The sequence below is a fragment of the Iodobacter sp. CM08 genome, assembly GCF_033446605.1.
GTDB lineage: Bacteria > Pseudomonadota > Gammaproteobacteria > Burkholderiales > Chitinibacteraceae > Iodobacter.
The window spans coordinates 115,343-173,013 of sequence record NZ_JAWQUO010000005.1 but is presented as its reverse complement, the minus strand read 5'-3'; the positions used below and the strand labels follow the sequence as shown (position 1 = coordinate 173,013).

Here is a 57,671-nt window from a genome sequence, read left to right as displayed (position 1 = left end):
TGCCAAAAGCCATGGGCCAGGCGGATAGCGTAGCAGAGCGAATCTAGCTCCCATTTGCGCTCGTGCAGCTCGGGTAGCATGGCGGTATGGTCGCTCATCCATTCGCTATGGCCGGGGCCATCATTAAAGGCATTGGCGTAAGGGTCGATCAAGATGCAGGCGCTATGGCGGCGGATTAGCCCTGCAATCATGGCGGTAAGCTGTGGGTCTTGCGGCAGATGCAGCAGATAGGGCCAAACCTGCGCCGCGCTATCTCTTAGCCACATGGCGTGGATATCGCCGGTAATCACAAAGGTGTCTGGCAAATTGTTTATGGTTTTAAACACCACCGTGGTGTCGAGGGTATTGGGGTAGCACTGGCTAAACAGCTGCCGTAAATCAGGATCGCTGATCTGGCTGCTGATTTTTTGGATATGAGCGTTAACGGCGGGGCTGTTGAATTTTTGTGCTTGCAAAGTGAGCCTCAGGTGTAAAGAGGATGAGTGAGTGGTGGGTTTAAATCTAAGCACAAAATGTAAGGGCACTGCTTGCTGCGCCCTAGATGTATTAAGTTAAGTCAATGCCTTGTTAGGCGTTTTTGTATGGCGGTTTTTAGGGGGCAACCCGCGAGCGATGTTGAAAAAACGCGGCTTGCACCCGCCAACAATATTACAACGCTTGCAATAGAGGAACCTAAGTTGATCCATTAGGGTTTAACCATGGCAGTACCCTTAAGTTGACCTGATTATCCCTCTTGCTCAAACAAAGCCATATATGACATATAGGCCAATATCTTGTAGGGGCACTGCTTGCTGCGCCCTGTTCAGCGAGGGCGCAGCAAGCAGCGCCCCTACGAGTTAACTCTATTCATGTTGTTATGCTCAGACAAGCGACAAAAAATGAGCAAGAGACATAATCAGGTAAGTTGATAGACTCAATGCGTTTCCGCCAGATGCTGGCTGATTTTATGTTTGCGTAAGCGTGCGGTGACTTTGCCTTCGGCGTCCGTTGCAAATAAGACCGCTCGTTGGCTGGCTAGCGTTAGCGAATACACTATATTGTTGGCCTTATCACTAAAGCTAATGGCTTCTTCCTGCCCTGATTCATTCACCAAAATCCACAAAGCACCGCGCTCAAAGCTAAGCTTTTGCACAAATACGCCAGGCTGCTCTCCAGATAGCCAGCTAAGCGGTGCGCTGACACCGGCCCAGTCCATCGCGGCCTGATAAAGCGCGTGTAAAGGCTCGGTGCGCTCGTTCATTTCTAAGGGCAGCGGGCACCAGAGCAGGTTGCCGCTGGCTTGTAGTTCTGTGCTGGTATTACCTTTGCAAAGCTTGGCTATCTTATCGCCACCAAAGCTGGCGCGGTATTTTTGCTTGCCAATATGAATCACTTCCTCGCGCTGCAAATTGCAGGTGGCTGATTCGCTTAATAGCGGCTGACAGCGCTGCCAGTAAGCGTCTAAATCGCAGGGGCCGGTCAGCAGGATGGGCGTTTTGCATTGTTGTATCCAATCACGGGCGGCTTGCGATAAGGCGTGTGGGCTGGGGATGATGATCAGTTTGGCGGGGGCGTGGTCTAGATCGCTCAGTTTATATTCGCTAATGGCGCGTACCGGCACTTTTAGCTCGTACTGCATCACGCGCACCAAGCGCTGCGTGGCTTCTAGGGCAAAGCGGCGGTTGCCGTAATCGTTGCTAAAAGGGTAAATCACCGCGATGTCTTCTAGCTGACGATTTTGCATAAGCGGTGCGAGGGTTTTAAAGAAGCTACCGTAATCTTCGCTGATCATCGCCTCAGGTTTACGGGTGCCGTCGGCGCGGCAGGCCCCAATATGCGATTCGTTGATGTTATCCATGTGATAGTTGATATTCCACAACCATTGCACCGCGCCTGCGCCACCATTGATAAAGGCGTAAGCATATTTGCGCTCTAGCATGTGCGCTAGCTCGGTTTCGCTGCGCTTGCTGCGGCCATCAGGCGCTTCAATATGCATGATGCCAGTTTCTTGCACCAAGCTTGGTTTGTTGGGCGTTTTGCTGAAAATACTATCCCATGCTAAATCGTCGTTTAGCCACCAGCTATGCACATTGGTGTAATCCACTTCGTCAGCAAAAAACATCGGGGAAGGGCGCTGCATGCCCAGTGCCTCGTCTTGCCCCACGGTAATCAGCCGCTGCGGCGCAATGGCGCTAAGGGTGCTGCGTAAGTCGGCCACCCAGCGATTATGCATGGCCTGAGTAAACAGGGTGTAATCCAGCCAAATGCCGTGTTGCTTCGGGGTAATCTCGGTGGGGTTAAACGCCACTTGCTCTGCTTGTGGTGGCCGTACGGCATGCCAATCAGGCAGGACCGCTGGGCTTTGCCCCCAACGCTGCTGCCAAACGCTGATATCACTGTCCTGCTCTTGCAGCCAGCTTCTGAATGCGGCGATTTCAATGGGATCTTGCACGCTGCGCGGCCCAAGGAAAATCTGCTCTGGGTTAAACATCGAAGGTTCGTTGATTAAATCCCAATGCACATGGCTGCTGTCTTTATGGCGGCTAACAATGGCGCTGATAAAGCGCTTTTGCGCGGCAATGGCGCGTGGGTCTAAATAGGGATTACGGCCTTCCCATGTTTCTGGGGTAAAGGTGAAAAAGGTAAAGCAGGTTTCTAGATTGTGGCGTTTGGCGCAATGTAAGAAGGCATCAATAGCGCGTAAGGCGGCTTCTTGGGCGTGACCATCGGCAAACATAATTTGCCGCCAAGCTGTCCAGATGCCAGTGCGAATATAGTTGATGCCCATGCGCGCAAATTCGGCCATATCCGCATCCCAAACGGCTGGGTTAGGTAGCTGCAAAAATTTGCGGTGTACATCACTGGCCATATACGTCATGCCGACAATCGGTACGGGCTTGCCGCCACGGGTAAAGTAATCGCGCCCGGCACAAAGTGGCTCGCCTTCTTCAAGCAGGCGGTGATCACGGCCCCAAAAGCCTTGGCGTATTTCACGGACTTCGCCAAACGCCGAAACCGCCTTGCAATGGATGGCGTAATAGCCATGCAAAACCACCGTTGGCAGGGTGCTACGGTGAAATACCGGCCCGTTGACATGTGTTGTCAGCGCCAGAGATTCTTGAAGGATGACTTTGCCTGCGTAGCTGGTGGTGATTTCTATTTGCCATTGACAGCAGGCATTGGGGCGCAGCGCTTCAAGCTGTAAGCTGTATGTAGGCACTTCGCTAGGGTAGTAGCAGGCAAAGTCAGGCTTAATCCAGATCTCGGTCGTGCCTTTGGCGCTAAACTTGGCCCAATCGAGCAGGGCTGCGCCACCGCCTTGCTGCCAAAATAAGGCGCTGCTATCGATATTGGCAAATAGCCAGCGGCTACCTGCAAACTCACCGCGATGATTTTCGATTAGAACCACGGGGGCGGCAATGGCGCGCCCTGCTGCATCATGGGCGGTAATCAGAGGATAAATGCGGGCATCCATTGGCCCGCTTGAGCCCGATTCCTTGGGGCAGTCTTTATGCTTGGTCGGCATTAATATAAAGCCGCAGCTGCTGGCGTGGGCTTGGAAAAGATCGGTTTTACCGGCAAGGAGCGGGTATTCAGTACCGGCTGCAATGCTTTGCGCATCGCTACTATCAATAGCCAGCATTTCATGGATGTTTAAATCTTTAAACAAGGGGTTGGGCAAGGAGAAGGGCATATTGCCCAAGCTGACTAAATTACCGCCATGCTGTAAAAAATGCAGCAATGCAGGCCACGCATGGCTGGGAAAATAAGGGCCGTGGGTGTTAACTACACAGCTGCCGTGCGATGCACTGTTTAGCGCATTAATCAGGGTGTTACTGTCGGCTAGCGTGCCATATTCTTGCCAAAGTGCCAGATCGTCTCGTTGAGGACGCTCGCCGTGGTAGGCTTGTTTTTCATCATAAAAAAAAATGGCACTCATGTGTTTTCCTTTAATAAGGTTTGCACTTCGCTAAGGGTGGGGGCGAATGCGCCGGCATATTGGCAGGCGATTGCCGCGCTGGCCGCTGCAAAGCGAGCGTGATCTTGCGAGCTAGCTTGCGGTTGCATCAGTAAACTAGTCAGCCAGCCGCCCATGCTGGCATCGCCAGCCCCCACAGTATCGATGACATTTACCTTGTTTGCGGGAACAAATTGCTTTCGGCCTTCTTCTATCAGTTGTAACCCATTCGCGCCTTGTGTATACAGAATGCTGGCTTGTCCTGCCCATATGCAGACTTGATTCAGCGCAATTTCAACGGGTGTATCGGGCATAAGATGAACGAGGTCTTCGTCAGATAATTTTACGTAATCTGCTAGCCCTAGCATAATTTCAAAACGGGCTAGATATTCTGGCCCCATTAGCTTACGCCAATTGGGGTCGTAGCTGATTTTAACCCCCGCTTGTTTAAGCGAAATAGCCAGCTCCAAGAGCTGGGTGGCTAAGGGCTCACGCACCAATCCAAGTGAGCCAAAATGTGCGATTTCTACGCCGTCTTGCCAGCCGGATGGCAATTGTTCTGGTTTAAAATCGCAATCGGCGCTGTCGTTGCCAACAAAGAAATAGGCGGGAGGATGGGTTTCGTGCACGATGGCTAAAAATGGATTTTTATCGCTACGCTGTAAAAAGCGTAAATCTAAACCGGCAGCGATGGATTGTTGGTACAGCTCATCACCAAAACAATCGTTAGAAATTGCGCCTGCAAAGCCTGTAGGCAGGCCAAGGCGAGCGGCCACTCTGGCGATATTCCAGCCCGCGCCGCCCGCTTGGCTAAGCCAGGTGTTCTCACCCGTACGAATGAGATCGGTGAGCGCTTCACCAAAAACAACAAGACGGGCAGTTGGGGTAGTTTGCATGGGGAATCCTGTGCTTATTTATGTGCCCATAGAAAATTGATGAGTAGGCCTGATATGTTTTAATTTCAATGGCGTATATATTGGTAATGATTTAAAAATAACAAAGGAAAACGAATGAAAGCAGTATTTTTAATTGCTTTGTTGCTAGCGGGTGCGGCAAATGCAGAAATCTACAAATGGAAGGATAATGCGGGCGTCATGCATTATTCTGATCAGCCCCCTAGTGGAAACAAGGCCGATATCGTAAAGACCAAAGATTTGCCGGTGAGTTCCATCGCTGGGTCACGTAAAGAGGCATCTGCTGCGAGTGGCGTGGCGATTAAAGCCAGCGCCCCCGCTGCGGCGAGCGTGCCGGTGGCCGCCAAAGGTGAAAAGGACGAAAAAGCCTGCAAAGAAGCGATGGCACGGTTAGGCTATTTGCAAAGTTCTAAAAAGTTTTCTAGCGTAAATGAAAAAGGCAAGCTTGAGTTTATGGAAGCAGCACAAAGAAAGTCAGAAACGGCGAGTGTTGAGGCCAGTATTAAGCGCTTTTGCCCGTAGCCGTAAGATAATTTATCAATTTAAAAACCGCCCACTGAGGCGGTTTTTTTATTCTTATAGCTGTTTTCATCTCTTACATTTAGGCGATTTACCGTTGATATACTTACTTTCTACTTTCTTTTTGCGGTAAGTTTTCATTGGGTCTGGAAAGTTTGAGTTTATGTATTGCTAAAATACTTTCGCCTAGCTATCTAGAAAGACAGCAATTTTTTGTTGCTCAGCTTTCAGCGAAACATTTTGTGGCGATTTGCCCTGATTAGTTTTGCAATAACATGATTTTTTGTCAGCCTTACGTAATGCTAAGGAGAATGAATATGCATGAACATACTAGCCAAACATCGATTAAAGATGTGATGCGCTTGCATGATATTGACGAAGTTGATCTAGAAGTCGTGCGTAAATATGGCGCTCTGGTGGTGCCAAGGATGTCCGAATACATCACTCACTTTTATGAATGGATTCGTGAGCTACCAGAGTATCAAACGCTGATGGCCAATGATGAGGTTAAAAAGCGCGCACAAAGTGCCCAGCTTAACTACTGGAAAACCTTTTTTTCTGCTCACTTAGATGAAGCCTATCTTGAAGATCGTCGCCGCCTCGGTGAAACGCATGCGCGGATTGGCTTGTCGCTGCCTAGCTATTTTGCGGGTATGAATTATTCCTTTGTGTTGTTTACTAAAAAACTATACGACGGTGGTTTATTTAGTGAGGAATACGGCAAGGCAGTGGCTGCTATTACTAAACTATTGCATTTAGATACCACGATTGTGGTGGAAACTTATAGCCGTTTAATTAATGAACGGATTAATGATCAAAGCCGCGCCTTAATGGAAATGTCTACGCCGGTGACCATGATTTGGCAGGATATTTTAATGCTGCCGGTGGTGGGGATTATTGATTCAAAACGGGCGCAAGACATTATGGCGGCCATTTTATTGAAAATTGCTGAAACCCGTTCCCGTGTTTTTATTATGGATATTTCAGGGGTGGCAATTGTGGACTCAGGGGTGGCAAATCACTTGATTAAGATTACCAAGGCGACACGTTTGATGGGCTGTACTAGCCTGATATCGGGTGTGTCTCCTTCTATTGCACAAACTATTGTGCATTTAGGGATTGATATTGAAGGGATGACCACCCATGCCACGTTGCGCGATGCCCTAGAGCAGGCTTTTAAGAGCGTAGGTATCAGAATGAAGCGACTTGATGAGGTTTAGGGGGCGGTAATGGATGAGCGTGAATCTGAGGGGGGCGTCGCGATTTCGGTGGTTGAAGATGCTTTGCTTGCTTGCGTGCAGAGTGATTTGCGGCCCTCTACGATGATTGCGCTGCAAAGTAAATTATTGCAACAGGTCACTAAAGTAGCGGCGAAAGGCGTGATGGTTGATTTATCCGAAGTAGACGCATTGGATGTGGATGGGTTTGCCGCCTTAGTAGATTTAACGCAAATGCTAAAAATAATGGGGGCAAAAACGGTGTTTATCGGCTTTAGGCCCGGTGTGGTTGCTGGCTTGGCGGCGTTAGATAGTGATTTATCAGCGTTGCGAGGCTGTCAGACTATTAAACAAGCTCTGGATTTACTACATGAAACCTAGCGTGGAAATGACCACGATTTTGCGAAAAATACGCAGCGATGCGGATGTTGCGATGCTGGTGGCTTATACTTTTTCTTTGGCCAAACAGTGCGGATTTTCGCCCGTTGCGGTGACTGAAATCACCACTGGGGCCTCTGAGCTAGCCACCAATATTGTGAAGTACGCAGGGGAGGGCGTGATGTCATTTTCTTGGGTAGTGGTTAAAAATCGCGAAGGCCTAGAAGTGATGGCAGAAGATCGGGGGCCGGGAATAAAAAACCTAGAACTTGCTATGTCTGAACACTACAGTACCAAAGGAACACTGGGGCTAGGTTTGCCAGGGACGCGTCGTTTGGCGGATGAGTTTGATATTAGTTCAGAGCCAGAAATAGGAACCCGTGTCCTGTTTCGTAAATGGAAAAACTAAGCCATGCACTTTGAATATGCACGTTGCTTACGGCCTTGTTTTGGAGAGGTAGTGTGTGGGGATGGTACGTTTATCAAACAAATGGAACATGGCGTATTAGTTGCCATTTTGGATGTGTTAGGCCATGGGCCAGAAGCGCATGAGCTGGCTAGATTGTGTGAGCAATGGTTAGAAGAAAACAGCAGTGAAGATATTGAGCTCATGCTTAAAACCTTGCATGTGCATATTCGTGGATCGCGCGGAACGGCCATTACCATGGCTTTTTTGGGTAATGATGGTAATGCCCAGTGCATCACCATCGGCAATACGGTGATGCGTAAATTAGGCAAGGATTGTTATACCTTCCCAGCGCAGGCGGGCACATTAGGCATTATCTTACGCAGTATTCGAATTGAGACTTTTAGCTTTAAGAGTGACGATGTTTTTGTTTTGGCTACGGATGGCATACAGGAACATATTGCTGCGGATGATATTTTGCTAGAGCGCAGAAATAGCCTGAACCAGATGGTTGCAAATTTGCTAAGCCGTTTTGGTAAGCTTTATGACGATGCCACTTGCCTGGCGATAAAGTGCACATTATGACTGAACTTGGCGTGTTGGATCTGCGATCCGAAGAAAGCGTTTTTATTGCCCGCGATAAATTGCGCCGGGCTTTGGGGTGCCTAAAACTCAATCGAATGCGTAGTGATTTTCTACTGACGGGTTTTTACTCCCTTTGCCAGCTGGTGCGGCAATCAACGATGAATCATCTTTTGCCGGTGGGTATGGAAAGCGATGCGCTGTGCTTTGTGGTGCGGCCTGAGGGTGGATGGGCCAAACACTCGCTCTCTGCTTTTTTTGATGTGCAACAGACTTTATCAGATGGCACGGTGCTGTTGGTGTTTAGGATTGATCGTCAAGAGCTCGATGCTATTTTGCGGGTTAAAAACATCATTAATGAGCAAACGCGTGATGAGCTGATGTCGGTGTTGACGATAAGCAATGCAGAATTGGCCTCGCATAAACAGGGGCTAGAGCAAGAGGTGGATCGCCGATCAATGGCGCTACAGCAAAGTGAAATGCAATCCAAAGCGGTGATTGAAGGTGCGCCGATTGCGGTTATTTTATTAGATCAAGATTGCTGCGTCACCAATTGGAATCGTGCAGCCGAGCTAACCTTTGGGTTTTCTCCAGCAGAAGTGATCGGGTTAAAGCTACAAAGCTTGGTTCATATTGAAGGCGATGGTGATTTGCCTTTGGTATTAGAGCGTGGCTTGAGCGAAGCCACGTCACGCATTACCACCGCACGTTTTTGGGAATTGCTGGCGAGAAATCGCTCGGGTAGTTTATTGCCAATTGAAGTAGGCATGACGGTATTAAATATGGATGGGCATTGTAGTGGTACTTTATTTGCCCGTGATATTAGCCAGCGTAAAATAGTAGAGCAAGAATTACAATTAGCTAAATCTAAAGCCGAAGACGCCGCATCGGTTAAATCAAGTTTTTTGGCTAATATGAGTCATGAAATTCGCACGCCAATGAATGCGGTGATTGGCTTGTCGCACTTGGCATTAAAAGCCGAAATGCCAGCTAAGCAGCGTGATTATCTATCTAAAATTCACCATGCAGGCACGTCGCTGTTGGGGATTATCAATGATATTTTGGACTTCTCTAAAATTGAAGCGGGTAAACTTAATATTGAGCTCGCGCCTTTTGATTTAGAAACAGTATTAAATAATGTATGTACCGTAACGACCCAAAAGGTATTTGAAAAAGGCCTAGAGTTTGTGATTCACCATCCGGTGGATATCCCGCCGTGTTTATTGGGTGATTCGCTAAGGCTTAGCCAAATTATGATTAATTTGGTTAATAATGCAGTTAAATTTACGGAGTCCGGTGAGGTTGAAATTACCATTCGCTGTATGGAAAAAAACCAAGAACAAACACAATTAGAATTTAGAGTAAGAGACACCGGTATTGGCATGACTCAAGAGCAACTGGGAAAATTATTTATGCCTTTTACTCAGGCCGATAGCAGTACCACGCGTAAATTTGGCGGTACGGGACTGGGGCTTTCAATTAGCAAAAGACTGGTTGAATTAATGGGTGGGCGTATTTGGGCGGAGAGCGAGAGTGGCGTAGGTAGCCAATTTGTATTTACGGCTTGGTTTGGTATTGAACAAAAAGAAATCAGAAAGCGTGCTATTCCTGCTGAAATTAATAATATGCGCGTGTTGGTGGTGGATGATCATGAGCACGCCCGTTTGGCCATTATTGAAGTATTAAAGCGCTTTTCTGTACGTATTGAGCATGTAGGCTCAGGGCAGGGCGCGGTAGAGCTATGTGTGGCCGCCAATCAACGGGGGGACCCTTTTGGTTTGGTTCTACTTGATTGGCAAATGCCTATTATGGATGGTGCACAAGCGGCGCAAAAGATTCAAGAAGCGCTGCATGAACGCGCACCCAATTTGGTGATTGTGACGGCATTTGATCGTGAAGATATTTATATTCAGGCGCAAGCGCTGAATATCAGTGCCATTTTAACTAAGCCAGTCAATGCTTCTTCATTAACGGATTGTCTGGTCTCTATTTTTGCGCATGATGACGTGGCGGATACGCGCTCTACACCTAAAGATGAAGTAGAGCTTGGCTTAAATGGCATGAGTGTATTACTAACAGAAGATAATCCAATTAATCAACAAATTGCCACGGAATTGCTCGCTACGGTGGGGGTGGATGTGGTGGTGGCTAATCATGGCAAAGAAGCTTTGGATAAGCTGGAGCTACACGGCACCCACTATTTTGATGCCATTTTAATGGATATGCAGATGCCCGTTATGGATGGTTATGAGGCATCAAAACATATTCGTGCCGATGTGCGTTATAACCATATTCCGCTGATTGCCATGACGGCCCATGCCATGGTGGAGGAGCGGGCACGTTGTTTAGATTTGGGGATGAATGATCATGTTTCTAAACCGATTGATCCCGTGCAGTTTTTTGAGTGTTTAAAGCATTGGCGTGTCACCAAGCCTAATGGGGCTAATAGTGTGGATGCGCCTATTCCTGTACTTGCTGAAATGGTGGCGGAGCCAGCAGAAAACAGTGCGCCAGCGCCTGCTACCCCTGTCGCCGCACTGGTTCCAGAGCCTAGCCCTAGGTCGGCAGAGCGCGAAGAGCTGGATGTAAAAGTGGGCTTGGGTTATGTGTTAAATAACCCATCACTTTACTTACGGATGTTGAAGCAATTCTGTAGTAGCGAAGCCGATTGTGTGCAAAGAATCCATCAGGCTTTAACGGCTAATGAGCTAGAACCTGCATTGCGTTTTTCGCATACATTAAAAGGGCTGAGCGCTACTTTAGGAGGGACTCACGTTTCTGAAATTGCGGGCCGTATTGAAAAGGCTATTTCACATGGGGGTGGTTTAGGCGAGGTCAAAGAGGATTTGCAGGTTTTAGACTTACGCCTCATCGTATTAATGAGTGAGGTAAAAGATTATATTGATGGTGAAGATCCTTTTGCCAATGCGCCGCCGCCCGCCGCCGCAATGCCTATGAAAGAATTGCAAAACTTATTAAGTTGGTTAGAGCGCTTATTGCAAGATATGGATGCAGAAGCTTTAACCGTACTGGGGAAGTATGGAGATTCAATGGCGAATGCATTTGATCCATCTGAATTTGCTGCGTTTAAAATAGCTTTAGAGAAGTTTAATTTTGGTGACGCATTACCTATTCTTCAAAAAATGCAAACAAGTTTAACGGTACGATAAGTTTTTGCCGATAATAGTTACTATTTTATTTTACGCACAGCGCATCACTGCCTTTTATTCTGCCTTACAAGTAGCTATATCTGCCGAAAATCTGTCTTGCCGCTATACCGCTGCGCCACCTTTTTTAGTGACTTTCCCTTCTAATGCACGTTGACGGCGAATTTCCTTAGGGTCGGCTAATAAAGCGCGGTAAATCTCAACTCTATCTTGCGCTCTTAATACGGTATCAAGCTTGCAGGCTTTAGAGAAAATACCGATTTTGTTTACGCTAAGATCAATTTCAGGAAAAAAGTCTAAAATCCCCGAGGCGCGAATAGCCACTTCGGCGCTGCTGCCTGCGGGCACTTGCACGGCCAGAAGCTTCTGCAAGGAGGGCATAGCGTAGACCACTTCAACTTTAATTAACGCACTCATGCTTGCTTATCTGCCTGTTTGATAAACGCATCGACAAAGGTGCTGGTTATTTTATTAAACACTGGACCAATAATCATTTCTAAGCTGCGGCTGGAGAATTCGTAATCTAGCTCAAACTCTACCTTGCAAGCATCTTCCATCAAAGGGGTAAAGCGCCATACGCCGTGCAAGGCTTTAAATGGCCCATCCACAAATTGCATATCAATATGATGCTTGGATTTAATGTCGCGGGTACGAAAAAAAGAGGTGACTTTTAAAAACTCAATTTTTACCGTGACATCTAAAATGGTATCGCTGCGCTCATGCACCACAACGCCGCCGCACCAAGGCAAAAATTTGGGGTAATCCTCCACGCGATCAACCAAATCAAACATGCGATCAGCGGAGTGGGTCACTAAAACTGTTTTATGAATAGACGGCATAACATTTTCTGCGCTTTACGAGGTGGTGTGGCATTTCGCCGTTGGGAGTGTGAATAGCGTAAAATGCCGAGCTTCCAGCACGCCACCTTAGATAGATAAAATGACCGAGCATCGTAACCCTGACCACGCCATGACGCAACTTGAAAACATCCGCATGCCGCCGCATTCGGTTGAGGCGGAGCAATCCGTATTGGGTGGTTTGATGCTGGATAACAGCTCTTTCGACAAAATTGCCGACACCCTGTTTGAGGCGGATTTTTACCGCGATGATCACCGCCGCATTTTTGCCGTGATCGCCAAGCTGGTTGAATTAGGTCGCCCTGCCGACGTGATTACCGTGGCCGAAGCGCTGGATACCCACGAAGAACTATCCTATGTGGGCGGCTTGGCTTATTTAGGCTCTTTGGTGCAAAACACGCCATCGGCGGCCAATATCCGCCGTTATGGCGAGATTGTCCGCGAAAAATCGGTAATGCGCCAGCTGGCATCGGTGGCAACGGATATCGCTGATGCGGCCTACAGCCCCAGTGGGCGTGAAGCATCGGAGCTTTTAGATCAGGCCGAATCGGCGGTGTTTCAGATTGCCGAGCAGTCGTCCCGTGGGCAAAAGGGCTTTATCGGCATGCCGCCGATTCTCAAAGAAATTGTTGAGCGGATTGATCATTTGTTTCAGCAAGACAATCCATCCGAAGTGACCGGCGTGGCAACGGGGTTTTTAGACCTTGATCGCATGACTTCGGGCATGCAAGCGGGCGATTTAATTATTGTGGCGGGCCGCCCTTCCATGGGTAAGACGGCTTTTTCGGTGAATATTGCCGAGCACGTAGGCATTGAGCTAAAGCTGCCAGTAGCGATTTTCTCCATGGAAATGGGCGCAACTCAGCTGGGGATGCGTATGGTGGGCTCGATTGGCCGTATCGATTTGCACAAGCTGAAAACCGGTCGTTTTGAGGATGAAGATTGGGTGCGCCTTACCCATGCCGTGGGCCGGATGAATGAAGCGCCGATTTTTATTGAAGAAACAGGTTCCTTAACCGCCTTGGATATCCGTACCAAGGCGCGACGTTTAGCGCGGCAATGTGGTGGCCAGCTCGGGCTAATTGTGATCGATTACTTGCAACTGATGGCGGGGCGGGCGGGCGCAAAAGACCAAAACCGCGCTACTGAGCTGGGCGAGATTTCCCGTGGTTTAAAATCGCTGGCTAAAGAATTAAAAGTGCCGATTATTGCCCTCTCGCAGTTGTCGCGTTCGGTAGAGCAGCGTACCGATAAGCGCCCCATGATGTCGGATTTGCGCGAATCGGGGGCGATTGAGCAGGATGCAGATTTGATTTTGTTTATGTACCGCGATGAATACTACAACCCAGATACCCAATTTAAAGGCCTAGCTGAGTGCATTATCGGTAAGCACCGTAACGGCCCTGTGGGCAAGATTCCGCTGGTGTTTGTGGGCCAGCATTCTCGCTTTGAAAACGCGCTGGTTCGCCCAGATGGCTGGTCGAGTGATATTGAGTAAACCGTTAAAATTGTACTTACGGGTTGAAATGCAAAAAGGCAGCTAAAGCTGCCTTTTTGCGTTGTAAAGATGGTGCGTTTATCTAAGCTCAGGCAGGATGAGCTGGGCGATTTCAAAGTAAATAACGAGGCCGGTTCCATCTACGAGTGTGGCAATAAATGGGGCAGAAACAACGGCTGGGTCAATTCTTAGGCGCTTCAGAATTAATGGTGTGATTGAAGAGACAATCGCACTCCACATAATGATGGCGACAATGGTTAAGGTAACGACTAGACCAATTTCAGGCCCAACCCCAAGCGACCAAGCACGAACCCAAGCGGCTAAAGCAATACCCATAGAAATTAATAACGCAGTGGAGGCCTCTTTTTTAAGGATCTCGCCCAAGTTGCGCATCGTTACTTCACCCACGGCCATGGCACGAATGATGGTGGTAGTGATTTGGGTGCCACTATTGCCGCCAGTGCCAATTAATAGCGGGATAAAAAAGGCAAGGGCAATTGCGGCTTCTAATTGCTCTTCAAAGGCGCGTAATACCGTACCTGTATAGCTTTCGGCAGCAAATAGCATTAGTAGCCAGCCAATTCGTTTACGCCAAAGTTGCCAAGGTGTTGCTGCTAGGTAGGACGTTTCTAATGGTGAAGAGCCGCCTTGTAGCTCAGCATCTTCGGTGGATTCTTGCTCTAGAATATCTGCCGCTTCATCAACGTGAAACACCCCGATTAACTTGCCTTGATCTTCTACGGGCAGGGATGATAAATCCCGATCCACCAAGAGGCGAGCCGCTTGCTCTTGATCTGTTTGTGCATTAATACGCACGAGGTTTGGATCCATCAAATCGCTTAATTTGATGTGTGGATCGGCAATTAATAGTGCTTTAAGCGGGATGCCGCCAATTAATAGCCCATTGGAGTTGGTAATATAAATATGCTGGAATAACTGAGCTTGATGCCAAGCATCATGGATAACTTGCTTTGCATCACTGACTGATTGCTCAACCAAGATGCTGATATAGTTATTACGCATATGAGCGCCAACTGATTCGCTGGGCCATTTAAGCAGGGCGGTATAGTTGTGCTTATGTTGCTCGGATAAATGCGAGAGTAAATTGCCACGATCGTTATTTTCCATTTTGCGCAAAATAGTCAGCATATCGCGGCGCGGAATGCCGTCCTGAAGCGCTTTGATGATCTTGCTGTGCAAACGTAATAGCAATTGCCCCGCATTTTCTGTGCTTAAAGAGGTAATGAGCGCACTGCCTTCATTCACCGGTAAGGTGTTGAATGCGTCGTTGAGGTCTTCTACGCTTAGAGCCAGCAATTGATTGGCTCGTTCAGAGGGGTTTGCGGTGGCAATCCAGCTTCTCAATGCGGCTAAATCGAGAACTTGAATAGTGTGGGCGTGCTGGTGTGTTTTCATTTTGAATGGCCTCAGATAATGACAGGCAAAATCGCAAGCACCTTGATGGGTGCGTGTTAAAAGAAAACAGCAGTTGATGGACGAGTATGGGACAGGAAATAACGTCGAATGGCGCTTTTTCATCTCCATGTTCTAGCTTTAGCACTGTGCAACGTATCTGGTAAAACCAGAAGCCACTTGGGTTAACACCTTAATCCGATGAAAACTGTCCTGATCTTGGGCGTCTCTGGACGTCGTGAGATCAGTGGCCTGTATTTGCGCAGGAGCCTCGCCTAACGAGATGCTGCATAAGGTAAATGTCTTATGCCCCTAGTTGGGGCAGGGGCATAGTGTCCAGATTTATCTTTAAAGTCAACGCGGCGATAAATGGCAATAGTTATCATTGAACTATTGCTGTTTGGCTGTGGTCTGCGCGTGAATGAGCGATGTATCTATATGATTTATTGGGATTAATTTGGTTGACTTGTGAGGTGGGCAGGTGCAGGTAAACGGCTGTAGAGCAATATCTAAAAGGCAGATAGCTCTTTTTTAGAGGGAAAGAAAGGGCTTTTTGCCGATGGTAAGGGAGTGTTTTGGGGGTGAATCTTTAGGAAAAACCTAGGGGTAAAAATACCGCTTGAGTTTATTGTGTGTAGGTGTGCTGGCTGGGGTTATGGCAATGGCTTAAATCGGGAAAAAGGGCGCTACAAGGGGGGGGGCTTTCCCCCTTGTGATGGCTTAGTGGGTAAAGCTTTCGTTTATGCTACGCCCCCCGTTCCAAATGCCTCGGCATGAATACGATCGCTGCTAATACCCAGTGCTTGCAGTGATTTGATCTGTGCCTGCATAAAAGCCAGCGGCCCACAGAGGTAGTAATCGGCATCGGGCAGAATACTGTTGGTGGCGATTTTTTCTAGATTAATATAACCGGTATGATCGTAGTGGCGATCGTCTGCTGTGGCGTTGGCATAGAAAATCACTTTTTCTAGTGGTGGGTGCTGCACGGAAAGCTGAGTGATCACCTCTTTGAAAGCATGCACTTCGGCGCTGCGGCAGGCGTGGATAAAACGCACGCTGCGCTCACTGCCAGTTTTGATGAGATGCTTAAGCATGGCCATCATCGGGGTAATGCCCACGCCGCCGCTAATCAATACCACGGGGCTGCTGCGATCTTGATGCAGTACAAAATCACCCGCAGGCGGGGCTAAATCAATCACATCGCCAATATTTACCGTGTTGTGCAGCAGATTAGACACTTGGCCGATCAAGCTGCCGCTTTGCTCGCGTTTGACCGAAATACGCAGGTAATCGTTGCTCGGCGCGTCAGATAGGCTGTATTGGCGGGGCTGCATCAGCTGCCATTCCGGTACAAACATCCGCACAGAAATATATTGCCCTGGGGCGTAATCTGGCACGCTGCCGCCATCGGCGGGGCGAAGATAAAACGATGTGATCTCGCTGCTTTCTACTACTTTGTTTGCCACTACAAAACCACGCCAGCCGGTCCATCCGCCTTGTTTAAACGCTGCTGCTGCGTACAGCTGTGCCTCTTCGGCAATTAGTACGTCGGCCAATTGAGCATAGGCGGCCGCCCAAGCTGCAATTAATTCATCGCTTGCTGCCGTGCCTAATACCTCACGAATAGAGGCGAGTAAATGGTGGCCAACAATAGGATAGTGCTCTGGGCGAATACCTAGGCTGATATGTTTGTTGGCAATATGGGTTAGCACGGGGGCCAGTACGCTTGGATTATCAATGTGCTCGGCGTAAGCCGCTACCGCCATAGCTAAAGCTTGCTGCTGCGCCCCAGATTGCTGATTACCTTCGTTGAAAATTTGCTTTAGCTCGGGGTTGTGCTGAAACATCCGTGCATAAAAATGAGTGGTTAAGGCAATGCCGTGTTGTTTGAGTATGGGCGCGGTGGCGCGGACTAAATTGCGGCTGTTGGCATTAAGCATTGGTGTATCCCTAGTTCTATTTTTAAATGTGCATTTAATATACCAGTTTAAGGCGAGGTTTGCATAGGGAGGAATCTACTTGCAAAAAAGGGAGAGAGTTTGCTAGGGGCGCGTAGTGAGCAGGCCGCCAAAGCGGGCGGCCTGATGGGTGTTAGGTGTGAGCTTCTGGGTAAAACTCTTTAGTCATCCGATCGCAATAGGCAATGAGGTTGGCTTTGCTGATGGCGTGCTGGTGCGTGGCCGAATCAAAGAGGGGGCAAAGCGCGCTGCGCATAAAGGCATAGACCGAGGCATCGGCTGCGCAGGGTTGATCGCCCATTAGATAGGGCTTATCGGCTAGAAAATCGGCTAAGGAATCGAGATCTTTCTTGGCTAATTTAATAATATCGCTTTCTTTATGCAGGGCGATGCCTTGTATCTGCAATTTGCGATTCATTTTTTGGCGTACTTGACGTATCACTAAGCCACGAATTGGCCATGGAATATGTTTAAATATCATGCCTGGGCCTTTGGCAAAGTTTTCATCATTGGCCCAACGATCTTTGAGCGAAATATAATAAAGATGCTCTTCTAGCATTTTTTCAAAAGCCCAAGCAATGCCGCGCTCACTGGGGCTGAGCGCGGCATCAAAATCAATTTTCTGGTCTTGTTCTAAATAAAAACGAATTAAAGTGGAATCATCAATTAAGGCATTGTCTGTTTGCAAATAAGGCAGCTTGCCTTTAGGCGCTTTAGCATAGCCATGACGGTTGGTTTGATAATCGCACTTTGCCATTTTAAGCAGCAGCTCCGCTTTGGTGACAAACGGACTCATATCAGGCAAGCCAAATGCAGGGCCAAACGCATACAGTGTCATCATCATGTTCACTCCATTCATTAGAAAATATGGCTAAATTGGCTTACGCCATAATAAACTTACGTAGTTGTGCAAAGGCGGCTTCGGGGGCATCCCGCCATACGCCATGCCCACAGGCTGTGAATGTGGCCAATTGCGCCCATTGTTGTGGCAAAGCCTTGGCGATATCTTGTGCATCGGCTAGCGTGCAAACGGGATCTAGCTCTCCGGCTAATACCAGTACAGGGCATTGTGCTTGGGCAAGGCCAGGTAGCAAATTCATCTCTTGCTGCTCTGAATTGGCCCAAGTAAATAGGATGTCTGGTTTAAAGGTAGCACGTTGCGCTGCATGGTTATTCGCGGCTTTGGTTTGGGTGTAAAGCGGTTTGCATAGGCGTTTGTATTCGGGCCAAGTTGATTCATTGGGTGCAAGCCAAAACCGCTCCGCCGCATCGCGTGCAGCGGTGCCACCTAGCTGCTCAAACATGGCTAATTTACGCACCAAACTTAGCGTGGCCGCAGTGCTAGATAGCACGACTCTAGACGCGTGCGCTGGGTGCCTGGCAATATAGCGCTGCGCCACAAACCCCCCAAAGGATTGCCCTAAAACAATGGGCTTGCTGATGCCAAGCGCGTCGCATAGCCGCACGATATCATCCGCAAAGTAATCTAGCGTTAATTCATGGCTTGGGCGTGGATCGCTACGGCCATGGCCGCGGTGGTCGTAATAAACAATTTGAGCAATATCGGTAAGTTGAGAAAACGCGGGCTTAAAACTGACATGATCGTAGCCAGGCCCACCGTGCAGTAGGATAAGCGTCGGTTTCTCACGCATTACGGGGCCATCAGGTACTAGACCCGCGCCTTCGATATCTACAAATAAACGGATATTGGGTTTGATCTGGATTCTCATGCTTTTTATTTCCAATACGTATGGCAAACAGCATCTGGCTGTGCCCTTTGGATACTAGGTAGAAGGGGGGGGGGGCGATGATTAAGGCTTAATCCGCCATGGTGGGTTAAGCCGATTTACACCTTCTATAAAATGTAGAGCCTAAATGGATAGGCATAAAAGATTTGATCCGTGCGGCTGGCTTTGCTCTGGAAGTCTTGATAAAGCCGCTTACGCGCATGAAAGAGTGCCTCCATTGGCGTTTTCCCCTTGTTTAAATCGCCAAAAAAGTAGCGAATGGTTAAGGTTGAAGAGTGGCCGGATTCGTTGCTGATGATGGGGGCAAGGTAGTGGCGCGCGCCGCTGCGGCTTGCGGCATCAATAAACGGTTTGCTCATGCCTAGTTGGCATGAGTCAAGGTACAGCAGCTTAAATTTAGCCTTGGCCAGCGCATCCGCGTTGATCTCCCCTTTACCTAAACGTATCGAGTCATCTGGATCCGCCAAGTCGCTGCCTAGGGCTGGCGTTACAAAGCCGTGGGCGCTGATGAGTAAGAAATCGTAATTAGCCTCCACAAATAGCTTTGCCCCAACGTTCTTTGCATTATGCAAAATGGAGTTAGGGTAAAGCTTTCGCACCTCGTTTGCGCCGTCTTCTGGATCGGTATCGAGATCGCGCACGATCAAACCACGGCTTTTTGGGGTAAGGCTGCTTGTGTCTGCCCGTGGTTTTCCAAGGCTAAACGCCACGGCTTTTTGTACAAAAAGGGGCGAGCCATCGATGGGTAATAAATCCAAGGCAAAGTGCATAAAACGCGGCTCAATGCTAAATACGATGCAAGATGCTTTGCGCATGGCGGGTAGTAGAGGGCCATAGAGTTCCTGAGAAAGCCGCTGTAAGCGCGCGTCAAATTTGCCATCCCATTCTTGGGTTTCTTCTAAGGCCGTATAAATTTGCCGAAAATCTTTGGAGATGTCTTTTGCCGAGCGCTCTGGGCTGGTTTTGTTTGAATCCGCGTCTGACTGTAGCAGCAGGCGTGTGCCTTGTTGTTGCAGGGTCAGCACCATGCAGCTTGCCTCTGCGGCAAAGCTCGCTAAAAGTAGTAGGGCTGTAACTAGACTGCGTTTTAATTCCATTTTGAGTGCCTATCTGTAGGGGCGTAAGGATTTATTCCGCCTTAATTAAGGACCACTTCAGCGAGGTAGCGCCCATTGAACTGAACGGGGGATAGGTACATCAAGCCTATGATGGTGCTTATGTTGTAAGAAAAGGGGTGGGTCGATAAGCTATTTGTAAATAAGCCAAGGCGACTTTTAAACCAATGGATGCCGCATGGTTTTGGTCCAGAAGGATGCTTTTTAGGGTGCAACGCCATACGGTAGTTTTCTGCTTTATGACGGAAGATTATTGTAATTAAATATCAAGTAATTTAATACATATGCTTACTCGGTACTTTTTACATCATTTGTAGTTGTTTGGCATGTTCGGCTAAGTGCTAGTATTTTGCATAAATTTCGATCTGAAGATTGCTTGAGAGTAATTGAGTGAGGCGTGGGTGGCGATGCGCCCGTCGCTCTGCAGCATCCCCAGCGACGTGTTTGCTTCAGCCAAAGTGAGACTTGTTTCTCTTCTATAACCTTTGTATTGGATCTGTATTTACTATGACGCTTAAAACCAAAAAATCACTTGCTTGCGCCTATTGGGCGGATATAGCCCGCTTGCTCGTTGCCGGTAGTGGCGCTTTTATCGGTGGCAACGCATTGGCGCTAGCGCCCGCCTCAGATCTTATTATCTCGGTTGCCGAGCCTAATCAATGCTTACGAGTGCAAGAGCCGATCCGAGTTGGCTCCCTGATTGGTGTAGCCAGTTGCGACGCCAATGAGCGTGGTCAAAACTGGGTTTTTCAATCCAATACCATCAGGCTTTATGATAGCCAATTATGCTTAGCGGCCTCTGCGCTGGATGAGGGCAAACGCTTAGTCCTTAAAAAATGCGACAACGGCGCGCTTCAGCAATGGGCTTATGCTAAGCAGAGTTTTCGTATTGCTCAGTTTGCTATTGATTTAAGTAAGGTGAACGAGCCATTGGATGTTTACAGCTATCACGGCGAGGCGAATCAGCGTTGGCAGTTGTTGTCAGAGATCAAACAGAAAACCAGCCAAAGCGATCAGGTGAAGGTTAAATACCCCATCAGCGTAAAAAACACGAAGTTATTAGCGCTGGAGCAAGCTAGGGATTTAATTAACCGGCTGACTCCCACTACGCAAGCGTTGCCTTATCCAAGAGATGTGTCGGCTTTTCCTGGGTTGATAGCGGCGGACGCGCCCAGCACCAGCGCTAGCTTTACTTTGAATCGCCGTAGCGAGGCGTTTAAACACATTGGCTGGCAGTTTGATTGGTATACCACCTTACACACTGGTTTATGGGCCCCTGCGGGCAAGGTGATTAAGGTGAAGACTATTGGCGCTACGGCGGCTGATCTGAGTGATGTTTCGGTGCAGATTAATGAGCAGGTTGATGTGCTTAATACCGATGGTTCATTGGTTAATGATGATTCTTATCTAAGACGCTATGCAAACGTCAGTATGGCTTTCCCGCTTAAGGTTGGCGCAGCTGAAATTCGCTCGCAGTACGGCGGGTTTATCCAGATTAATTCTAAAAAATACGCTAATACCTCGGTTTATATTGAAATTGCTGACGCTATTGCAGCCCCTTATTTCAATACGCAAACCCATACTCTTGCCGATTGGCCTGCCATTTTGAAACGGCCAGGGCCGTGGGTGCGGATTGAAGGCCGCCGCAGTGCCATTACCGTGCCACGCGATCAGGCCAAAAATCTGAAAGACCCCGTTGCCCTGATGTCTTACTACGATAACCACATTGAAAACATCGAATGGCTGGCAGGCTTTGATGGCAGCGGCCCTTTACATCCTAAGCAGGTTTTAAAGCAGCATCTGGCATGGAGCCCGCAAATCGTGGCCGGCTACGGGCATGCGGGCTACCCGATTATGGTGACCAGTGACTGGCAGCTGGCCGATCCCAATATCGTGCGCACCTTTTGGGGCAATGTGCATGAGATAGGGCATAACTACCAACAATCCTTGTGGTGCGATACCTTTGGCACGGAGTCGAGCGTCAATTTATTCTCGCTGTATGCCATGGAGAAAATGGGCGTGCCACCGGCTACGGTAGAAGAGGGCATGTACACCCAAGCCGTGCAGAAAATCATAAGGGGGAAGATGAAAAACTTTGAAACCGATGCGGATGTCAATGATAAATTGGTTTTCTTGGTGCAGCTTATGGATGCCGTGCCAGCAAAATCGTGGAAAATCTATCGTGATTTATTCCGCGCCTATCGGGAGCTTAGCCCTAAGCAACAACAGGCATTAGAAGATGGCCCCGTTGGGCTTAGGTACGACCAACATTATGAGTTGATGTCCAAAATAACCGGTATGGATTTACGCGGGCATTACATCAACTGGGGTATCCCGCTATCTAAACGCGTTTTAGATAAAGTGGCGCAATTGCGATTACCTAAGCCTCCCATGGCCACTTGGCTTATCGAGCGTACTCAGTAAGTTACGGCTGAGCTGTTAAACGCGGGAAGAGCGAAGGCATCTTCCCGCTTAGCGATCGGCTACTGGTTAAATGTCGCAAAAATAGTCAAGCCCGCCACCGCTACATAGCCAAGCACGCCTAAGTAATACTTACCCGTAGCGTATTGCCCTGCTGCCTGCAATCTGGCAGGGTGTAAGTTGATTCGTACAGACGACGGTGCTGCTGATTTATTGTTGTTCCGCTTGCGAGATATACATCAAGCTAAGCAAAATAAAGCTAATAAAGGCATAGGCTTTCATTTGCCCGTTCCATTTATTGGCCCACATGGCAAAATACTCGCCGCCTATTACTGCAAACCCAGTATACCAAACCAGAATTGCCATTAATGCGCCCAAAGTAAAGCTGATTTTCCCAAACGTTAAATAGCGAATTTTGTCCTTAAATAGGCTGGATAGAATCAGTAAGCCACCTAAAGTGCAAAGTAAGCCAAACAATGCTTCGCCAATAATAATGCCAATATAAAACACTGTTTGTACAGTTGGATTATGAATTGCGCGCTGCTGCAATACGCTCCCCTCAAACCAAGATTCCATCTTGTCCATAGCCAAGACATGCTGAACGAATTGCCAATTAGATTGATAATCCAGCAGATTGCCACTGGCAACTAAAATTCCGAATAAACCAATCGATAACGCCAACACGCCTTTGCATAATATTTGGGCGGTATTTAGTTGCAATAATTTATTCATTTTCACTCTGTATAAAATTGTGATGGGCAATTCGTCTTGCGCGATAACTGTAGCGGCGATTAATTTATTAAGGGGATGGCAAGTATTTTGCCACCCCCTTAAGCTTTCATCAACATTTATATAAGCTTGTAAGTAGTGTATTTTTTGGGTTTTGTCCTCTGCATAATGAGCGTGACCCGCTTGTTAGTTTGACGGCCTCTGCACTATCGCACTGCCCCCGCCGTGGCGTAATGGCTCGCTGACTGCAGTGGTGCTGCCATCGGGATTAAATTGCAGGCCGTTGGCCGCGCCGATTTCGTCTTTTTCTGTCCACTGATGGCCGTATTGTTCTAGCGCTTTAGCTTGTGGGCTGCCGACAAATTTCAAAAGCGTTTCGACTTCGGTTTTATCACCATTTCTTTGGCTGAGGCGTGGCGCGGCGAGGGCTTCACCTAGGGGCATGCCGAGGTCAACGTGGTTGACGATGGTTTGTAATACGGTGGTGATAATGGTGGAGCCGCCAGGGGAGCCGATGCTAAATGCAGGTTTGCCATTTTTAAAGGCGAGGGTGGGCGACATGCTGGAGCGGGGGCGTTTGCCTGCTTCAGGGACGTTTGGATGTGGGCCGCTGAATTCAAAGTCGGTCATTTCGTTGTTAAGTAAAAAGCCTTTACCCGGCACGACAATGCCGCTGCCTCCCCAGTCCTCAATAGTAAAGGTATAAGCCACAATGTTGCCTTGCTTATCGCTTACTGTTAGGTGCGTGGTGTGGGCAGGCTCGGTGCTTAGCGTGACTTTTGGGCGCAAGGGGTGGGATGGATCATCTTGGTATAAGAATGGATCGCCTGCGGCTACTTTGCCGTGGGTTTGTTTTAGATCGATCAGCTTGGCGCGCTCGCTGGCGTAGGCTTTGGATAGCAAACCGCTTTTAGGTACATCGGTATATTCGCCATCGGCCACATAGGCGTTGCGATCGGCAAAGGCGAGTCTTGCTGCTTCTAGGTAGAGATGCTCCACTTGATCACGCGGCATGGATTTTAAATCGAAGCCTTCTAAAATATTTAGCGCTTCGGCAATAGCAATACCGCCAGATGAGGGCATGGCCATGCCGTAGAGATCTAGTCCGCGATAAGTGCTGTGAATAGGCTGGCGTAGGCGGGCTTCATAATCTTTTAAATCATTAAGCGTCATTTGCCCAGTGAGCACCGAAACACCGTTGACGACCGGTGGAATGTTGACTGCCCGTACAATTTGCGCGGCTAAAGGGCCTTCGTAAAAGGCTTTTACACCGCCTTTGCTCAAGCTGCGATAGGTGGCAGCGAGGTCTGGGTTGCGAAAGGTGCTGCCTAGGGGCAGGGCTTTGCCATCTTTTAAATACAGTGCTGATGTAGAGCTAAAACGGGCGAATTTAGCCTCGTTAAGTTGGTTAATCCGGTAAAAATTAGGACTAATTTTAAAGCCGTCCTCAGCTACGGCAATGGCCGGCTGTAATACCCGCGCTAGATCCATGCTGCCATAGCGCGATAGTGCTTCATGCCAGCCGCGCACTGTGCCGGGTACGCCAACGGAAATCCCTGTGGGTACGGCGTCATCCCATTCTATTTCCTTGCCGTTGTTCTGGAAAACTTGCGGGCTAAAGTAGGCGGGAGCGGTTTCGCGGGAATCAATGGTAATGACTTTTTTATCTTTGGCGGAATAAATCAGCATAAAGCCACCACCGCCAACGCCGCAGCTAAAAGGATCGGTGACACCCAGTGTGGCCGCCGCGGCCACGGCGGCATCAATAGCATTGCCGCCGGCATTTAAAATGCGCATTGCGGCTTGGCTGGCAGGGTCAGAAATCGTAGCAACCGCACCGCCATACCCCGTGGCAACGGGCTGCTTAGTCCATGTGGGGGCGGCGATCAGGATAAAGAGCGTTGCGAGCAATGGTTTATTCATGATCGTAAACTCCGTGTAGAGGAGTGGCTTATGCTACACAGTGGCTTACGATTGGCGAATGAGGTGTTGCCGCATCGGCTTACAGCAAGGCCAGCTCTGCAAGCGCAAAGGCGGCAAACTCATGGGCAGGTAGGGGGCGGCTATATAAATAGCCTTGATAGGTGTCGCAGCCGTGGCGGGCTAAAAAATCGCGCTGGGCTTCGGTTTCTACCCCTTCGGCAATCACGCTTAGCCCTAGGCTATCGGCTAGCATAATCACCATTTTGGCGATGGCGGCATCGTTGCTATCGATCAGGATATCTCTAACAAAGCCTTGATCAATTTTAAGCTGATCTAGCGGTAGCCGTTTTAAATAGGCCAAAGATGAATAGCCGGTGCCAAAATCATCGATGGCAAAGCCAACACCCTCTTGTTTTAGGGCGCTCATTTTAAGGATAACGTCTTCAATATTGGCAATCAGCACGCTTTCGGTTAGCTCTAGCTTTAGCTGCTGGGGCTTTGCACCCGTGCGCGCCAAAATGGCCAATACGTTTTCAACAAAATCACGCTGGTGAAATTGACGAGGGCTGACGTTAACGGCAATGCTCAAGTGTTGTAAATGCGCTTGAGAGGCCCATTGAGCCAGTTGTATGCAGGCGGTTTCTAATACCCATTGGCCTAGGGGCAGAATCAGGCCGCTTTCTTCGGCTAGCGGAATAAATTCGGCGGGGGAAACCATACCGCGCTCTGGGTGTAGCCAGCGTACTAGGGCTTCTACGCCAGTAAGCTTACTGTTGCCTTTAACTTGCGCTTGGTAGTAAAGCTGAAATTGGTTTTGCGCTAGTGCATCCCGCAGGCCTGTTTCTAAAGCCAGGCGCTGGCTGACTTCGGCCTGCATGATTGGGTCAAAAAAACGTAGGGTATTACGGCCAGCGGCTTTGGCTTGATACATGGCTAAATCGGCACGTTTCAAAGGCTCGTCTATGCTTTCTGCCGTTTCGCCAAATAGCGTAATACCTAGGCTGGCGGTGCTGTGGTGAACATAACCTGCTAATTGATAGGATTGATTGAGTGTGCTGATTATTTTATCGCCAACGGCTTCTGCTTCGGTAGCGGCCTCTAGTGTATTGGCGCTTAGGTCTTCTAGCATGACCACAAACTCATCACCGCCTAGGCGGGCCACGGTATCACCTTCACGGGTGCTGCTAGAGAGCCGTTTGGCAACTTCCACCAAGAGTAGATCGCCTTTGTCATGCCCTAGTGTGTCGTTTAGCGTTTTAAAATTATCTAAATCAATAAATAGCAAAGCCCCATTATTATCATGGCGAGTACTTTTGTTGATGGCTCGGCCTAGCCGATCTAGTAGTAGGCGGCGATTGGGTAGCGTGGTCAGTGGGTCGTAAAAGGCGAGGCTTTGGATCTGATTTTCTGCGGCTTTGCGCGAGGTAATGTCGGTTAGGGTGGCCACATAATGTGTCAGCATGCCGTCATTGGTTTTTACCTCGGTGAGGATCAGCCAAGCGGGGAAAATCTCCCCACTTTTGCGTTTGTTCCAGATTTCACCCTGCCATGTGCCGCTTAGCTTAATGCGATCGGTCATTGAGGTATAAAACGACGCATCATGCCGCACCGATGTGAGTATCAGTGGTGTATTGCCGATGGCTTCTTTTGCGCTAAAGCCGGTGATTTTGCTAAATGCTTGGTTTACCCGCAGGATGGTCCAGTCGGTATCGGTAACAAACATGCCTTCTTGAGATTGAAAGGCAATTGCGGCGATACGCAGCTCGGCCTCTGCTTGCCTGCGCTGGGTAATGTCGCGGGTAATGCCGTGATAGCCACAGATTTTTCCTTGGGCATTGCGCTCAGGGGTAGAGAGGATTTCTGTCCAGATTAAGCGGCCATCTTTACAGCGTTGTTGTATTTCTATGGTGGCAGCGCCGGTTTTTATGCCCTGCTGCTCGGCGGCGTTTCTTTGGGTTATTTTCTTTTTAATCAGCTGGATACCATCGTCGGTGAGTAAATTAAAAACAGGATGGCCCACCACTTCTGCCGCAGGATAGCCACGCAGTAGCTCATCTGCAGGGCTGATATAGGTAATGATATGGTTGCTGTCTTGTTTCCACGCTACATCGGATACATTTTCAGTCAGCAAGCGGTAATGTGCTTCGCTGTTTTTTAGTTTTTCAGCCACCACATGTCTTTCGATAGCAATACTGGCCAGGTGGGCTGATTGCTCAATAATGGCGATATCTTGTGCTTGTGGCGTATGAGGGGTGTGGTGATAAATAGCAAAGGTGCCGAGCACCTCTCCACTTGAATTTAGAATGGGTTGCGACCAGCACGCGCCTAGCTGTGCCTTGGTGGCTAATTCTTGATAATTAACCCAGTAAGGGTGGCTAGCAATGTTATCAACGATGACGCGTTGCTTGGTATAAGCCGCAGTGCCACAGGAGCCAATCGTTGGGCCAATTTCTAGGCCATTTAGGGCTTGAGTATAAAAATCGGGCAAGCTAGGGGAAATCGATTTTTCAAAATACTTACCTGCGTGATCAAGCAATAAAACACTACATAGCGTGGCGGGGCTTATTTTTTCTACACCGCGCACGATGGCATCGAGCTGATTCATGAGGGGCTCGCCCCCAGCGAGCAGCTCTAAAATATGATTGCGAAATTGCTCGTATAGATCGGCTTGCTTATCTTTGGTGATATCACGAATCAGGGCATGAATCGCTGGTTCGCCATCGAGGATAATTGCGGTGCTTTGAATTTCAACATCAATAATCTGGCCATCAAGCTTGATGAGCTTGATTTCAATCGTGGGGTTTGTTGTATCACGCGCGGCGATACGTTTTGAGCGCTCTAGTGCCAGCTGAAAAAAATCAGGGTGGACTAAATGAAGGATGGATTGCCCTTGTAAATCTTGCGCAGTTTTTGCGCCTACTAGCGTAATGGCCGCAGGGTTGACATAAATAATACTGCCATTGCGATGCACCGCAATGGCCTCGGGTGACCATTCTACCAAGGCGCGATGCCGCTCCTCGCCTTCTTTCGCCAAGTTTTCTGCTTGCTTGCGCTCATGCATCAATAGCGCCAGCAATACACCGACTACATTAAGCGCCATGGCATAAAGCCATAGATTGATTAAATCATCTGGCTCGCGTGCAAAAACGCCTAAGCCTTCGATGGCCCCAATCAAGGCCTGCAAAATGGTGAAGGTGATAATTAAGAGCCCACCATGGCGACCAAAGCGCGTTGCCCCCCAAATTACAAATAGAAAAGCCCAGTAGGTATAAGCAATCATGCCTAGCGTGGTTTGTTGCCAGCCTAAAAACACCACTTGGCCAAAGCAAAACGCCAGCCCAAAGCAGGCGATGGCTTCTAATTTGCGTTTGGATTCTATCCAGTGAGTGGTTTGTTTCCAAATTAGAATCAGCGGGGTAATAGTGAGGATGCCAAGGGTATTGCCCATCCACCATTTAAGCATGCTGCTTAATAGTGTCTCTGCTGAAATGGCGTTTGAATAATAAAGGACCGCGGCCCCAAGACATGCGCTGAGTAATGCGTTGGGTATGGTAATGGCCACTAAACTTAGGAAGTCTCGAGCGTGGCTGAGTGAGGAATTAAAGTAAGTGTTCTTAATTCTTAGTTTGCGTAATAGGTAATAAGCTAAAGTGGTTTCTAACACTATGCTCAAGGCAATCATGGCTGAGCTGTAGACGTTATTGCCACTGTATAAATCACTGGCAAAAGAGCCTAAGAATAAGGCCGGCCAATACCGAACACCCCCTAATAAAATAACAGCAAGCGCTATGCCGCTAGGAATCCAAAAAATAGAAAAATGACCATCGTGGCTTAAATAAGTCAGCGTTAATTGAATAGATAGAAGAAAGATTAGCGCTACGCTTGTTTGTCGGGGAAAGCTAGGCCAACGATGCTGGGGAGGTGTATTCAAAACATGCTCTATCGCGTGAAAAAATAAAAAAAGCGGGTTTTTATTAAGTATAGTTGAAGTTTTAAAATAAGAACCTCAAGGAAGATGCTGTAAGCGTGGGTTGCAACACATGCTGCAGCAGCACTGTATCGAGCGAAATAAAGATGTAGATGATTGCTAAAACAGACTGTAAATTATATTTATGAGCCATTAAATGACTATGGCGTATTAAGTATAAATTAATTTTAAACATGCTGCCCTGCGATAAACCACAATGTGGCTGTTTTCATATAGCTATTTCCAGGTGAATTTAGGAGCGCTGGGTGTGAAAAAGCCCTGCAATAAATGAATTGCAGGGCTTTTACGCGGCGCTTTTTTTAAAATTTATAAGTTAACTTAGCCGAGGCAAAGCGGCCGCGCGGGTCGGCTTGGGTGTAGTCAAAAAAGTCGGTTGAAGAATCCCAAGGTGGGCGGGTATTACTTAGGTTTTGTACTTTTGCGCTGAGGGTGGTGTCTTTTAGCAGCTTCCAACTGATGTTTAAATCTAAGGTACTAAAGGAGCCAACACGTTTTTCGGTATCATTGGCGCTTGGATTGGCTTGATCGTAGCCACCAACAAAATTCCAAGTCAGCGTGGTTGACCATGCACCGATCTCCCATGTGGCATCGCTGACGGCGCGCCATTTTGGAATCGAACCAAACTGGTTGCTGCCTGCACCGTCGCTTAAAGGCTCACCGGTCGATGGCGGCTCTGCAAATCTTAAAACATGACTAATCTGGCTGCCTAGTGTCAGCTTGCCATAGTCTTTGCTTCTGAAACTTTGACGCAGATCGATATCAATTCCCGAGGTTTCTCTATCTCCCAGATTACTGTACTGACGGTAGAGCGTGCTGATGCGGCCCTTTTCGTCCCGAACAATCTTGCTAGGGTCACGGGCTTCGTTAGCAATAATATCTGTGCCAGTTTGAGTGCCAATCAAACCGCTTTGCTTAATGTTGTAGTAATCAATTCCGATGCTGCTATCGCTAGTCGGTGAAAGCACAAAACCTAAGTTAAAGTTATCGGAGCGTTCTGGCTGCAGGTCTTTATTTGCCGCAATGATATTGGTTACGCCGCGTGATTTAGTTGGCTCTACTGGGTCGCGTGGGTCAATCACTGCGCTATAGCTTACTGCCGAACTTTGGGTTATTTCTGGTAAAGAGGGCGCGCGGAAACCGCGTGATGCCGTACCACGTAGCAGCAGCCAATCTGCGGCCTGATAGCGAATGCTGGCTTTAGGAGAGAAAGCATTGCCAAAGTCACTGTAATGATCGGCGCGGCCAGCCACGTTGATATTCAGGTCTTTAATGACGGGGATATTAAACTCAGCAAACAGCGCGCTGACATTGCGTGAACCATTGATAATATTAATGGCAGGGCGTAATTCGGTGCCAGAGAGAATGGCATCGGAGGTGCGTGAATCCATTTTCTCTTGGCGAAATTGTGCGCCGGTCGCAAAGCCTACGCTGCCTGCTGCTAATTCAAACAACTCGGCTGAGGATGCACTGATATCTGCGGTAATCAGGCTGGATTTTGCGGGTCTTAGGGTAGAAAGGCGTAGGCGATTACGCACTTCTTCGCTATTTTTAGATTGATCGGAAAAGTTATAGCTACCGTCTTTTAATACCTTTTCGTACTCATAGCGATTAACAAAATTTTGCACGGTTTCTTTCAGCGTGCTTTGGGAGTAGCCCAGTGAAGCATCCCAATCCCAGCCGTGTGCCGATCCTTTTACCCCCGCCAGAATGCGCTGCAGTGTTACTTCATCCGTTTTTAAGCGTTTGCCAAGATCAAATAGCGTGGCGGTGAAGTCTAGTGGCGTGGTGCCTGGGTTGTTGGGGTGGCCAACCGGCAGCTTATTAGCGATGGTATCCAGCGCTTGTTTTTGATTATTCCAAGCGCGTAAGCTGCTGCTGACGGTGAGTGGTGCTGCAAAAGTCAGATCGGCACGCGAATAGCTGTATAGATAATCCGCATAGGCCTGTGTCTGCTCATTGATTTTTAACGTGCCGCGTGCCGAGGCGTGATAGCGCTCAATGGCTGGAATCAGCGTGCTATACGGCGCATCGTTATACGCCAACACTTGGCCGGTTTTGCCCTCAGAAATACTGCCCCAGTCGGTGAGCTGTAATGGGCCTTGTAAGCCGCCAATATGTTTGGTCGGGTCGCCATTATAAAAATTGGTGGTGACGCGGTTTAGGCTGCCGCCAGATTGATTTCTAAAATCACCATCTTTCATCCAGCTCACATCGCTTTGGTCTAACTGGCTGCGTTTTTGCCCATCCAGTGAGAAAACCAAGCTGAAATTGTCTTCATCTAAGCTGCCGTAGCCGGTTTTGATCGAGAAGTTTTGCTCGGTTTGGCCCGTGCCTTCGGTGGAAGAGCCCAGCTCGGCGCTTAACTCGGTGCCTTTAAATTCAGAGTACAAAATAATATTCACCACACCGGCTACGGCGTCTGAGCCGTAGAGCGATGAAGCGCCGTCTTTTAGAATCTCGATGCGCTGCACTGCGGCCATCGGCAAGCTGTTTAAGTCGACAAAGGTTTCTTGTAAGTTTTGTGCCGTGGCATAGCTGCTAATACGCTTGCCATTGACTAATACCAGCGTATTTTTTTGTCCGAGCCCCCGTAAGGAAATGCCTGAGGTGCCAGCAGAAAAACTGCCCGTAAATTGCTCGTTATAGCTATTGCCGCTATTGGCTGAAATAGAGCGGATTACATCAGAAATACTGGTTTTACCGCTGGCGGTGATTTCTTTGGCTGTGATGACTTGTACCGCGGTTGCGCCTTCTTTTTGGCTGACGCGAATATTAGAGCCGGTTACGGTAACGCGCTCTACTTTATTGGGCGTGGTTTCTGCTGCAATAGCGGGAAAGGCAGCGCTAATGGCCAGCGCGATGGCTAATGGTTTAAACATACTATCCTCGGTACATATCTGTGGTGCTGAAAAAAAAGGCAAAATGAGTCCCTGCGCCTTGTCTTGTTAAGGAGCGGTTTTATGTAGGCAGGGGTGGTTTAAAGTGAGCGGCAGCAGCAGTGACTGTTGGGCAGGGCGATCAGAGAGAAGAGGTTTTCTTGCATGGCATTGCTTTCTTGGTAAGGTGTGAAGCACTATAACGAGCGTTTAAAATTACTAAAAAGAATATAAAATTAATTATATATATTTATTTGGAATATAAAGGATGGTGTGGGGCGTAAACAGGGCAGGAAATATCAGGGAAATGTATTAATAAGGGTGGATCTGCCGCAGTGTTTAGGGCTTTTTGATTGGAAATCAATAGCTTGCCTGAAAGCAAAATGCATAAGCTTAAAGCGGGGGTGTAAAGCTATAAATCCTTGATTTAGCAGCTTGCATCGCGTTTTATAGAAAAATACATGGGGTCGATGGTTTTCTTTTATGTGTTTTGTGGTTTTTTAACGTTGCGATTCAGGTTTTAGCTAGAGGCTGATTCTGGAGTGCAAAAAAACGCCGCTCATAAAATGAGCGGCGTTTTGGTATGGGAGGCAGGGCGCTTAGCTCGCCAGCTCTTCACCCAGCGCAGTAATCAGCTCTGGAATAAACTGACGCAGCTCACCCACAGACAGGGCAAAGCTAGATTCAAACATCGCGTCTTGGCTATCCACATCCGCGTCTTTTAGCTCGTCTTGCAGCACATCTAGCATGCTCATGCGCTTGATTTCTAACTTTTCAGTGAGTTGAAAAGCAATCCGCTCATTCCAAGTGAGGCCCATTTTGCTGACTAATTTACCGGTGGCAAGATGCTGCTTTACTTCGTCGCTGTGTAAGTCTTGGCGCACAAAGCGGGCAATCGCACCGTCATCTCCTGGGAATTTTAATTCGCAATCGGCATCTAGCTCAAACGGCACCGGCACTTCGTTTTCTAGCCAACTGGTCATGGCCGTTTGCGGCGTGACTTGGGTTTGAATCAATCGGGTTGGCAGGCTGCCTAATGCTTCTCTGAGCGAGACCAGTAAGTGTTCGGCCTTAGAAGCGGCGGAGCTGTTCACCATAATGAGGTTTTGTTTTAAATCGATCAGCGCGCGGTGGGTGCTGACGCGGGTGAAGGCGCGCGGGCGTAGCTCTTCTGCCACGCGCTCGCGAATATCTTTGGCTTCTTTACGGCCTACTTTGCGCGCTTCTTCTTCCTCTATCTGGCGGATGCGCTCTTCGGCTTCTTGTTTAACCACCACTGCGGGCAGGATTTTTTCTTCTGTTTTTAAGCAAACCAACACCATATCTTGGCGGGCAAAGATGAATTCGTCAGGAATATGCGGAGCAGGGGCAACCCAACCTTGCGACATTAAGTCGTGGCTGCCACAGGGGAAAAATGGCTTTTTAAGTAAGGATTCGGCAATCGATTCAACGCTAAGCGCATGATCGGGATTAAGACGGTAGAGCTGAATATTACGAAACCAGAGCATGGTAGAAACTCGATTAGAGGCAGGATGGGGAGTTTTACTTACTGAGCATGTGTGGCTCAGAAGGAAGTGAGTGATCTTGAATTTCGATAAATTAAGCGTTACGACCGTGATTGTCCAGCCAAAAATTTGCCTGTAGCAAGGTGGTTCAAATAGCGGAGTGTTATTTTGGGGACGCTTGGTAGCGCGCCGCCAAAGGCAAGATCTGAGTGTTGGCTTGTTAGGCGGGCTTACATCATTATTTTTTGCTGGTGAACAAATTTTGCAACACGCAATAAATCCGCTTGAGCAGTACCACTGGAAATCGCATAGCCCATGCTTTTATCCACCCAGTAAAATACGTTTACTGGCCCGTCCTGACCAAACTGAAAGTCGGTTGTGGCTTGGGTTGATGGGATTTCTTGGGTGACATACAGCGTTAGCCTTTGGCCGGATGCATCGTGGTACATCAGCTGGGCAACCGGCCCGCGCTCGCCCGGCAGAAGTCGGCCGCCGATCAGGGTATAGCCGACAGATTGCAGGCTGGGTGGCTTGATCGGGGCGCCTAAGCGATTCGACAGCCAGTTTTCCAATTGTTTAGCTTGATCAGCGCCAACTTCAACAGGACGGCGGGTGTCTGGGCTGTAAACAACATGGGCCACGGCGGCCCGTCGGGCAAAATCTGCCAACTTATGGGGGGCGTAATCACCGACAGAGGGCTGGATAAAGGCGGTTTGTAGCGTGTTTTCATCGGCTAGCCCTCTTGCGACCCATGCTGATCCGGCGCTGCTGATTGCGATGACGATGCCAGCGGCAATCCTTTGCAAATGCCACGGCCTTGGCGGCTTGGCTGCATATTGTAGGTGAGCGGATATTTTTTCATCCAGCACAGGATTATATAAATCGCGCAGCGCCTGTTTTTGTGCCTGATAGCTTTGCATACGCCGTGCTTCTTCGGGGTGCGCTGCCAGATAAGCTTCAACTTCCAGCCGCCTGCCAGGGGAGAGCTGCCCATCAATACTGGCGTGGAGTTCTGCTTCGGTCACCGTGTGCGTTGGATTCATCATAGGGTGCTCATTTGACGATTTTTAAGCGGACAGGTTTATCTTGTGCTTCTAGCACGATGCGTAAGCGTTCACGGCCTCGTGATAGCCGGGACATCACCGTGCCGATAGGAATATTGAGTGTTTTAGCAATCTCTGCATAAGCCATTTCTTCTAGTGCCACGAGTAATAATACTTCCCTTTGCTCATCGGGCAGTTGATTGAGTGCCGCTTGTAAATCACGCATCGCCAGCTGTTCTCCTTGCCGGGCGGCAATTGGGATTTCCGGGGTGTTGTCATCCAGCTCAACCGTGTGAATGCGCGGGCGGCGAACACCATCTGCGTGCAGATTATGCATGATGCTGAATAACCAGCCGCGCATATCAGCAACCCCTCGCCACAGGCTGGATTTCAGCCATGCGCGTTCTAGTGTGTCTTGCACCAGATCATCTGCCTCCTCTTTATGCCGCACTAACGCCCGCGCATATCTGCGCAGGCGGGGCAGCATATTCAGAAGCTCGTGTTCGTCGAGCCGCATGGAATGCGCTTAGTTAAAATTTAATTGTGGATCAATTTGCCATGTTTCACTGATGATTTTTCCTTCACGCCAGGTCAGCACATAGCGGACTTTGATCTTGGCTTTGCCTTCAAAGAAAACATTGGCAGTGACGGTTGCCCCTTTGGGATTGAGTGATTCTTCTAGTTTTTCGACGCTGACTTTTTGCGTGCCCTGTGTTTGGGTAAATTTACTCCATACCGTGTTGATGGCTGTTTTGCCAGCATAGAGGCCATCAATAGGGCCGCCTACCCAGTTGAATTGTGCTTGCTCGGCGTAGTTTTGCATCAGTTGTACAACATCCCCTGAGGCGATGCTTTGAAAGTGAGCACGGCTGTCTTCTGCGGGTGAGGCAAAAACATGAGTGCTCAGCAAAAGGAGGGCTGCGGGTAAAAGGGCGCGTTTAAGCATGGCGTATCAATCCTTTGTGTTGTCGGGTGTGGAAACAGTTAGCTGGGCAGGGGAATCCCGCTTCGCTAGATCTGCATTATTAAAGTGGTGCTCACTTTGGGGCGGCAGTGATTTGCTGCACAATTTTCTGGGTATCTCGGTCAACTTTGGCAATGCTTAAATCTTCATTCAGCACATAGGCCAATTTTCCGTCGCGGGTAAATGCAATGGCTTGGCGCGGCTGCTTAAAGCCAGTGATGGTGGCAACCACCTGTAGAGTGGCAACATCAACCACCGAAACAGTCTGATCGGCCAGATTGCCCGAATAAATAAAACGACCATCCGGCGAGAGCGCTGCACCGTAAGGCTCGCGGCCGACAGCGACGAGGCTCTGGATTTCCCGCTTGGCAATATCTACAACAGCAAGAGTGTGTGTGCCGCTATTGGCTGCAAACAGCGTCTTGCCGTCTGCGCTAATTGAAATTGCGCGAATCTTGCTGAAGTCTTTGATCTCACCCTCAATTTTGTCGGTCTTAGTGTCAACAATGGTGACTTTGTCGCCTAGAAAATTGGTGACATAGAGCTTGCTGCCATCGGGGCTTAGCTTTACTCCCTGGCGTGGTTGAGCAAAGCCGGTGATCACACTGCGCGCCAGTCCACTGCGGGTGTCAAAACGGGTGACAGTGTTTGAAGCTTGGTTATTCAGATATAAATTTTGGCCATCTTTGCTGATCGCGGTGCCAAAGGCACCTGGGCCTGCGGCCATGCGCGATTGGATTTGAAGTGTGGTGGTATCTGTTTTTATGACTTCACCCAGACTGCTGTCGGAGACATAAAACGATTTTCCATCTGGGGCGAAAACAATATTTCTTGGCGTGATATAGCCTGGCAAGGTTTGGCGAAGTTCACCTTTTTTAAGATCGTAAACAAGCAGCTCTGAGCGCTCGCTATAAGACACCACGGCGGTGTTTTCATCTGGGCTCAGGGCCAGTGAATTGTTACGGATCTGGCTGTCAAATTTTACGGGGCTCATGTCAGCTGCCCATAAACCAGAGCTACAAGTCAGCAATAAAAGAGCAGTACAAAGCGGGGCTGCGGTGGCACGAAAAGGGCGCGTCATATTGATCCTGTTTAAGAAAAGGGCTTTGCAGCATGCAAAGCGATACTTATTAAGGTGGACGTACGACTGCGCCGTTTTATTCCATTTCATGTGAGATTTTTTTTGCTCGGTAGAGGGCGTGCTTGCCGAGCAAACAGCAGGTGGCTTATTTTTTAGGGTGTTGAGTTTCAAAAAGATAGGCCGCTACCTGCGATGCTTCCTCTTGGGTGATGAGCGCTTTAAATTACTAACAGTTTGGAAAGTAAAGCCGTTTTTTATGAAATTAGGCTATATTTTTAGCCATTTTTGCACTGTATTTTGGGTAAACGTATTTACCTGAAAATGACATTTCTTTCTAAACGTTTAGTATCCCGTTGTGTGTTTATTGATTTAATTTTCTTACTAGAAAAAACGATTGTTAATAATTTTAATCTTACTTAAAAATGGTTTATTCCTAACAAGAGGCCAGCATAAACTGAGTCATCTATTTTCCATATCTAAATGATTTGAATAAGTTGTTTAGTAAAACTAAACGTCAAAGCGGGCGGAGGCTGTTTAATTTGGGGGGCTTTGTATCAATGGTGTTTACACCGTGCCGCTTCGATAAGCCTCTTTCTCGCACGTTTTACTGGCCTTAGCTATGATGGTTGGGGTAAAAAAAGAGGTGTATTGAGATCCGCTACTGAATGGCAGCTTGCTTGATTTAGCTGGGTTATGCTTGTTGTATAAGTAGTGCTGAGCGTTGCTTGGGCGGTGTTTTTTAGTGTATTTGTGTCTTCCCTTCTTTGCGTGTCTATGTCATTCTTTGCCGCGTATTGAGAATGGTTTCTAATCCTCGTGATGTTTGTTTACATTTTAAAGAAGGAATTTCCGTGAAGCGTCTTGTACTTGCCTCCTTGCTTGCTGCGACTTCTTTGGCCCATGCAGAAAGTGTTACGCTTTATTCCGCTCGGAATGAGCAGCTACTCAAGCCTTTACTTGATGCCTTTACTAAAGAAACAGGGGTTGAAGTTAAGCTTCTGACGGATAAAGAAGGCCCTCTGCTGGAGCGTCTGCGGGCTGAGGCCCAAAATACGGCGGCTGATGCATTGATTACAGTGGATGCGGGTAATTTGTGGCAAGCCTCTAAAATGGGCCTGTTAAAGTCGATTAAATCAAACACCCTTAATGACAATATCCCTGCGCATTTGCGTGATCCTAAGGGTGAGTGGTATGGCTTATCGGTGCGTGCCCGCACGATGTTTTTTAATAAGAACAAAGTAAAAGCCACAGATTTATCTACTTACGAAGACCTTGCTAATCCAAAGTGGAAAGGCAAGCTTTGCCTGCGTACCTCTAAAAAAGTCTATAACCAGTCGTTGGTTGGCATGATGATCGCCCAATATGGCGAGCCTAAAACCGAGAAAATTGTGCGCGGCTGGGTCGATAATCTGGCTACCGACGTGTTCCAAGACGATACCGCCATGCTGAAAGCGATTGCCGCTGGCCAGTGTGACGTGGGTGTGGCCAATACTTACTACTTTGGCCGTTTGATTGAGGCGCAGCCTAATTTACCCGTCAGTATTTTCTGGGCGAATCAACAAGCCGAAGGTGTGCATGTGAATGTATCGGGTGCTGGCGTGACGCGTTATGCTAAAAATCCTGAAGGCGCTATCAAGCTTGTAGAGTGGTTGTCGTCAGATAAAGCACAAAATCTTTACGCCGATAAAGATATGGAATTCCCTGCAAATCCTAAAATTAAAGCCTCACCGCTGGTGGCGGGCTGGGGGTCATTTAAATCAAATGTGATTAATGTATCTAAAGCCGGTGAGCTGCAATCCACTGCGGTACGTTTGATGGATAGGGCGGGTTATCGTTAAAACCTAATGCACTATATGCATCAAGTTGCTTGATATGTCTCTGCCCAAACTCATCATTCATATCGTAGAGCGGCTGCAAGCCGATATGCGCTAAAAAAGTTACATAAGTGTTGATGCGCAACTAAATTTGAATGGCTGTAGGTTGGCGCTGAGTGAAACGAAGCCCAACAATACAAACGGCGGGTTGATCCGGCCTGCGATGATCTAATCGGTGAATAAGAATTGTTTCTTGTGAGCTGACGAAGCGCACTCCATAATACGCAACGGGCAAGCAGATCTCTGCTTGCCCGTTTCTCATCTGGGCTTTTAATCATTTATGCAAAAACTGTTCTCCAGAGGATCTCTGTACGCCTTACCCATTGCCTTACTCACTTTAATTCCTCTGCTGGTGGTGCTGTCTTCTTTCTTGCACCCGCAGCCAGAAATTTGGCAGCATCTCTCTGAGTATGTGCTACCCCGCGTGCTTAAAAATACCGCCATACTGCTGCTGGGCGTGTCCGTGGGTGTGCTGCTGCTGGGGGTTTCGCTGGCTTGGCTTACTGCAGTGTGTGATTTTCCGCTGCGGCGCTTCTTTGCCTGGAGCCTTATGCTACCGCTAGCCATGCCCGCCTATGTGCTGGCTTTTGTGCAAGTTGGCCTGCTGGATTTTACCGGCCCAGTGCAAACGCTGCTGCGTGAATGGATGGGGGATTCGGCTTGGTTTCCGCGTATCCGCTCAACCGGCGGGGTGATTTTAGTGCTGACGCTGGCGTTTTACCCTTATGTGTATTTGCTCGCTAGAAATGCTTTTCTGACGCAGGGCAAACGTGCGCTTGAGGCGGCGCAAATGCTGGGTATGTCGCGGCGCATAGCGTTTTTTAAGGTGGCCTTACCAATGGCGCGCCCTTGGATTGTGGGCGGCTTACTCTTGGTGTTAATGGAAACGCTGGCAGACTTTGGCACGGTATCTATTTTTAATTATGACACGTTTACTACCGCTATTTATCAGTCTTGGTTTTCGCTATTTAATCTGCCTGCGGCATCGCAATTGGCCTCCATTTTAGTGCTGTTTGTACTGGTACTGGCCGTGGCCGAACAGTGGGGGCGAGGTCGTCGGCATTATGCGGTAAGGGGCGGAACGGCTGAACGTATCGTGCTGCGTGGTGCGGGCCGTTGGCTGGCCGTGGTGTGGTGTGGGCTGGTGCTGCTGATGGCCTTTATTATTCCGATGATTCAGCTTTTGGTGTGGGTAAAAGGCGTTTGGGCGCTGGATTTTGACGCTCGCTATCTTGGATTCATTTTGCGCTCGATTGCCATTGGCGCAATGGCCGCCTTGCTTGTTACCGCATTGGGCTTACTACTGGTGTATGTGCAGCGCCGCTATGCAGACACCCGCTGGCTGGTGCGCATCGCTACCTTAGGCTATGCCGTGCCGGGTACGGTGTTGGCGGTGGGCGTGTTTATCCCGATTGCTTGGCTGGATAATCTGCTGATCCCTATTGTGGCTTACTTTGGTATTGCCACCACGCAAGTATTAAAAGGGACTTTGCTGGTGATGCTGCTGGCACTCGCTGTACGGTTTATGGCCGTTGCGTTTGCGCCAGTAGAAAGTGCCATGCAAAGAATTACCCGTAATCAAGAAGACGCGGCAAGGTCTTTAGGCCTATCGTCAAGGCAAGTGCTCAGACGCATACACCTGCCGCTGCTGCGCGGTGGTTTGCTCACAGCGATGCTGATTGCTTTTGTGGATGTGATGAAAGAAATGCCGATCACCCTGATGACCCGCCCCTTTGGCTGGGACACTTTGGCTGTGCGCGTGTTTGAAATGACCTCCGAAGGCATGTGGGAACGTGCCGCTCTGCCCAGTTTTTTTATCGTACTGATGGGATTGATCCCAGTCATTTTGCTGGTAAGAAAAACGGAAGACTGATGATATGCACAAAGGCTATTTGTCCACGAACAATACGAAATGCACGAAAAAAGCCAAGAATACACATTGATTTTCCTGATGATGTCTCTTGCTCAAACAAAGCCATATATTACATGTAGGCCAGTATGCTGTAGGGGCGCTGCTTGCTGCGCCCTGTTCAGCGAGGGCGCAGCAAGCAGCGCCCCTACGAGTTAACTCTATTAATGTTGATATGCTCAGACAAACGGCAAAAAATGAGCAAGCGACATAATCAGGTTAATTTTTATGGCTTAGCGTATGAATAGCACCTTGGCTGTGGCCGCGTACCACCGTTCGTGCTTTACGTTTTTTCGTGGAATAGGTTTTCCTGACTAGCGGCGTAGCTTATTGAGTCGTCATTCCCGCGAAGGCGGGAATCCAGCGCTACTGAGCTAAAAATCACTGGATCCCCGATAAAAACACTCGGGGATGACGATTTGCTTGTTTTTAATGTTTGAAATTATTCTTTCTGAGCTGTTCCGCAAAGCTGGTGCGTTTTTATCTTTTTGCTATTCCCCGTGTTTACAGAACTTAGGTTTTTTTGTTCTGGTTTGTTTTGAGGATTGATATGCTGCAACTATCTGATCTTGCGATTCGCCTTGGTGATCGTACCGTAGTTGAAAATTTGTCACTGGATTTGCAAGTGGGAGAGATTGGCTGCCTGCTGGGGGCCTCTGGCTGCGGTAAGACCACGGTGTTACGCGCTATTGCTGGCTTTGAAAAGCCAGCAGCGGGTAGCATCGTACTGGCGGGTAAAGAGGTGAGCAGCGCAGCAAAAATGCTGCCGCCAGAGCAGCGCCAGATTGGCATGGTGTTTCAAGATTACGCGCTTTTTCCTCACCTTACCGTGGCGGGAAATATTGCTTTTGGCTTGCGTGGGGCTGGCAAAGCAGAGCAGGCCACGCGGGTGGCCGATGCTTTAAAGCTGGTAGGTTTAGATCATGTTGAGCAGCGCTATCCGCATGAATTATCAGGCGGGCAGCAGCAGCGTGTAGCCTTAGCGCGTGCGCTGGCCCCACGCCCACAGCTCTTGCTGATGGATGAGCCTTTTTCAAATCTAGACGTTGAGCTGCGCGAAAGGCTGGGGCAAGAAGTACGCGCCATCTTAAAAGCCGCAGGCATGACGGCTATTTTGGTGACCCACGATCAGCGGGAAGCCTTTGCCGTGGCGGATAAGGTCGGCGTAATGAGCGAAGGCCGTATCCGCCAATGGGCTACGCCTTACGATTTATACCACCAGCCGCTGGACCGCTTTGTGGCCGATTTTGTGGGTGAAGGGGTGTTACTGCCGGGCGTTGTTGCTGCGGGTGGTAAGGTTGAGTTTGAGCTGGGCATCGTGCACGGCAAAATGCCAGAAAACTGCTGCATGGGCTGCGTAGCCGATGTGCTGGTTCGCCCTGATGATGTGCTGCATGACGATGCAAGCAGCATGAAAGCCAGAGTGCTGGCAAAAGCATTCCGTGGTGCGCAGTTTCTTTACACCCTAGCTCTACCTTCTGGGCAGAAAGTCCTATCCCTTGTGCCTAGCCATCACAACCACGCCCTGGGTGAGGATATCGGTATTCGATTAGAAATTGACCACGTGATTGCGTTTAAGCGCGGCTAAGTATTGGAAGGTGTTTTTAACTATTGCAGGATATTGCATGTTAATTAGAAAACTCACCATCCATGACGCCGCAGCACTTAAAGCCATTCGGTTAGAGGCGGTACAAAATTCCCCTCGCTCTTTTTGGCCTAATGCTGAGGAAATTCGTGCCAGAGAGCTGGATAGTTTTTGCCAGCAGCTCAGTGACCCTTATGAAACGATCTATGGTGTTTTTTTAGAATCAAATTTAATTGCTATTGCAGGTTTAAAACGATATGGCTTGGCCAAATTGCAACATAAGGCCACTATATTTGGTGTTTATACCCAAGCCATGCAGCGTAAACAAGGGATTGCTCGGCGCTTATTATTGATTTTGCTGGATGATGTTTATTCTGATCCTAATATTGTGCAAATTAGCTTAAGCGTAAATATAGAAAATCAAAGTGCAAAGGCGTTGTATATTTCTTTAGGTTTTGAGCCTTATGCCTTAGAAAAGAACTCAATGCGGGTTGATGGTGTTTTTATTCATGAAGAGCATCTGGTATTAGCGCTGCCAATACGGGGCTGATATTGTATGTAGCAATGCAATATGGGAAACCAATGCCAATTTATTTATCACCTATTCAGGATTTAACTGCGATTGCCCTGGATAAAATACCTGAAGGTTTATATGGAGAAGTGGGCCGTGATGCGCTATTACCCAGTTTTGTGGCCGTGCGCGCGCTTGCTCAATTGGCTTTGGGTGTGGCAGAGCAATGGGCGCGGCCATTTCATTTACTCCGCAAGGCAGACCATGCCGTGGTGGGCAGTTGCGGCTTTAAAGGTGCACCTATTAATGGCCAAGTAGAAATTGGCTATGCCGTGGCGACAAGTTGCCGCCAGCAAGGCTTTGCCAGCGCTGCCGTGCGCCAATTGCTGCTAAAGGCTTTTTTAGACGCAGAGGTGAGTACGGTGGTGGCGCAGGTTGATCCAAACAACACACAATCAACTCAACTCGTGAAAAAGCTGGGTTTCACCAAGCAGGGCAGTCAGCTTGATATGGAGGGTGATTTATTGGTGCAGTGGGTGTTTGGTCGAGCAGATGTTTTAGAGCTAGGCGCTATGCCAAGGGCTTAAGCCCTTGGCTTTGTTTTGCAGATTGTAAGTGTTATTTAAAGCTTTCTAAATCACTTTTGCCAACGTCATCTGTGCTCGATTTATACAGCGCGATATCTCGCACATTCTTTTGCACAGCCACTGCTGCAAATAGGCTAAGTAAATAAGACATGGCATAAAAGCCTTTCTCACTCTGGGTAATGGTTGCATACCACAGGCCAATGGCCAGTAACAGCAGAGCCGATGCAATAGAAATCCAGCATAGAGCAAAATAGAGGTTGGTTACTGGGATATCTTCTATGCGATCGCGAACTGATTTTTGCAAAGAGATTGCCGCAAATAAACCATAAAGCAGCAGGGTAAAGTAATAGCCTTTTTCATTTAAGGCCATAGCTGCATTCCATAGTCCAGTGGAATAGGTGATTGAGCCAATAAAAAGCGCAAGCCAAGATGCGCCAACAAAGGCACCAGAAGGCCCGTTATGCTTCAGTTTCATATTCATTTCTGCCAGTGATAAATCGTATTTATAAGCGCAGAATCGTAATTTTCTGTCTGCCTTGGTCAGCAGCAGGTTAAATTAATGCGTGATTTATTGCAATAAGTAGAAAGAAGCAGCCGATGGGATGCATAAAGTGCCAAAGCGTATTGCGCTTAATGCGTGGCACTGATTTCTGGATGCTCAGTGATCAGCTGGCTGCGCATCTCCTCTAGCTGCAGCACTTTTTCTTCTTGCCCGGCGATCAACTCTGGGGCAATGCCTGCCGCTCGGCCACGGTTGATATCCTCACGTAATTGCCGGATTTTTTCGGGGACTGCCGCACTAAAAGCGGCCAGCTCGCGTAGATTTTGCCTTGCTTCATACTGCTTATAGGCGGGGTGATCGGCTAGCTCTGCGGGCGTGGCGGCTTCTGAATTATTGCTGCGTATGATGGGCGGGGTACGTGGGTCGCCATTGATGCGCGCATCGGCCATGCTTTCTGCCGCTGCAATATAAGCCGGCGGTGCTGCTTGCTGGGTGTTGCCTGCATCTGGATAAAAGCGTTTGAGCCAATCGGATGCGGCTATAGATTGGCGTGGCGTGGCGGTGCTGGCGGTTTGTTGCGCCTGTGGTGGAGCGCTGATCTGCGGCTGCGGCCATAGCCGCCAAGCCAGAGCTAGCCCTAGTGCGATTAATAGCCGTTTCATTCCAAAACCTGCAGTGTCAGCTTGCCTACTGCTGGGCTGACTTCAATCTTGGCGTTTTGCCACTGTTGTTTGAGCAGAGTATTTAACTGCTGTGAGGCTTTTTGATGGGCGATTTCGGCGCTGGCGGCGTAGCGCACCGCTTCTGAGCTGGCGCTTTGATAGTCTTCTACGCGCTGCTCGGTTTTGATGATGTCCCAGCTGGCTGCGTCGTCTGGCCCCACCGGCGCCCGAAAGGCTTGGGATAGCTCTGTTTGGCTAAATGCAATCTGAGCCAGCCAGCTTAGCGTGCCTTGATGCACTATCCAACCCAAATCGCCGCCCTGCTTAGCGCTATCCGCAATGGAGTATTGCTTAGCAAGGCTGGCAAAGTCTTCACCATTTTTTAGCCTAAGGATCAGCTTTTTAGCGAGCGCTTCATCGGCTACACGGATATGGCGCGCTTTTACCTTGGCGATGCGCTTAAATTGTGCTTTATGCGCTAGGTAGTAGGCTTGCACCTCATCCTTGCTCACCTTTTTCGCTAAGGCATCTAAGAAATCACTGCTATCGTGCTGATCGCCAATGCCATAGATTTTCATCAGCGCTTCAGCGTCTTCCTGATCGTTTAAGCAGCGGCGGTAGTCATTTATGGCCGCCGTGCCAAATTTTTGCTCCGCCCAGTAAATTGTATACAGGTTGGCAAAGGCAATTTGCAGCTGCTGGCTTAGATAGGGCTGATTCGCTGCGTAAAGCTCGATTCGCCCCTGCACATTTTGGCGGTGGTAAATATCGTAGAGAGAAAGGCTGCCTTTCTGGCCATTGGGCAGCTGATAGCGCAAAAGGCTGCCTTGCTTGGCCAGATTAATTTGCGCAGGCTTTAAGGCGTATTCCAGCGTGGCTTGTGCGGGAGCACCAAAAATAGCCTGCTGCTGGCTGGCACTTAGGGTGTTTTCTTCCTGAATTAGCGTTTTGAGCGTGCCACCAGGCAGGGCTTTAACCGCCTGATCCAGCTCTTTGCCATACAGCGCTCTTAGGGAAGAGGCCAGCCGATCTTCAATCGCCACATCTCGGGCAAAGGCGATACGGCTGGCGGGGTGCAATACTTCAGGCGGGTATAGCCGCCGTGCCTCTGCCGCTAGTAGTCGCTGGCTTAGCATTTGCGCCAGCAAAGCCGTGCGGGAAAGCGGTGCTTTTCCGACGGCCAGCTGCTGCATATTGTCTAAGCTAAAACGGTGTAGCTCTTCTGCATTCATCTTGGCCGCCAGCGCATTGTTTTGCAGCTGATAGGAAATTTGTGCTTGGCCGCATGTACTAGCAAGAATGAGCGTTAAACCGGCAAAAAGCTTAAACATCATGGCCATCCTATTGGGCAAGGCGCTCTGCAGAGCGATTTAATAGATGCACAACCATAGCAATGGCGTGGGGAATCATTTGCTTGGCCACCCGCACCCGATCGCCATGATCGGTGGAGGATAAAACAATGCCGCCATTTTTATAGGAATAGGTGCCGCCTTCGGTGAGAAGCGGGCGAATATCGGTGTCGCTAGGGCTAAGCGGGCTAAAGTCTTTTAAAGCAGCGCTAACTAAGGCTGGGTTATTTAGCTGCTCAGAATCGTAATAATCCTTCACCCATGTTTCCCAGCCGGAGTGATTATTGGCGGAGGTAGTCCAAGTGTGGTGGGGCTGTAATAAATCGGTGGTGTGCATTACAAAACCAAGCGTCTGGGCGCTGGGTTTGGCCAAAAACTGCTGCCACCAGTACTGGCCCAGATTATCAATCGGCTGAAATGGCATGGTTTCAAAATCGGCGTACATATTGGCAGTAGACGTGCCGCCCAAGCGGTAATGGGCTTCGGTGAGGCCGTAGCTATTGTATTTGGAGCTGTCGCCAAACCAGCCTTTTAATCCACCAGGACCATCGTCTAGATAATCACCAATCAGCCAAGTTTTAGCCAGTTTGTCGATATCGCCCGCCACCGTTAGCTTGGCATAGTTGTAGCCACCAAATTTATTACCGTGTATGTCAGCGCCAGCGGTGTGATTTTGAAAATGCCAGTAAGAGGTGTACTGGGCAATTTTAAGCGTGCTGTATACCGGTGAAATCTGACAGCTGCCCGTGGTGGCACCGCAAAGATAAGTATCGGCAAAGTCATCTACATCGTAAGCGCCTTGACCCACAGCATCGGCAAATTGCTCCCAACTAAAACCCGCCTTGCTAATGCCTGCGGCCAGTTTCTGATATTGATTACTGCTGGGATTGTTTTTAATAAAGGCCATCGCATCTAGCACAATGCGCTTATGCGTAGTCTGATCCCAAGCGTGGGCAGGAATCGCAGAAAGGCAAAGAGCGGCTGCGGCAATATAAGCAAGTTTCATCAATAGATCCTTTTAGCTGCATAGGGGAGGGCGGCTTGAGCAGATGCACAGACTATCAATATCAGATTTCACTAATAGGTAAGATTTATGACGAAGACATTTCTGGCGGGGCCGGTGAGCAAAGGTTGTTCACCGGCTAGTTGGCTTAAGGCTGACTTGGGGTGTTTTCTACAAAGTACTCATGGCTATCGGCGTTGGCAATGGCTTTGGCTGGGTCACTAATAGCCAGTTTTTTAGCGCCAGATTGGCCATAAACATTGTCTTTGGTGGAGGCCACCGCATAAAAATGGCTCATTTCATGCACTAAAGTGCCACCTTTGGAATCTGTACCCGTGAGCGGCGCTGTCCAAAATGCGTTGCAAACATATATTTTGTAAGGCTGGTTGGGGTAAACGTAGGCAAAATAAGTGTCTTTGCAGCCACAATCCACCGTCACTGGCTTATTTAAAAACGCATCTTTAATCGCCACATAGTGGCTTTTTACCGTGGCATAGCGGGCGGAATCGTATTTACCAAACCATGTGCTATAACGCACGCTATTTGTGCCAGCTTGCAGATAGCTATCCCCATTTTGGGACATGGTTTGCGCTGCGCTAAAGGCTGATTTAACCAAGGCAGTTTGCGATGCGGAGCACTGGCTGAGCGTGAGCGCGCCACCTGCAAGAGATTCCGGTGCCAGCTCATTGCTTACACTGCCGCGTGGCAGGCTGCCGTTAATCCAGATATTGACGCTATCTGAAGGGGAAATCAGCGCTTCTTGGCTAATGCCGTTTGATTTTTTGTCAGTTAAAACATGGGGTGCATTAGCGCGGTATTGAATGGTGTAATTGCCACTGACCCGCATATCATAAAGTGCGGATAATTCCACTTTTTGCTGATAGATTGCGCCAGGTTTTAGCTCAAAAAAATCACTAGCAATTGGAGCAGGGCGCTTTACCATAGGGCCAAGGTAATTCACCTTTACTCCATCCCGATAAACATCAAATAAAGCTTCTTGTGCAGCAATAAAAGGCGTATGCCATTTTAAAATATATTGCGGGGATGAGGTGGTGTTTTTCATTGTTACATTTACAAATACATCATCGTTTTCTGATAAAGTATTTTTATCAAAGCTTAAGCTAATGGCTACATCCTGAGCATTTACGTGGCCTGAAAAACCTAAGGCAGCAGCCAGTACGGTGATATACGTGCGAAATCCTTTTTTAAAAATCATTATTTACTCCAAGAATAAAGTGAGTGATTAAAACGATCTGGATAACGCACGCAGCAATACCATGGCAATTAAAGCCAGAGCAGGAATAGGCTGTTTGTTTTTAAAGTAATGGGATAAGCTGTTATTGTGCGTGAATCTACTCTAGTCAATAAAGTTTGAATGTGCTTCGAATAACAAGTAAATACTATTTTGATATAAAAACGATGGCATTTGTTTCGTGAGAGCAGGTGTTTTTTTGTTTTTTTATCAAACTGATCGGCTAAAGGGGGCTTCGAAAAACCTATATTTCTAAATAAGACAAGGCGCGATTTAAAAAAGCCGACGCTGCATATGTTTGATATGTAAGGAAGTTTTTTTAAAGCGCAGCGCAGTATTATGAGACCGGATGGGTTTTTCGAGGTTCCCTAAATAAACCGCTATGCAGTGCTATGCGTAAAGGTGAATTTTAGCCGCATGAGTCAATGTAGAGTGGGCGTGCCCACGGATTGATACGATCTACTTACATTTAATGTTTGTGTATGGCGGTTTGCAAGATGGGGCTTTGAAAGCTTTAAATCAGCGGCTTACAGACAAGGACGTTGCTCTGCCGCCGCGGTTGAGTATGCGGCAGCACCGCTTTACCCCATAAGGTGGGCGCTGCCAGACACGCGGATGGATTCGCCAAGGGTTGGGCCAATTTTTGCCCGCAATAACGAGCGCATGCCCATGTCTTCACCTTGAATCACATTGATCACTCCGCCGTGTGGCCAGTTTATATCTCTAAGCAAGCCAGCAAAGGCCGCAGTTGCCGCGCCGGTGGCGGGGTCTTCATACACGCCGCCTGATGCAAAAGGGTTGCGGGTGTGAAAGAGTTGATCGTTCTCGGCAAAAGCCAGCAAGATAGTCACCAAGCCTGCGTCTTTCATGAGCTGACGCCCACTGTCTAAGTCGTAGTGCATCGCCGCTAGCGCAGCGCGGGACTTGAGCAGCAGCACCAAATGATCTGCTCCGCCATGGGCGAGGGCGGGGTTGATACGCGAGTCTAAGTCTTGCTGATCGAGAGCAAAGAGCTTGAGTGCGGCGGTGACCAGCTCGGCGGGGGCGGCGCTGCTGTGGGTAGGTGGGGATTGCAATGCTGCAGTTAATTCGCCGCCTTGAGCGTGGCCTTCTACGCTGATTTTGGCGTGATTAAGCTGGAGTTGAAACACACCATCGCCAGCTTGCAGCGCCAACGCCGCACCTAATGCAATGGTGGCGTGGCCACAAAATGGCACTTCTGATTCAGGGGAGAAATACCTAAGCCGCCAGCCGCTTGGGTCTGGTTCAGCAAAAACGGTTTCAGAAAAACCGACTTCCTTAGCAATACGCTGCATGGTGGGCGCGTCAGGTAAGGCGTCGCAAAGCGCCACCCCCGCTGGATTACCGCCTTGCGATCCATCAGAAAAAGCAGCAATTTTTAGCACATTCATGGTGTATTCACTCTTGATGGTCGGTTGGCTGAGTTTGGCGTTGCTCAGTTCAAGGTGAGGCTGCCACTCTGATGTTCAAGGCAATAGCAGGCTTTTAAATATTAATTAGGAATCCTTGACAGTTATCTGGGGCCGTATCATGATGCCGGTATGGACAACGATCAAAAAGCTCCTTGGGGCGATACCCCTGCAAAGGGTGAAAGAATTATCAGTGCAATTTCCCGCATCGCTTCAGTGCTGCGGACCGGCGCATGGCAATTTGCTACGGCAGAGGGACTAAACCCTACTCAGCTGGATGTGTTGGAGATTTTGCATGGCCGCCGTGAGGGGGTGCGCTTGTCTTGGATGGCTCAGCAGTTGGGTGTAACCACCGCAACCGCGAGCGATTCGGTGGCATCCTTGTCGTCTAAAGGGTTGCTGGAGAAAGTAAAAGCAGCCGATGATGGCCGTGCCGTTGCCTTAAAGCTAACCTTGGCGGGGCATGAATTGGCGCAAAAGCTAACAGCTGCGATGCAGTTTGCGAGCGCGGCGGTAGAGGGCCTGCCGGAGTCTGCGCAAAATGAGTTGTTTAGTGCTTTGCTGGCCTTAATTGGCCAGTTGCAGCGGGCGGAGCGTTTTCCGGAAATCCGCGCTTGTGTAAGTTGTAAGTATTTTGCTGCTGGTGTGCATGCAGATCCAGCCGCGCCGCATCATTGTCGCTTGCTTGATGCGCCCTTGCCTAAGGCTTTATTGCGCCTTGATTGCCCCGAGCATATTGCGGCCGAAGAGCAGGTGGTAAGCCGTAACTGGCTAAATCTTTAGGGTGTTTTTTTTTGCGTTATTTAGTTAGGATTCCTAATTTAATGCGCGTGCTGTGTAAACTTTTACAAGGAAGTCATGATGAAAAATATCTATTTAGCAGTATTTATCGCTGCAATCAGTTCGGCCAGTTTTGCCCACCAGCATGGCATCCAAAGTGCTGCGGCCAAGGGCGTGCAAGCCTCTTTTGATTTGGTGCAAACCCGCATACGCACCGAGGGAAATACGGCGATTTTCTCTATTGTCACTTCAGGCAAGGCGGGGAAATTAAAACCCTCCAAAGTCGGCAAGCTGGCCGGTAGCCAAGTATTTTCTTACGTTTGGCCCACCACGCTGGATCCAGCAATGGTAGGTTTTGAACCTAAAAGCGGTATTTTGGCCTTTGCCGTGACCGTCCACCCTGATTTTGACGATACCCCGCTATTTGATGAAAACGGCGATGGCAATCCTAAGAATGACGGCAATTTTTGGCACTCGCATTGGGTGGTATTACAGGTTGATCAGGCTTGCGGTAAGGATGCTTTAAAAGTGGTCGATATCGCCGCAGGGAGCCAGCCTCGTCTGCCCAAAACTTGGCCGGGCTTGCCAATTTTGATCGATAGCCCAGGCTGGAGCCCCATTTTTAAAGGCAATACGCTGGAAGTGCACGTGCCTTTTGATGATATCGGCGTGGTCAATAGCGCGGGGTTTGATGGCGTCAGCGCCGCTCTGCGCGTTAACGAGAGCATTCATTCGCCCCTGCTATGTGTGGCGAATGTGTTCAAGGTGGCGTCAGGAAACCTGTCGTTGCCGGGTAAGGTGAATGAGTAGTTCTTTTCTGAGAGCCTGATTGTTATTTACTTTGGAGAATCAAAATGTCACGCGTAAATCTTATTAGTGCCACCGAAACAACCGCCGATCGTAAGCAATTGCTCGATCAAATCCACGGTGCTTTTGCCGCCACGCCGAATATGTTCAGGGCGGTGGCTAATTCACCCGCTGCGCTGAAAAGCATGTGGACTGCTTTTGGTGCCTTGGGTGCGGGTGTGCTGGGGGCGAAATTGGGTGAGCAAATCGCCGTTGCCGTGGCGGATTACAACCGCTGCGAATATTGCCTCGCCGCGCACACCTTGTTGGGGGTGAACGCGGGGCTGAGTAAGGCTGAAATGGCCGCAGCACAAGCTGGGCAGTCTACTGACGCCAAAACCTCGGCGGCTTTGAGCTTTGCATTAAAACTGGTGAAAGAGCGTGGGCAGGTAAGCGATAGCGATGTGCAGGCGCTGCGCACAGCAGGGTTTGATGACGAGCATATCGTCGAAATTCTTGCGCATGTGGCGTTGAATCTGTTTACCAATTACGTGAATGTGGCGTTTCAGGTGCCGGTGGATTTCCCTGCAGTAAAGCTAAATCCAGTGGTTTAAAAAGGGCGGCAGGGCGTAGCTGCCCTGCCTGCAAAAAAGGAAAGTAAAATGCCTCATCATCAAGCCCCAGAGCTACGCGTTTCTCAGTGGTTTAATCAGCCAGTGCCATCGCTGGCAAGCTTGCGCGGACGCGTGGTTTTGCTGCATGCATTTCAGATGCTTTGCCCAGGCTGTGTGAGCCATGGCATCCCACAGGCCGTAGCGGTAAGCCGCAATTTTGCCCCCGCTGAGCTGCTTGTAATTGGGCTGCACACGGTTTTTGAGCATCACGCGGTGATGGGGGCGGATGTCTTGCAGGTGTTTTTGCACGAATACCGGATCCCCTTCTCGGTGGGAATCGATCAGGTGGCGGATAGCAGCCCCATCCCCCTGACAATGCAGGCCTATGCCATGCAAGGTACGCCTACCTTTGTACTGATTGATCGTCAGGGAGTGATTCGTATGCAACACTTTGGCGTGATGGACGATTTGCAGCTTGGCGTCGCCATTGGGCGCTTGCTGGCGGAGCCTATTGCGGTGGATAAAACGGTAGAGGATTTTGAATCACTAAAGTGCGATGCAGAAAAATGCCAAATCTAAAGCCTAAAGCGAACTCCGCAGCAGAGCATACTCATGGTGCTCTGTAGCTGCTTATTAAACTGATGTTACGCAGCCAAAATTCAAACCTTGAGCCATAGAGAACGCAGAGGGTACGGCGTTTCATCGAGAAAAACAGGCGCTAAATTTGGTTTTTTTAGGTTTTTTAGTCATTTACAAATCCAGCCTCAAACATAAATACAAAGGACGCTTTATGAAATGCATAGCCTTACAACACCTCGCTTTTGAAAACCTAGGCTGCTTTGAAAATGTTTTATTAGAGCAGGGCTTTAGCATTGAATACCGGCAGGCAGGGCTGCAAACATTGAGTGAAGATGAATGGCTGAATGCAGCGCTGATTGTGGTGCTAGGCGGGCCCTTGGGCGTGTATCAGACGGCCGACTATCCTTACTTGTTAGAAGAAATAAGCGGCATTGCCCACCGCCTTGCAGCACAAAAACCTACGCTTGGGATTTGCCTTGGCGCACAACTGATGGCCGCAGCGTTGGGCGCAAAAGTGTATCCGGGTAAGGCGAAAGAAATTGGCTGGGGGAGCCTGCAGTTGAGTGTTGCAGGGCAGGCTTCTGCACTGGCACCTTTGGCTGGTGTGCCGTTCTTACACTGGCATGGCGATACCTTTGATTTGCCGCAGGGTGCGCTGCATCTGGCTAGCACGGCGCTGACGCTTAATCAGGCTTTCTCTATTGGATATTACGGCTTGGGCTTACAGTTCCATCCTGAGGTGGACGGCAGACAAATCGAAACCTGGCTGATCGGCCATACTGGCGAGCTATCTGAAGAGGACATTTCTATTCCAGCTTTGCGTGCAGAAAGCCAACAGAAAGCAGAGCTAGCGGTCGTCGCAGGGCGGGCGATGTTGCGGCAATGGTTGGCGGGGGCACTGCAAGGTTTGTAAAATTGAATGCGTATTGGACTAGCGGTTATTCCCAGCACCTTGACAATAGCGATTTTGGCTCTCCTGATTTAGTGTGGGCTGGTGGCGTAAGCTTATAGTATCGCTATCCTAAAGCGCTAAATAGGGATGCATCCTTGCCCAAATTTGATCGCTGTTGCAAAAACAAGCCTCTAAAACAGTCCTTCTTAGGACTCCCTCGTCTTTCTGTTAAATTTCATTTAGCATGGCCCCAAGGTCGGCCGCTGTTGGCCTGCGTCGCTCGGACGGTTCCGGGCGCTTACGTTTAAGGAATACTCTATGTCTGCTTCAGGCAAGCGCAGCTTTGCGCGTATCGATCGCCTTCCTCCCTATGTTTTTAATATTACTGCCGAGCTAAAAATGGCGGCTCGTCGCCGTGGCGAGGACATTATTGATATGTCGATGGGCAACCCAGACGGGGCCACGCCTGCGCATATTGTGGCCAAGCTGGTTGAGGCGGTGCAGCGGCCCGATACCCATGGCTATTCAACCTCTAAAGGTATTCCGCGCTTACGCCGAGCAATCAGCCGCTGGTATTTGGATCGCTATCAGGTGGAAATCGATGCGGATTCAGAGGCGATTGTCACGATTGGCTCTAAGGAAGGGCTGGCGCATCTGATGCTGGCAACGTTGGATAAGGGTGACACGGTGTTGGTGCCTGATCCTAGTTATCCGATTCATATTTACGGCGCGGTGATTGCCGGTGCGGATATCCGCTCCGTGCCGCTGACGCCGGGCGTAGATTTTTTTGCCGAGCTGGAGCGGGCCATTAAGGGCAGCTACCCTAAGCCTAAAATGATTGTTTTGGGGTTTCCATCCAACCCAACGGCGCAATGCGTAGAGCTGGATTTTTTTGAACGTGTGATCGCGCTAGCTAAAAAACACGATATTTTTGTAGTACACGATTTGGCTTACGCCGATATTGTATTTGATGGTTGGAAAGCGCCGTCGATTATGCAGGTGCCAGGGGCGAAGGATATTGCCGTCGAATTTTTCACTTTATCCAAAAGCTACAATATGGCGGGCTGGCGCATTGGTTTTATGGTGGGGAACCCTGATCTGGTAGCGGCTTTGGCGCGGATTAAAAGCTACCACGATTACGGCACCTTTACGCCGCTGCAAATTGCCGCGATTGCCGCGCTAGAGGGCGATCAGCAGTGCGTAAAAGACATCGCCGCACAATATCAAAGCCGCCGTGATGTGCTGGTCAAAGGCTTACATGAAGCGGGCTGGATGGTAGAGAAGCCCAAAGCATCGATGTATATCTGGGCCGAGCTGCCTGAAGCTTACCGCGAGATGGGCTCGCTGGAGTTTGCCAAGCTGCTGTTAGAAAAAGCCAAAGTATCGGTCTCGCCAGGCGTTGGATTTGGAGACTACGGCGATGGTTATGTACGCTTTGCTCTAATCGAAAACGAGTCGCGTATCCGTCAAGCCATCAGGGGAATCAAGGCCATGTTTAAGGCCGATGGCTTGCTGGATTAAGTTTGCAAGCTTGCCTTACTGCTCAATCGTATCAACTTAAGCTAGGTGTAGGGCGGGTGCAACCCGCGAGCGATGCTAAAAATGGGGCTTACACCCGCCCTAGGATAAGCCGGTTTGTCGATCAATGGCTTGCTCTTCAAGTTGATAAGATTGCTTTACAGCCCTCGTTTTTAGGATTGCCTTATGAATAAAATGAAAATTGCCGTGCTCTTGGGCGGTAGCAGCGAAGAGCGTGATGTTTCCATTGCCAGCGGCGCACAGATTGTTGCCGCATTACGCAGTGCGGGTCATCAAGTGTTGGCAGTGGATACTGCATCCGGTTTATTAAATGCCGCCGAGGAGCAACAATTATTAAGTCAGCAAGTATCCATCTTGCCGCCAGATTCCGATGCGCTGGCTTTAATTCGCGCTGAGCCGCGTAGCGCTTTTACTGGCGGTGATTTAGCGGGTGTGGATGTGTATTTTCTGGCCCTGCACGGCGGCACTGGCGAGGATGGTACGGTGCAAGCCATGTTAGAGCTGGCTGGCTTGGCGTACACCGGTAGTCATCATCTAGCCAGTGCGGTGGCGATGGATAAGGATTTATCCAAGCGTTTATTTGTGGCGGCGGGCGTGCCCACCGCGCCGTGGTTAATGGCTCCTAAAGCGCTTAGCCCCACCTTTTTTGCTGAAGTTGAAGCCCAATTGGGCTTGCCACTGGTGGTGAAACCCAATACTCAAGGCTCTACGGTAGGTTTAACTGTGGTGCATCAGCTAGACCATTTGGCCACTGCCATTGAGCATGCACGTGCTTTTGGTGCGGAGGTGATGTTGGAGCGCTTTATTGCCGGTCGGGAAATAACCGTTGGCGTGCTGGATGAAGTCGCGCTGCCGGTAGGGGAGATTATGCTTGGCGCACAAGATACCTTTGATTACCACAGCAAATACCAGCGCGGCGCGGTGCATGAAGTATTCCCCGCCGACGTGCCCACCAACATCGCCCAAGCCGCCCAGCAATTAGCGCTGACTGTGCATAAGGCGCTGAAATTGTCGGCTTACAGTCGTAGCGATTTCAGGCTGGACGATCAGGGCCAGCTATGGTGCTTAGAGGTGAATACCCTGCCAGGAATGACCGAAACCAGCTTGTTTCCACAGGCCGCCGCAGCAGCAGGGATTCCCTTTTCGGCGCTGTGTGAGCGAATTTGCCAACTGGCGCTGCAGCCAGCTAAATGAAGGTGTAGGTGGCACTCTTGCCCGCGCGTAAAACCGAGATCATTCGCACGGGCAAGGTGGCCGAGCTACAAGGTCGCTTAGTTGCCACGTACAACGGGTGCAATGCCGAGGCGTTTTAATTTATCTGCTGCCGCATCGGCGGAGGCTTTGTCTTTAAATGGGCCGATTTGTACGCGTGTTTCTATAAAAGCGGGTACACCAGCGGTTTTAAGCTGTGCCAGTAATTTGCCTGCGTTTTCTGCATGTAAAAAGACACCTGCCTGCACGGTATAGCCATTTGGTGTGTGTTGGCTGCTAGGGTATGGCACTGCGGTGGCGGCAATATTGCTAGGGCTGGCTGTGGTGATATTGGGGGCGGGTGTTGTAGCGACTGGCGTGGGTGTGCGTTGAGCGACGGGGGCAGGGCTAGGCGCTAGCGTTGCCAGTGGTTTGCTAGTGGGGCTGATGCCTTCTAGCTTTAGGCTTGGTTTTGAGCTAGGGGCGGGCGAAGGTGTGTTGCTTGGGCGATGACTTGCTCCTTCGATCACGCCGGATGCAGAGCTGAGTGCGGGAGTGCTGGGGATTTCTGCTTTGCTGGCCTCACTGGCTTGGCTTGCCGTGGCTTGTTCTGCCGCCGTCGGTGGCGCAAGAGGCTCTATGGTAGGTGGGGCAATGATAGGGGTGGGCGTAGTTGTTACTGGTTTTTCGCTTTGTTGGCGATCTAACCAGCTAATCCCAAATAGAGCGATCACAATTAATGTGGCGGCAATACCTAGCCGCCATGCTAGCTGCACTTTTAGGCGGCGCTGTGATTCTTGTTGCAAGATAGGGTCGAGTGGATCGTTCATCTGCTGGTTTCACTTGGTTTGATGATATGAGGAGTGCTGAGTTTTTAGTTTTTGCAGTGCTTTCACAGCGGTAGGCGGATCATTAGTTGATTTCTCTTTAATTTGTGATCAGTGCTTGCTGAATATTCAATTTTTGCAGTCTTCCACCGCGGTAGACAGTTCCTCAGCTGGTTTCTCTTTAATTTGTGATCAGTGCTTGCTGGGTATTCAATTTTTGCAGTGCTTCCACAGAGGTAGACAGTTCCTCAGCTGGTTTCTCTTTAATTTGTGATCAGTGCTTGCTGAATATTCAATTTTTGCAGTCTTTCACAGCGGTAGACAGTTCCTCAGCCGATTTCGCTTGAATTTGTTATAATGTTCGGCTAATTCAATTTTTGCTGGCTAAAGCGCGGTTAAATACCGCTGTTTTAGGCCCGCCGCAGATTGTATTTATGCATGGGAAATGAATCGATGTCGCTTTGAGCTTACGCAGCTTGCGTAGCTGACAAGGAGGCTAGCCGAGTTTTTTGTGCGCTGCAAATGTTTTACCTATAAAACCACTTTTCTGGAGAATTACATGACTATCGAACGCACACTTTCTATTGTTAAGCCTGATGCAGTTGCTAAAAATGTTATCGGTAAGATCTACGATCGTTTCGAATCAGCTGGCTTAAAGGTTGTAGCCGCTAAAATGAAACAATTATCACGCGCTGAAGCCGAAGGCTTCTACGCTGTACACGCAGCACGCCCTTTCTTTAACGACCTTGTGAACTTTATGATCTCAGGTCCAGTCATGATTCAAGCGTTAGAAGGCGAAGGCGCTATCTTGAAGAATCGTGACCTGATGGGCGCAACTAATCCTAAAGAAGCGGCTGCTGGCACTATCCGTGCTGATTTCGCTGATTCTATCGATGCAAATGCAGTACACGGTTCTGATTCCGCTGAAAATGCAGCCATCGAAATCGCTTACTTCTTCGCATCAAGCGAAGTTTACAGCCGCTAATATAAGTAGCCCCTTGGTAGAACATTTTGCCACCGAGGGGCTGTTTTAGTGGTTTGTTGTGATTACTGTGCCATTTGCATAGTGTTTGCTTGGCACAGTTCCACAGCTTAGGGCGCCTCGAAAAGCCTATTTAGTTGATGAGGCAAGGCGAGCTTTAAAAAATACGGTTGCCTATGGTTTAGCAAGGGTGGCGTTTTTTTAAGTACGAGCTTATAGCAAAAAATAGCTTTTTCGAGTTTCCCTGTAGTGCTTGAGTGGGTGGATTTTTTAAGTGAGTAAAGTAATGTCAGTTAATTTGTTAGATTATGATGCGGCGGGTTTGGCTGAGTTGATGGCGCAATATGGCGAAAAGCCGTTTCGCGCTAAGCAGCTGATGAAGTGGATTCATCAGCGCGGCGAGCCGGACTTTGATGCGATGACCGATATCGCCAAATCTTTTCGGCAAAAGCTGGCCTTAGATGCGGCGGTAACCCCGCCTGCCTTGATGGCAGAGCAAATTGCCAAAGATGGCACGCGCAAGTGGCTGCTGGATGTGGGTACAGGCAATGGTGTTGAGGCGGTGTTTATCCCTGAGG

48 protein-coding genes and 1 riboswitch (2 of these 49 running past the window's edge) are annotated in these 57,671 nt (G+C 49.0%); of the genes, 22 read left to right on the top strand and 26 right to left on the bottom strand.

Features of this window, described 5'->3' with window-relative positions; all coding sequences use genetic code 11:
* The 3 genes from R6242_RS04340 to R6242_RS04330 all read right to left on the bottom strand — a co-directional run.
* Window positions 1–455, bottom strand: partial view of a glycoside hydrolase family 125 protein gene (locus R6242_RS04340; RefSeq protein WP_318424215.1) — the start only. 859 nt of this gene lie to the left of the window's left edge; 455 of the gene's 1,314 nt are visible here — the first part of the coding sequence; its start codon is at window positions 453–455; its stop codon lies beyond the left edge, outside the window.
* Window positions 456–913: 458 nt separating this feature from the next.
* Window positions 914–3,919, bottom strand: a complete 3,006-nt coding sequence (locus R6242_RS04335) for a beta-galactosidase (protein ID WP_318424212.1) — start codon at window positions 3,917–3,919, stop codon at window positions 914–916.
* Window positions 3,916–4,833, bottom strand: a complete 918-nt coding sequence (locus R6242_RS04330; RefSeq protein ID WP_318424208.1) for a carbohydrate kinase — start codon at window positions 4,831–4,833, stop codon at window positions 3,916–3,918. Before R6242_RS04330 ends, R6242_RS04335 begins: the two co-directional genes overlap by 4 nt.
* 114 nt (window positions 4,834–4,947) lie before the next feature.
* Here R6242_RS04330 and R6242_RS04325 point away from each other — a divergent pair, with 114 nt between their 5' ends.
* The 6 genes from R6242_RS04325 (at window position 4,948) to R6242_RS04300 (ending at window position 11,123) form a co-directional block, all read left to right on the top strand.
* A complete protein-coding gene (locus tag R6242_RS04325) occupies window positions 4,948–5,373 on the top strand; it encodes a DUF4124 domain-containing protein (protein WP_318424205.1) in 426 nt (141 codons plus the stop codon).
* 314 nt (window positions 5,374–5,687) lie between these two features.
* On the top strand, window positions 5,688–6,590 hold the full coding sequence (locus tag R6242_RS04320; RefSeq protein WP_293937262.1) for a protoglobin domain-containing protein: 903 nt from the start codon (window positions 5,688–5,690) through the stop codon (window positions 6,588–6,590).
* A 9-nt stretch (window positions 6,591–6,599) separates the two neighbouring features.
* On the top strand, window positions 6,600–6,968 hold the full coding sequence (locus R6242_RS04315; RefSeq protein WP_293937264.1) for an STAS domain-containing protein: 369 nt from the start codon (window positions 6,600–6,602) through the stop codon (window positions 6,966–6,968).
* Window positions 6,958–7,374 carry an anti-sigma regulatory factor gene (locus R6242_RS04310; RefSeq protein WP_318424199.1) on the top strand — a complete coding sequence of 139 codons (417 nt, stop codon included), beginning with the start codon at window positions 6,958–6,960 and terminating at the stop codon, window positions 7,372–7,374. The genes R6242_RS04315 and R6242_RS04310 overlap by 11 nt, the downstream gene beginning before the upstream one ends.
* A gap of 3 nt (window positions 7,375–7,377) precedes the next feature.
* Window positions 7,378–7,956: a SpoIIE family protein phosphatase gene (locus R6242_RS04305; protein WP_318424196.1), complete on the top strand. Its 579-nt coding sequence runs from the start codon at window positions 7,378–7,380 to the stop codon at window positions 7,954–7,956.
* Entirely contained in the window at window positions 7,953–11,123 is a 3,171-nt protein-coding gene (locus R6242_RS04300; RefSeq protein WP_318424193.1) for a PAS domain-containing hybrid sensor histidine kinase/response regulator, read from the top strand. The genes R6242_RS04305 and R6242_RS04300 overlap by 4 nt, the downstream gene beginning before the upstream one ends.
* A 102-nt stretch (window positions 11,124–11,225) precedes the next feature.
* On the opposite strand, the gene R6242_RS04295 is transcribed toward R6242_RS04300, so the two are convergent.
* Both R6242_RS04295 and R6242_RS04290 read right to left on the bottom strand, forming a co-directional pair.
* The gene (locus R6242_RS04295) at window positions 11,226–11,537 is read right to left on the bottom strand and encodes an RnfH family protein (protein ID WP_318424190.1); all 312 of its coding nucleotides are present in this window, start codon (window positions 11,535–11,537) and stop codon (window positions 11,226–11,228) included.
* Window positions 11,534–11,959: a type II toxin-antitoxin system RatA family toxin gene (locus tag R6242_RS04290; RefSeq protein WP_318424187.1), complete on the bottom strand. Its 426-nt coding sequence runs from the start codon at window positions 11,957–11,959 to the stop codon at window positions 11,534–11,536. The genes R6242_RS04295 and R6242_RS04290 overlap by 4 nt, the downstream gene beginning before the upstream one ends.
* Window positions 11,960–12,059: 100 nt before the next feature.
* On the opposite strand from R6242_RS04290, the gene dnaB reads away from it, so the two are divergent.
* A complete protein-coding gene (gene dnaB, locus R6242_RS04285; RefSeq protein WP_293937276.1) occupies window positions 12,060–13,475 on the top strand; it encodes a replicative DNA helicase in 1,416 nt (471 codons plus the stop codon).
* 78 nt (window positions 13,476–13,553) lie between these two features.
* On the opposite strand, the gene mgtE is transcribed toward dnaB, so the two are convergent.
* From mgtE to R6242_RS04260, 5 genes are all read right to left on the bottom strand, one after another.
* Window positions 13,554–14,891: a magnesium transporter gene (gene mgtE, locus R6242_RS04280; protein WP_318424182.1), complete on the bottom strand. Its 1,338-nt coding sequence runs from the start codon at window positions 14,889–14,891 to the stop codon at window positions 13,554–13,556.
* Between the two features lie 116 nt (window positions 14,892–15,007).
* A riboswitch (M-box (ykoK) riboswitch) is annotated at window positions 15,008–15,178 on the bottom strand.
* 450 nt (window positions 15,179–15,628) lie between these two features.
* Window positions 15,629–16,828: an NO-inducible flavohemoprotein gene (gene hmpA, locus R6242_RS04275; RefSeq protein ID WP_318424179.1), complete on the bottom strand. Its 1,200-nt coding sequence runs from the start codon at window positions 16,826–16,828 to the stop codon at window positions 15,629–15,631.
* A 151-nt stretch (window positions 16,829–16,979) separates the two neighbouring features.
* Window positions 16,980–17,690, bottom strand: coding sequence for a glutathione S-transferase family protein (locus tag R6242_RS04270; protein WP_318424176.1), 711 nt, complete (start codon window positions 17,688–17,690; stop codon window positions 16,980–16,982).
* Between the two features lie 37 nt (window positions 17,691–17,727).
* Complete coding sequence (locus R6242_RS04265) at window positions 17,728–18,576, bottom strand: alpha/beta hydrolase (protein WP_318424174.1); 849 nt, start codon at window positions 18,574–18,576, stop codon at window positions 17,728–17,730.
* Between the two features lie 125 nt (window positions 18,577–18,701).
* A complete protein-coding gene (locus R6242_RS04260; protein WP_318424170.1) occupies window positions 18,702–19,691 on the bottom strand; it encodes a hypothetical protein in 990 nt (329 codons plus the stop codon).
* 525 nt (window positions 19,692–20,216) lie between these two features.
* Between R6242_RS04260 and R6242_RS04255 the strand changes: the two genes are divergently transcribed.
* Window positions 20,217–22,133, top strand: coding sequence for a M60 family metallopeptidase (locus tag R6242_RS04255; protein WP_318424167.1), 1,917 nt, complete (start codon window positions 20,217–20,219; stop codon window positions 22,131–22,133).
* 207 nt (window positions 22,134–22,340) lie between these two features.
* On the opposite strand, the gene R6242_RS04250 is transcribed toward R6242_RS04255, so the two are convergent.
* The 9 genes from R6242_RS04250 to R6242_RS04210 all read right to left on the bottom strand — a co-directional run bounded on the left by R6242_RS04250 (window position 22,341) and on the right by R6242_RS04210 (window position 36,152).
* Window positions 22,341–22,862: a DUF2165 domain-containing protein gene (locus R6242_RS04250; RefSeq protein ID WP_318424164.1), complete on the bottom strand. Its 522-nt coding sequence runs from the start codon at window positions 22,860–22,862 to the stop codon at window positions 22,341–22,343.
* Between the two features lie 183 nt (window positions 22,863–23,045).
* Complete coding sequence (gene ggt / locus R6242_RS04245) at window positions 23,046–24,782, bottom strand: gamma-glutamyltransferase (RefSeq protein WP_318424162.1); 1,737 nt, start codon at window positions 24,780–24,782, stop codon at window positions 23,046–23,048.
* 79 nt (window positions 24,783–24,861) lie between these two features.
* Window positions 24,862–28,713: an EAL domain-containing protein gene (locus R6242_RS04240; protein ID WP_318424160.1), complete on the bottom strand. Its 3,852-nt coding sequence runs from the start codon at window positions 28,711–28,713 to the stop codon at window positions 24,862–24,864.
* A gap of 356 nt (window positions 28,714–29,069) precedes the next feature.
* A complete protein-coding gene (locus R6242_RS04235) occupies window positions 29,070–31,649 on the bottom strand; it encodes a TonB-dependent receptor (protein ID WP_318424157.1) in 2,580 nt (859 codons plus the stop codon).
* Window positions 31,650–32,245: 596 nt separating this feature from the next.
* Entirely contained in the window at window positions 32,246–33,154 is a 909-nt protein-coding gene (locus tag R6242_RS04230) for a recombination-associated protein RdgC (protein WP_318424153.1), read from the bottom strand.
* A gap of 227 nt (window positions 33,155–33,381) precedes the next feature.
* On the bottom strand, window positions 33,382–34,197 hold the full coding sequence (locus R6242_RS04225; protein ID WP_318424150.1) for an anti-sigma factor: 816 nt from the start codon (window positions 34,195–34,197) through the stop codon (window positions 33,382–33,384).
* A gap of 7 nt (window positions 34,198–34,204) precedes the next feature.
* The gene (locus R6242_RS04220; RefSeq protein WP_318424147.1) at window positions 34,205–34,711 is read right to left on the bottom strand and encodes an RNA polymerase sigma factor; all 507 of its coding nucleotides are present in this window, start codon (window positions 34,709–34,711) and stop codon (window positions 34,205–34,207) included.
* A gap of 9 nt (window positions 34,712–34,720) precedes the next feature.
* A complete protein-coding gene (locus tag R6242_RS04215) occupies window positions 34,721–35,140 on the bottom strand; it encodes a nuclear transport factor 2 family protein (RefSeq protein WP_318424144.1) in 420 nt (139 codons plus the stop codon).
* Between the two features lie 91 nt (window positions 35,141–35,231).
* Window positions 35,232–36,152 carry a YncE family protein gene (locus R6242_RS04210; protein WP_318424142.1) on the bottom strand — a complete coding sequence of 307 codons (921 nt, stop codon included), beginning with the start codon at window positions 36,150–36,152 and terminating at the stop codon, window positions 35,232–35,234.
* An 887-nt stretch (window positions 36,153–37,039) separates the two neighbouring features.
* On the opposite strand from R6242_RS04210, the gene R6242_RS04205 reads away from it, so the two are divergent.
* The 5 genes from R6242_RS04205 to R6242_RS04185 all read left to right on the top strand — a co-directional run bounded on the left by R6242_RS04205 (window position 37,040) and on the right by R6242_RS04185 (window position 42,705).
* Window positions 37,040–38,077: an extracellular solute-binding protein gene (locus R6242_RS04205; protein WP_318424139.1), complete on the top strand. Its 1,038-nt coding sequence runs from the start codon at window positions 37,040–37,042 to the stop codon at window positions 38,075–38,077.
* A gap of 316 nt (window positions 38,078–38,393) precedes the next feature.
* On the top strand, window positions 38,394–39,986 hold the full coding sequence (locus R6242_RS04200; protein ID WP_318424136.1) for an iron ABC transporter permease: 1,593 nt from the start codon (window positions 38,394–38,396) through the stop codon (window positions 39,984–39,986).
* A 586-nt stretch (window positions 39,987–40,572) separates the two neighbouring features.
* Window positions 40,573–41,610, top strand: coding sequence for an ABC transporter ATP-binding protein (locus tag R6242_RS04195; RefSeq protein WP_318424133.1), 1,038 nt, complete (start codon window positions 40,573–40,575; stop codon window positions 41,608–41,610).
* A gap of 37 nt (window positions 41,611–41,647) precedes the next feature.
* Complete coding sequence (locus tag R6242_RS04190; RefSeq protein WP_318424130.1) at window positions 41,648–42,157, top strand: GNAT family N-acetyltransferase; 510 nt, start codon at window positions 41,648–41,650, stop codon at window positions 42,155–42,157.
* A 32-nt stretch (window positions 42,158–42,189) separates the two neighbouring features.
* A complete protein-coding gene (locus R6242_RS04185; protein WP_318424128.1) occupies window positions 42,190–42,705 on the top strand; it encodes a GNAT family protein in 516 nt (171 codons plus the stop codon).
* A gap of 31 nt (window positions 42,706–42,736) precedes the next feature.
* Here the strand turns inward: R6242_RS04185 and yiaA are convergent, their stop codons facing one another.
* From yiaA to R6242_RS04155, 6 genes are all read right to left on the bottom strand, one after another.
* Complete coding sequence (yiaA, locus tag R6242_RS04180) at window positions 42,737–43,180, bottom strand: inner membrane protein YiaA (RefSeq protein WP_293937111.1); 444 nt, start codon at window positions 43,178–43,180, stop codon at window positions 42,737–42,739.
* A gap of 155 nt (window positions 43,181–43,335) precedes the next feature.
* Complete coding sequence (locus tag R6242_RS04175; protein ID WP_318424124.1) at window positions 43,336–43,869, bottom strand: hypothetical protein; 534 nt, start codon at window positions 43,867–43,869, stop codon at window positions 43,336–43,338.
* Window positions 43,866–45,203 carry a peptidylprolyl isomerase gene (locus tag R6242_RS04170; RefSeq protein ID WP_318424121.1) on the bottom strand — a complete coding sequence of 446 codons (1,338 nt, stop codon included), beginning with the start codon at window positions 45,201–45,203 and terminating at the stop codon, window positions 43,866–43,868. The genes R6242_RS04175 and R6242_RS04170 overlap by 4 nt, the downstream gene beginning before the upstream one ends.
* A 7-nt stretch (window positions 45,204–45,210) precedes the next feature.
* A complete protein-coding gene (locus tag R6242_RS04165; RefSeq protein ID WP_318424120.1) occupies window positions 45,211–46,224 on the bottom strand; it encodes a hypothetical protein in 1,014 nt (337 codons plus the stop codon).
* A gap of 145 nt (window positions 46,225–46,369) precedes the next feature.
* Window positions 46,370–47,437 (bottom strand): M35 family metallo-endopeptidase, encoded by a 1,068-nt coding sequence (locus R6242_RS04160; protein WP_318424118.1) that lies wholly within the window; start codon window positions 47,435–47,437, stop codon window positions 46,370–46,372.
* Between the two features lie 617 nt (window positions 47,438–48,054).
* Complete coding sequence (locus R6242_RS04155) at window positions 48,055–48,885, bottom strand: PhzF family phenazine biosynthesis protein (protein ID WP_318424115.1); 831 nt, start codon at window positions 48,883–48,885, stop codon at window positions 48,055–48,057.
* A gap of 150 nt (window positions 48,886–49,035) precedes the next feature.
* On the opposite strand from R6242_RS04155, the gene R6242_RS04150 reads away from it, so the two are divergent.
* From R6242_RS04150 to R6242_RS04120, 7 genes are all read left to right on the top strand, one after another.
* Window positions 49,036–49,686, top strand: a complete 651-nt coding sequence (locus tag R6242_RS04150) for a MarR family winged helix-turn-helix transcriptional regulator (RefSeq protein ID WP_318424113.1) — start codon at window positions 49,036–49,038, stop codon at window positions 49,684–49,686.
* A 75-nt stretch (window positions 49,687–49,761) separates the two neighbouring features.
* Window positions 49,762–50,493 carry a hypothetical protein gene (locus tag R6242_RS04145; protein ID WP_318424110.1) on the top strand — a complete coding sequence of 244 codons (732 nt, stop codon included), beginning with the start codon at window positions 49,762–49,764 and terminating at the stop codon, window positions 50,491–50,493.
* Window positions 50,494–50,537: 44 nt separating this feature from the next.
* Window positions 50,538–51,083: a peroxidase-related enzyme gene (locus R6242_RS04140; RefSeq protein WP_318424107.1), complete on the top strand. Its 546-nt coding sequence runs from the start codon at window positions 50,538–50,540 to the stop codon at window positions 51,081–51,083.
* Between the two features lie 48 nt (window positions 51,084–51,131).
* On the top strand, window positions 51,132–51,662 hold the full coding sequence (locus tag R6242_RS04135) for a hypothetical protein (RefSeq protein ID WP_318424104.1): 531 nt from the start codon (window positions 51,132–51,134) through the stop codon (window positions 51,660–51,662).
* 211 nt (window positions 51,663–51,873) lie between these two features.
* Window positions 51,874–52,575: a glutamine amidotransferase gene (locus R6242_RS04130; RefSeq protein ID WP_318424101.1), complete on the top strand. Its 702-nt coding sequence runs from the start codon at window positions 51,874–51,876 to the stop codon at window positions 52,573–52,575.
* 297 nt (window positions 52,576–52,872) lie between these two features.
* Window positions 52,873–54,075, top strand: coding sequence for an alanine transaminase (gene alaC, locus R6242_RS04125; protein WP_318424098.1), 1,203 nt, complete (start codon window positions 52,873–52,875; stop codon window positions 54,073–54,075).
* Window positions 54,076–54,258: 183 nt separating this feature from the next.
* Window positions 54,259–55,287, top strand: a complete 1,029-nt coding sequence (locus R6242_RS04120; protein ID WP_318424095.1) for a D-alanine--D-alanine ligase — start codon at window positions 54,259–54,261, stop codon at window positions 55,285–55,287.
* Between the two features lie 77 nt (window positions 55,288–55,364).
* Here R6242_RS04120 and R6242_RS04115 read toward each other — a convergent pair whose 3' ends face one another.
* Complete coding sequence (locus R6242_RS04115) at window positions 55,365–56,114, bottom strand: SPOR domain-containing protein (RefSeq protein WP_318424093.1); 750 nt, start codon at window positions 56,112–56,114, stop codon at window positions 55,365–55,367.
* Between the two features lie 556 nt (window positions 56,115–56,670).
* Between R6242_RS04115 and ndk the strand changes: the two genes are divergently transcribed.
* On the top strand, window positions 56,671–57,096 hold the full coding sequence (ndk, locus tag R6242_RS04110) for a nucleoside-diphosphate kinase (protein WP_046349887.1): 426 nt from the start codon (window positions 56,671–56,673) through the stop codon (window positions 57,094–57,096).
* Between the two features lie 283 nt (window positions 57,097–57,379).
* Window positions 57,380–57,671 carry the beginning of a 23S rRNA (adenine(2503)-C(2))-methyltransferase RlmN gene (rlmN, locus tag R6242_RS04105; protein ID WP_318424087.1) on the top strand. The gene runs 869 nt beyond the window's last position, so 292 of the gene's 1,161 nt are visible here — the first part of the coding sequence; it begins with the start codon at window positions 57,380–57,382; its stop codon lies beyond the right edge, outside the window.

What these genes read in the sequence shown, in the direction of transcription:
- R6242_RS04335 (WP_318424212.1), bottom strand. Translation starts at nt 3,919, where the DNA reads ATGAGTGCCATTTTTTTTTATGATGAAAAACAAGCCTACCACGGCGAG.
- R6242_RS04330 (WP_318424208.1), bottom strand. Translation starts at nt 4,833, where the DNA reads ATGCAAACTACCCCAACTGCCCGTCTTGTTGTTTTTGGTGAAGCGCTC.
- R6242_RS04325 (WP_318424205.1), top strand. Translation starts at nt 4,948, where the DNA reads ATGAAAGCAGTATTTTTAATTGCTTTGTTGCTAGCGGGTGCGGCAAAT.
- R6242_RS04320 (WP_293937262.1), top strand. Translation starts at nt 5,688, where the DNA reads ATGCATGAACATACTAGCCAAACATCGATTAAAGATGTGATGCGCTTG.
- R6242_RS04315 (WP_293937264.1), top strand. Translation starts at nt 6,600, where the DNA reads ATGGATGAGCGTGAATCTGAGGGGGGCGTCGCGATTTCGGTGGTTGAA.
- R6242_RS04310 (WP_318424199.1), top strand. Translation starts at nt 6,958, where the DNA reads ATGAAACCTAGCGTGGAAATGACCACGATTTTGCGAAAAATACGCAGC.
- R6242_RS04305 (WP_318424196.1), top strand. Translation starts at nt 7,378, where the DNA reads ATGCACTTTGAATATGCACGTTGCTTACGGCCTTGTTTTGGAGAGGTA.
- R6242_RS04300 (WP_318424193.1), top strand. Translation starts at nt 7,953, where the DNA reads ATGACTGAACTTGGCGTGTTGGATCTGCGATCCGAAGAAAGCGTTTTT.
- R6242_RS04295 (WP_318424190.1), bottom strand. Translation starts at nt 11,537, where the DNA reads ATGAGTGCGTTAATTAAAGTTGAAGTGGTCTACGCTATGCCCTCCTTG.
- R6242_RS04290 (WP_318424187.1), bottom strand. Translation starts at nt 11,959, where the DNA reads ATGCCGTCTATTCATAAAACAGTTTTAGTGACCCACTCCGCTGATCGC.
- dnaB (WP_293937276.1), top strand. Translation starts at nt 12,060, where the DNA reads ATGACCGAGCATCGTAACCCTGACCACGCCATGACGCAACTTGAAAAC.
- mgtE (WP_318424182.1), bottom strand. Translation starts at nt 14,891, where the DNA reads ATGAAAACACACCAGCACGCCCACACTATTCAAGTTCTCGATTTAGCC.
- hmpA (WP_318424179.1), bottom strand. Translation starts at nt 16,828, where the DNA reads ATGCTTAATGCCAACAGCCGCAATTTAGTCCGCGCCACCGCGCCCATA.
- R6242_RS04270 (WP_318424176.1), bottom strand. Translation starts at nt 17,690, where the DNA reads ATGATGATGACACTGTATGCGTTTGGCCCTGCATTTGGCTTGCCTGAT.
- R6242_RS04265 (WP_318424174.1), bottom strand. Translation starts at nt 18,576, where the DNA reads ATGAGAATCCAGATCAAACCCAATATCCGTTTATTTGTAGATATCGAA.
- R6242_RS04260 (WP_318424170.1), bottom strand. Translation starts at nt 19,691, where the DNA reads ATGGAATTAAAACGCAGTCTAGTTACAGCCCTACTACTTTTAGCGAGC.
- R6242_RS04255 (WP_318424167.1), top strand. Translation starts at nt 20,217, where the DNA reads ATGACGCTTAAAACCAAAAAATCACTTGCTTGCGCCTATTGGGCGGAT.
- R6242_RS04250 (WP_318424164.1), bottom strand. Translation starts at nt 22,862, where the DNA reads ATGAATAAATTATTGCAACTAAATACCGCCCAAATATTATGCAAAGGC.
- ggt (WP_318424162.1), bottom strand. Translation starts at nt 24,782, where the DNA reads ATGAATAAACCATTGCTCGCAACGCTCTTTATCCTGATCGCCGCCCCC.
- R6242_RS04235 (WP_318424157.1), bottom strand. Translation starts at nt 31,649, where the DNA reads ATGTTTAAACCATTAGCCATCGCGCTGGCCATTAGCGCTGCCTTTCCC.
- R6242_RS04230 (WP_318424153.1), bottom strand. Translation starts at nt 33,154, where the DNA reads ATGCTCTGGTTTCGTAATATTCAGCTCTACCGTCTTAATCCCGATCAT.
- R6242_RS04225 (WP_318424150.1), bottom strand. Translation starts at nt 34,197, where the DNA reads ATGATGAATCCAACGCACACGGTGACCGAAGCAGAACTCCACGCCAGT.
- R6242_RS04220 (WP_318424147.1), bottom strand. Translation starts at nt 34,711, where the DNA reads ATGCGGCTCGACGAACACGAGCTTCTGAATATGCTGCCCCGCCTGCGC.
- R6242_RS04215 (WP_318424144.1), bottom strand. Translation starts at nt 35,140, where the DNA reads ATGCTTAAACGCGCCCTTTTACCCGCAGCCCTCCTTTTGCTGAGCACT.
- R6242_RS04210 (WP_318424142.1), bottom strand. Translation starts at nt 36,152, where the DNA reads ATGAGCCCCGTAAAATTTGACAGCCAGATCCGTAACAATTCACTGGCC.
- R6242_RS04205 (WP_318424139.1), top strand. Translation starts at nt 37,040, where the DNA reads ATGGTTTCTAATCCTCGTGATGTTTGTTTACATTTTAAAGAAGGAATT.
- R6242_RS04200 (WP_318424136.1), top strand. Translation starts at nt 38,394, where the DNA reads ATGCAAAAACTGTTCTCCAGAGGATCTCTGTACGCCTTACCCATTGCC.
- R6242_RS04195 (WP_318424133.1), top strand. Translation starts at nt 40,573, where the DNA reads ATGCTGCAACTATCTGATCTTGCGATTCGCCTTGGTGATCGTACCGTA.
- R6242_RS04190 (WP_318424130.1), top strand. Translation starts at nt 41,648, where the DNA reads ATGTTAATTAGAAAACTCACCATCCATGACGCCGCAGCACTTAAAGCC.
- R6242_RS04185 (WP_318424128.1), top strand. Translation starts at nt 42,190, where the DNA reads ATGCCAATTTATTTATCACCTATTCAGGATTTAACTGCGATTGCCCTG.
- yiaA (WP_293937111.1), bottom strand. Translation starts at nt 43,180, where the DNA reads ATGAAACTGAAGCATAACGGGCCTTCTGGTGCCTTTGTTGGCGCATCT.
- R6242_RS04175 (WP_318424124.1), bottom strand. Translation starts at nt 43,869, where the DNA reads ATGAAACGGCTATTAATCGCACTAGGGCTAGCTCTGGCTTGGCGGCTA.
- R6242_RS04170 (WP_318424121.1), bottom strand. Translation starts at nt 45,203, where the DNA reads ATGATGTTTAAGCTTTTTGCCGGTTTAACGCTCATTCTTGCTAGTACA.
- R6242_RS04165 (WP_318424120.1), bottom strand. Translation starts at nt 46,224, where the DNA reads ATGAAACTTGCTTATATTGCCGCAGCCGCTCTTTGCCTTTCTGCGATT.
- R6242_RS04160 (WP_318424118.1), bottom strand. Translation starts at nt 47,437, where the DNA reads ATGATTTTTAAAAAAGGATTTCGCACGTATATCACCGTACTGGCTGCT.
- R6242_RS04155 (WP_318424115.1), bottom strand. Translation starts at nt 48,885, where the DNA reads ATGAATGTGCTAAAAATTGCTGCTTTTTCTGATGGATCGCAAGGCGGT.
- R6242_RS04150 (WP_318424113.1), top strand. Translation starts at nt 49,036, where the DNA reads ATGGACAACGATCAAAAAGCTCCTTGGGGCGATACCCCTGCAAAGGGT.
- R6242_RS04145 (WP_318424110.1), top strand. Translation starts at nt 49,762, where the DNA reads ATGATGAAAAATATCTATTTAGCAGTATTTATCGCTGCAATCAGTTCG.
- R6242_RS04140 (WP_318424107.1), top strand. Translation starts at nt 50,538, where the DNA reads ATGTCACGCGTAAATCTTATTAGTGCCACCGAAACAACCGCCGATCGT.
- R6242_RS04135 (WP_318424104.1), top strand. Translation starts at nt 51,132, where the DNA reads ATGCCTCATCATCAAGCCCCAGAGCTACGCGTTTCTCAGTGGTTTAAT.
- R6242_RS04130 (WP_318424101.1), top strand. Translation starts at nt 51,874, where the DNA reads ATGAAATGCATAGCCTTACAACACCTCGCTTTTGAAAACCTAGGCTGC.
- alaC (WP_318424098.1), top strand. Translation starts at nt 52,873, where the DNA reads ATGTCTGCTTCAGGCAAGCGCAGCTTTGCGCGTATCGATCGCCTTCCT.
- R6242_RS04120 (WP_318424095.1), top strand. Translation starts at nt 54,259, where the DNA reads ATGAATAAAATGAAAATTGCCGTGCTCTTGGGCGGTAGCAGCGAAGAG.
- R6242_RS04115 (WP_318424093.1), bottom strand. Translation starts at nt 56,114, where the DNA reads ATGAACGATCCACTCGACCCTATCTTGCAACAAGAATCACAGCGCCGC.
- ndk (WP_046349887.1), top strand. Translation starts at nt 56,671, where the DNA reads ATGACTATCGAACGCACACTTTCTATTGTTAAGCCTGATGCAGTTGCT.